This window comes from uncultured Pelagimonas sp. (assembly GCF_947498515.1).
In the GTDB taxonomy this organism is placed as follows: Bacteria; Pseudomonadota; Alphaproteobacteria; order Rhodobacterales; family Rhodobacteraceae; genus Pelagimonas.
On sequence record NZ_CANMKO010000002.1, the window covers coordinates 454,646 to 509,855 of the forward strand.

The 55,210-nt window shown below is 56.2% G+C and carries 62 protein-coding genes and 1 pseudogene; 12 read left to right on the forward strand and 51 right to left on the reverse strand.

Features of this window, described 5'->3' with window-relative positions:
• Positions 1-271: 271 nt before the first annotated feature.
• From Q1A43_RS05585 to Q1A43_RS05595, 3 genes are all read right to left on the reverse strand, one after another.
• Positions 272-703, reverse strand: a complete 432-nt coding sequence (locus tag Q1A43_RS05585; RefSeq protein WP_299933279.1) for a YqaA family protein — start codon at positions 701-703, stop codon at positions 272-274.
• 259 nt (positions 704-962) lie between these two features.
• Positions 963-1,460, reverse strand: a complete 498-nt coding sequence (locus Q1A43_RS05590; protein WP_299933281.1) for a hypothetical protein — start codon at positions 1,458-1,460, stop codon at positions 963-965.
• A 61-nt stretch (positions 1,461-1,521) separates the two neighbouring features.
• A complete protein-coding gene (locus Q1A43_RS05595; protein ID WP_299933283.1) occupies positions 1,522-1,950 on the reverse strand; it encodes a MarR family winged helix-turn-helix transcriptional regulator in 429 nt (142 codons plus the stop codon).
• A 453-nt stretch (positions 1,951-2,403) separates the two neighbouring features.
• On the opposite strand from Q1A43_RS05595, the gene Q1A43_RS05600 reads away from it, so the two are divergent.
• Positions 2,404-3,804, forward strand: a complete 1,401-nt coding sequence (locus Q1A43_RS05600) for a DUF3179 domain-containing (seleno)protein (protein ID WP_299933285.1) — start codon at positions 2,404-2,406, stop codon at positions 3,802-3,804.
• Here Q1A43_RS05600 and Q1A43_RS05605 read toward each other — a convergent pair.
• Positions 3,801-4,028, reverse strand: a complete 228-nt coding sequence (locus tag Q1A43_RS05605) for a BolA family protein (protein ID WP_366944237.1) — start codon at positions 4,026-4,028, stop codon at positions 3,801-3,803. The two genes, Q1A43_RS05600 and Q1A43_RS05605, sit on opposite strands and share 4 nt — an antisense overlap.
• A 105-nt stretch (positions 4,029-4,133) precedes the next feature.
• Here Q1A43_RS05605 and Q1A43_RS05610 point away from each other — a divergent pair, with 105 nt between their 5' ends.
• Positions 4,134-4,757, forward strand: coding sequence for a J domain-containing protein (locus Q1A43_RS05610; RefSeq protein ID WP_299929140.1), 624 nt, complete (start codon positions 4,134-4,136; stop codon positions 4,755-4,757).
• 283 nt (positions 4,758-5,040) lie between these two features.
• Here the strand turns inward: Q1A43_RS05610 and msrB are convergent, their stop codons facing one another.
• On the reverse strand, positions 5,041-5,493 hold the full coding sequence (gene msrB / locus Q1A43_RS05615) for a peptide-methionine (R)-S-oxide reductase MsrB (protein ID WP_299933288.1): 453 nt from the start codon (positions 5,491-5,493) through the stop codon (positions 5,041-5,043).
• A 165-nt stretch (positions 5,494-5,658) separates the two neighbouring features.
• Between msrB and Q1A43_RS05620 the strand changes: the two genes are divergently transcribed.
• The 3 genes from Q1A43_RS05620 (at position 5,659) to Q1A43_RS05630 (ending at position 8,052) form a co-directional block, all read left to right on the forward strand.
• Positions 5,659-6,360 carry a glutathione S-transferase family protein gene (locus Q1A43_RS05620; RefSeq protein ID WP_299933290.1) on the forward strand — a complete coding sequence of 234 codons (702 nt, stop codon included), beginning with the start codon at positions 5,659-5,661 and terminating at the stop codon, positions 6,358-6,360.
• A 116-nt stretch (positions 6,361-6,476) separates the two neighbouring features.
• On the forward strand, positions 6,477-7,850 hold the full coding sequence (locus Q1A43_RS05625; protein ID WP_299933292.1) for an L-serine ammonia-lyase: 1,374 nt from the start codon (positions 6,477-6,479) through the stop codon (positions 7,848-7,850).
• Positions 7,834-8,052 (forward strand): hypothetical protein, encoded by a 219-nt coding sequence (locus Q1A43_RS05630; protein WP_299933294.1) that lies wholly within the window; start codon positions 7,834-7,836, stop codon positions 8,050-8,052. Before Q1A43_RS05625 ends, Q1A43_RS05630 begins: the two co-directional genes overlap by 17 nt.
• Here the strand turns inward: Q1A43_RS05630 and Q1A43_RS05635 are convergent.
• A complete protein-coding gene (locus Q1A43_RS05635) occupies positions 8,049-8,609 on the reverse strand; it encodes a helix-turn-helix transcriptional regulator (protein ID WP_299929157.1) in 561 nt (186 codons plus the stop codon). The two genes, Q1A43_RS05630 and Q1A43_RS05635, sit on opposite strands and share 4 nt — an antisense overlap.
• A gap of 117 nt (positions 8,610-8,726) precedes the next feature.
• Entirely contained in the window at positions 8,727-9,371 is a 645-nt protein-coding gene (locus Q1A43_RS05640) for a TetR/AcrR family transcriptional regulator (protein ID WP_299933296.1), read from the reverse strand.
• 82 nt (positions 9,372-9,453) lie between these two features.
• On the opposite strand from Q1A43_RS05640, the gene Q1A43_RS05645 reads away from it, so the two are divergent.
• From Q1A43_RS05645 to Q1A43_RS05655, 3 genes are read left to right on the forward strand one after another with little or no spacing between them, the layout of a single operon-like run.
• On the forward strand, positions 9,454-11,127 hold the full coding sequence (locus tag Q1A43_RS05645; RefSeq protein ID WP_299933298.1) for an FAD-binding dehydrogenase: 1,674 nt from the start codon (positions 9,454-9,456) through the stop codon (positions 11,125-11,127).
• A 21-nt stretch (positions 11,128-11,148) separates the two neighbouring features.
• Positions 11,149-12,021, forward strand: coding sequence for a bile acid:sodium symporter family protein (locus Q1A43_RS05650; RefSeq protein WP_299933300.1), 873 nt, complete (start codon positions 11,149-11,151; stop codon positions 12,019-12,021).
• A complete protein-coding gene (locus Q1A43_RS05655; protein ID WP_299933302.1) occupies positions 12,018-12,827 on the forward strand; it encodes an SDR family oxidoreductase in 810 nt (269 codons plus the stop codon). Before Q1A43_RS05650 ends, Q1A43_RS05655 begins: the two co-directional genes overlap by 4 nt.
• A 15-nt stretch (positions 12,828-12,842) precedes the next feature.
• On the opposite strand, the gene Q1A43_RS05660 is transcribed toward Q1A43_RS05655, so the two are convergent.
• From Q1A43_RS05660 to Q1A43_RS05670, 3 genes are all read right to left on the reverse strand, one after another.
• Positions 12,843-14,285, reverse strand: a complete 1,443-nt coding sequence (locus Q1A43_RS05660; RefSeq protein ID WP_299933304.1) for a M20/M25/M40 family metallo-hydrolase — start codon at positions 14,283-14,285, stop codon at positions 12,843-12,845.
• A 68-nt stretch (positions 14,286-14,353) separates the two neighbouring features.
• Entirely contained in the window at positions 14,354-14,863 is a 510-nt protein-coding gene (locus Q1A43_RS05665) for a DUF4442 domain-containing protein (RefSeq protein ID WP_299933306.1), read from the reverse strand.
• A 98-nt stretch (positions 14,864-14,961) separates the two neighbouring features.
• Positions 14,962-15,771, reverse strand: coding sequence for an SDR family oxidoreductase (locus Q1A43_RS05670; RefSeq protein WP_299933308.1), 810 nt, complete (start codon positions 15,769-15,771; stop codon positions 14,962-14,964).
• Between the two features lie 206 nt (positions 15,772-15,977).
• Between Q1A43_RS05670 and Q1A43_RS22485 the strand changes: the two are divergent.
• Positions 15,978-16,115 (forward strand): annotated as a pseudogene (locus Q1A43_RS22485) (hypothetical protein); the annotation flags it as partial.
• 44 nt (positions 16,116-16,159) lie between these two features.
• Here Q1A43_RS22485 and Q1A43_RS05675 read toward each other — a convergent pair.
• The gene (locus Q1A43_RS05675) at positions 16,160-16,414 is read right to left on the reverse strand and encodes a hypothetical protein (RefSeq protein WP_299933310.1); all 255 of its coding nucleotides are present in this window, start codon (positions 16,412-16,414) and stop codon (positions 16,160-16,162) included.
• Between the two features lie 114 nt (positions 16,415-16,528).
• Here Q1A43_RS05675 and Q1A43_RS05680 point away from each other — a divergent pair, with 114 nt between their 5' ends.
• Positions 16,529-17,251, forward strand: a complete 723-nt coding sequence (locus tag Q1A43_RS05680; protein WP_366944238.1) for a helix-turn-helix transcriptional regulator — start codon at positions 16,529-16,531, stop codon at positions 17,249-17,251.
• On the opposite strand, the gene Q1A43_RS05685 is transcribed toward Q1A43_RS05680, so the two are convergent.
• Positions 17,234-17,914 carry a hypothetical protein gene (locus Q1A43_RS05685; protein WP_299929187.1) on the reverse strand — a complete coding sequence of 227 codons (681 nt, stop codon included), beginning with the start codon at positions 17,912-17,914 and terminating at the stop codon, positions 17,234-17,236. The two genes, Q1A43_RS05680 and Q1A43_RS05685, sit on opposite strands and share 18 nt — an antisense overlap.
• A gap of 1,089 nt (positions 17,915-19,003) precedes the next feature.
• On the opposite strand from Q1A43_RS05685, the gene Q1A43_RS05690 reads away from it, so the two are divergent.
• Positions 19,004-22,198, forward strand: coding sequence for a calcium-binding protein (locus tag Q1A43_RS05690; protein ID WP_299933314.1), 3,195 nt, complete (start codon positions 19,004-19,006; stop codon positions 22,196-22,198).
• A 662-nt stretch (positions 22,199-22,860) separates the two neighbouring features.
• Here the strand turns inward: Q1A43_RS05690 and Q1A43_RS05695 are convergent.
• The 39 genes from Q1A43_RS05695 to Q1A43_RS05885 form a co-directional block, all read right to left on the reverse strand.
• The gene (locus tag Q1A43_RS05695; protein ID WP_299933316.1) at positions 22,861-23,676 is read right to left on the reverse strand and encodes a BglII/BstYI family type II restriction endonuclease; all 816 of its coding nucleotides are present in this window, start codon (positions 23,674-23,676) and stop codon (positions 22,861-22,863) included.
• A 136-nt stretch (positions 23,677-23,812) separates the two neighbouring features.
• Complete coding sequence (gene dcm / locus Q1A43_RS05700; RefSeq protein WP_299933318.1) at positions 23,813-25,438, reverse strand: DNA cytosine methyltransferase; 1,626 nt, start codon at positions 25,436-25,438, stop codon at positions 23,813-23,815.
• 180 nt (positions 25,439-25,618) lie between these two features.
• Positions 25,619-26,722: a hypothetical protein gene (locus tag Q1A43_RS05705; RefSeq protein ID WP_299933320.1), complete on the reverse strand. Its 1,104-nt coding sequence runs from the start codon at positions 26,720-26,722 to the stop codon at positions 25,619-25,621.
• Position 26,723: 1 nt separating this feature from the next.
• Positions 26,724-27,281: an AAA family ATPase gene (locus tag Q1A43_RS05710; protein ID WP_299933322.1), complete on the reverse strand. Its 558-nt coding sequence runs from the start codon at positions 27,279-27,281 to the stop codon at positions 26,724-26,726.
• Positions 27,278-28,816 carry a GNAT family N-acetyltransferase gene (locus Q1A43_RS05715; protein ID WP_299933323.1) on the reverse strand — a complete coding sequence of 513 codons (1,539 nt, stop codon included), beginning with the start codon at positions 28,814-28,816 and terminating at the stop codon, positions 27,278-27,280. The genes Q1A43_RS05710 and Q1A43_RS05715 overlap by 4 nt, the downstream gene beginning before the upstream one ends.
• Positions 28,791-29,585 carry a helix-turn-helix domain-containing protein gene (locus Q1A43_RS05720; protein WP_299933325.1) on the reverse strand — a complete coding sequence of 265 codons (795 nt, stop codon included), beginning with the start codon at positions 29,583-29,585 and terminating at the stop codon, positions 28,791-28,793. Before Q1A43_RS05720 ends, Q1A43_RS05715 begins: the two co-directional genes overlap by 26 nt.
• A gap of 223 nt (positions 29,586-29,808) precedes the next feature.
• A complete protein-coding gene (locus tag Q1A43_RS05725) occupies positions 29,809-30,837 on the reverse strand; it encodes a DUF6456 domain-containing protein (RefSeq protein WP_299933327.1) in 1,029 nt (342 codons plus the stop codon).
• Positions 30,834-31,505, reverse strand: coding sequence for a response regulator transcription factor (locus Q1A43_RS05730; RefSeq protein WP_299933329.1), 672 nt, complete (start codon positions 31,503-31,505; stop codon positions 30,834-30,836). Before Q1A43_RS05730 ends, Q1A43_RS05725 begins: the two co-directional genes overlap by 4 nt.
• A 2-nt stretch (positions 31,506-31,507) precedes the next feature.
• Positions 31,508-32,155: a hypothetical protein gene (locus Q1A43_RS05735; protein ID WP_299933330.1), complete on the reverse strand. Its 648-nt coding sequence runs from the start codon at positions 32,153-32,155 to the stop codon at positions 31,508-31,510.
• Positions 32,148-32,444: a hypothetical protein gene (locus Q1A43_RS05740; RefSeq protein ID WP_299933332.1), complete on the reverse strand. Its 297-nt coding sequence runs from the start codon at positions 32,442-32,444 to the stop codon at positions 32,148-32,150. Before Q1A43_RS05740 ends, Q1A43_RS05735 begins: the two co-directional genes overlap by 8 nt.
• A gap of 2 nt (positions 32,445-32,446) precedes the next feature.
• Positions 32,447-32,659 (reverse strand): hypothetical protein, encoded by a 213-nt coding sequence (locus Q1A43_RS05745; protein ID WP_299933334.1) that lies wholly within the window; start codon positions 32,657-32,659, stop codon positions 32,447-32,449.
• The gene (locus Q1A43_RS05750) at positions 32,622-32,849 is read right to left on the reverse strand and encodes a hypothetical protein (RefSeq protein WP_299933336.1); all 228 of its coding nucleotides are present in this window, start codon (positions 32,847-32,849) and stop codon (positions 32,622-32,624) included. Before Q1A43_RS05750 ends, Q1A43_RS05745 begins: the two co-directional genes overlap by 38 nt.
• Positions 32,846-33,328, reverse strand: a complete 483-nt coding sequence (locus Q1A43_RS05755) for a lysozyme (RefSeq protein ID WP_299933338.1) — start codon at positions 33,326-33,328, stop codon at positions 32,846-32,848. Before Q1A43_RS05755 ends, Q1A43_RS05750 begins: the two co-directional genes overlap by 4 nt.
• Positions 33,329-33,332: 4 nt before the next feature.
• On the reverse strand, positions 33,333-33,542 hold the full coding sequence (locus Q1A43_RS05760) for an HP1 family phage holin (protein WP_299933340.1): 210 nt from the start codon (positions 33,540-33,542) through the stop codon (positions 33,333-33,335).
• An 89-nt stretch (positions 33,543-33,631) separates the two neighbouring features.
• A complete protein-coding gene (locus tag Q1A43_RS05765; protein WP_299933342.1) occupies positions 33,632-37,609 on the reverse strand; it encodes a glycoside hydrolase/phage tail family protein in 3,978 nt (1,325 codons plus the stop codon).
• A gap of 1 nt (position 37,610) precedes the next feature.
• A complete protein-coding gene (locus Q1A43_RS05770; protein ID WP_299933343.1) occupies positions 37,611-38,054 on the reverse strand; it encodes a peptidase in 444 nt (147 codons plus the stop codon).
• Positions 38,051-38,911, reverse strand: a complete 861-nt coding sequence (locus Q1A43_RS05775) for a DUF2163 domain-containing protein (RefSeq protein ID WP_299933345.1) — start codon at positions 38,909-38,911, stop codon at positions 38,051-38,053. The genes Q1A43_RS05770 and Q1A43_RS05775 overlap by 4 nt, the downstream gene beginning before the upstream one ends.
• Positions 38,911-39,537 carry a DUF2460 domain-containing protein gene (locus Q1A43_RS05780; protein WP_299933347.1) on the reverse strand — a complete coding sequence of 209 codons (627 nt, stop codon included), beginning with the start codon at positions 39,535-39,537 and terminating at the stop codon, positions 38,911-38,913. Before Q1A43_RS05780 ends, Q1A43_RS05775 begins: the two co-directional genes overlap by 1 nt.
• Positions 39,534-41,735 (reverse strand): hypothetical protein, encoded by a 2,202-nt coding sequence (locus tag Q1A43_RS05785; RefSeq protein WP_299933349.1) that lies wholly within the window; start codon positions 41,733-41,735, stop codon positions 39,534-39,536. The genes Q1A43_RS05780 and Q1A43_RS05785 overlap by 4 nt, the downstream gene beginning before the upstream one ends.
• A complete protein-coding gene (locus Q1A43_RS05790; protein WP_299933350.1) occupies positions 41,732-41,986 on the reverse strand; it encodes a hypothetical protein in 255 nt (84 codons plus the stop codon). The genes Q1A43_RS05785 and Q1A43_RS05790 overlap by 4 nt, the downstream gene beginning before the upstream one ends.
• A 62-nt stretch (positions 41,987-42,048) precedes the next feature.
• Positions 42,049-42,414, reverse strand: coding sequence for a GTA-gp10 family protein (locus Q1A43_RS05795; protein ID WP_299933352.1), 366 nt, complete (start codon positions 42,412-42,414; stop codon positions 42,049-42,051).
• 12 nt (positions 42,415-42,426) lie between these two features.
• Entirely contained in the window at positions 42,427-42,846 is a 420-nt protein-coding gene (locus Q1A43_RS05800; RefSeq protein WP_299933354.1) for a phage tail tube protein, read from the reverse strand.
• A gap of 2 nt (positions 42,847-42,848) precedes the next feature.
• Positions 42,849-43,253, reverse strand: a complete 405-nt coding sequence (locus Q1A43_RS05805) for a DUF3168 domain-containing protein (protein ID WP_299933356.1) — start codon at positions 43,251-43,253, stop codon at positions 42,849-42,851.
• Complete coding sequence (locus Q1A43_RS05810; protein WP_299933358.1) at positions 43,253-43,690, reverse strand: HK97-gp10 family putative phage morphogenesis protein; 438 nt, start codon at positions 43,688-43,690, stop codon at positions 43,253-43,255. The genes Q1A43_RS05805 and Q1A43_RS05810 overlap by 1 nt, the downstream gene beginning before the upstream one ends.
• Positions 43,687-44,064, reverse strand: coding sequence for a head-tail adaptor protein (locus Q1A43_RS05815; RefSeq protein ID WP_299933360.1), 378 nt, complete (start codon positions 44,062-44,064; stop codon positions 43,687-43,689). The genes Q1A43_RS05810 and Q1A43_RS05815 overlap by 4 nt, the downstream gene beginning before the upstream one ends.
• Positions 44,064-44,651 carry a head-tail connector protein gene (locus Q1A43_RS05820; protein WP_366944240.1) on the reverse strand — a complete coding sequence of 196 codons (588 nt, stop codon included), beginning with the start codon at positions 44,649-44,651 and terminating at the stop codon, positions 44,064-44,066. Before Q1A43_RS05820 ends, Q1A43_RS05815 begins: the two co-directional genes overlap by 1 nt.
• A gap of 6 nt (positions 44,652-44,657) precedes the next feature.
• Positions 44,658-44,939 (reverse strand): hypothetical protein, encoded by a 282-nt coding sequence (locus Q1A43_RS05825; RefSeq protein ID WP_299933362.1) that lies wholly within the window; start codon positions 44,937-44,939, stop codon positions 44,658-44,660.
• A 56-nt stretch (positions 44,940-44,995) separates the two neighbouring features.
• On the reverse strand, positions 44,996-46,204 hold the full coding sequence (locus Q1A43_RS05830) for a phage major capsid protein (RefSeq protein ID WP_299933364.1): 1,209 nt from the start codon (positions 46,202-46,204) through the stop codon (positions 44,996-44,998).
• Positions 46,205-46,238: 34 nt separating this feature from the next.
• A complete protein-coding gene (locus tag Q1A43_RS05835) occupies positions 46,239-46,907 on the reverse strand; it encodes an HK97 family phage prohead protease (protein WP_299933366.1) in 669 nt (222 codons plus the stop codon).
• Entirely contained in the window at positions 46,897-48,120 is a 1,224-nt protein-coding gene (locus Q1A43_RS05840; RefSeq protein ID WP_299933368.1) for a phage portal protein, read from the reverse strand. The genes Q1A43_RS05835 and Q1A43_RS05840 overlap by 11 nt, the downstream gene beginning before the upstream one ends.
• The gene (locus Q1A43_RS05845; protein ID WP_299933370.1) at positions 48,117-49,886 is read right to left on the reverse strand and encodes a terminase TerL endonuclease subunit; all 1,770 of its coding nucleotides are present in this window, start codon (positions 49,884-49,886) and stop codon (positions 48,117-48,119) included. The genes Q1A43_RS05840 and Q1A43_RS05845 overlap by 4 nt, the downstream gene beginning before the upstream one ends.
• Before the next feature lie 3 nt (positions 49,887-49,889).
• The gene (locus Q1A43_RS05850; protein ID WP_299933372.1) at positions 49,890-50,357 is read right to left on the reverse strand and encodes a hypothetical protein; all 468 of its coding nucleotides are present in this window, start codon (positions 50,355-50,357) and stop codon (positions 49,890-49,892) included.
• Positions 50,358-50,393: 36 nt separating this feature from the next.
• Positions 50,394-50,825 (reverse strand): HNH endonuclease, encoded by a 432-nt coding sequence (locus tag Q1A43_RS05855; protein ID WP_299933374.1) that lies wholly within the window; start codon positions 50,823-50,825, stop codon positions 50,394-50,396.
• 110 nt (positions 50,826-50,935) lie between these two features.
• Entirely contained in the window at positions 50,936-51,619 is a 684-nt protein-coding gene (locus Q1A43_RS05860) for a hypothetical protein (RefSeq protein WP_299933376.1), read from the reverse strand.
• Positions 51,616-52,203, reverse strand: a complete 588-nt coding sequence (locus tag Q1A43_RS05865) for a hypothetical protein (protein ID WP_299933378.1) — start codon at positions 52,201-52,203, stop codon at positions 51,616-51,618. The genes Q1A43_RS05860 and Q1A43_RS05865 overlap by 4 nt, the downstream gene beginning before the upstream one ends.
• A 196-nt stretch (positions 52,204-52,399) precedes the next feature.
• On the reverse strand, positions 52,400-53,044 hold the full coding sequence (locus Q1A43_RS05870) for a hypothetical protein (RefSeq protein ID WP_299933380.1): 645 nt from the start codon (positions 53,042-53,044) through the stop codon (positions 52,400-52,402).
• A 364-nt stretch (positions 53,045-53,408) separates the two neighbouring features.
• Positions 53,409-53,621 carry a hypothetical protein gene (locus tag Q1A43_RS05875; RefSeq protein ID WP_299933382.1) on the reverse strand — a complete coding sequence of 71 codons (213 nt, stop codon included), beginning with the start codon at positions 53,619-53,621 and terminating at the stop codon, positions 53,409-53,411.
• Positions 53,618-53,950, reverse strand: a complete 333-nt coding sequence (locus tag Q1A43_RS05880; RefSeq protein WP_299933384.1) for a hypothetical protein — start codon at positions 53,948-53,950, stop codon at positions 53,618-53,620. Before Q1A43_RS05880 ends, Q1A43_RS05875 begins: the two co-directional genes overlap by 4 nt.
• Positions 53,934-54,587 carry a hypothetical protein gene (locus Q1A43_RS05885; RefSeq protein WP_299933386.1) on the reverse strand — a complete coding sequence of 218 codons (654 nt, stop codon included), beginning with the start codon at positions 54,585-54,587 and terminating at the stop codon, positions 53,934-53,936. Before Q1A43_RS05885 ends, Q1A43_RS05880 begins: the two co-directional genes overlap by 17 nt.
• An 87-nt stretch (positions 54,588-54,674) precedes the next feature.
• On the opposite strand from Q1A43_RS05885, the gene Q1A43_RS05890 reads away from it, so the two are divergent.
• Complete coding sequence (locus Q1A43_RS05890; RefSeq protein WP_299933388.1) at positions 54,675-54,992, forward strand: hypothetical protein; 318 nt, start codon at positions 54,675-54,677, stop codon at positions 54,990-54,992.
• Positions 54,993-55,210 lie beyond the last annotated feature (218 nt).

Consider the following 55,210-nt stretch of genomic DNA (forward strand, 5'->3'; position numbering starts at 1 on the left):
GCAGGCCCACCCGGCGAAGCCCTTGCAAAAGCGCAAACCCAACGCCCGGTGCCGGTAACGGACCGGGCGCTTTTTGTGCAACGGGGCAAATGGTCCAAAACCACCCGCGTTTGGGGGAGATTGCCAAAGCGCAATTGCCCCCTCGGATCAGGTCGGCAAAAGCAATCTGTCCGATTCTAGGTCTGGTTGGGGGGGATTGCCCATATCCCGTCCGATGGATACGCCACCTAGGGGCAATAGCAGTTAAAACCGGTTAACAGGAGTTAACGCCCTATCCAAACCACGCCAAAGTCACCGCTGCGAGGACCAAATAACGACCGGCCTTGGCGATTGTGACCAACAGCAGAAACGACCAAAGCGGTTCGCGTAAGACTCCGGCCATCACCGTCAGCGGATCGCCGACAATAGGAAGCCAGCTTCCCAGCAAGGACCAACGCCCGTAGCGGTGATACCAACCCTGCGCGCGGATCAGTTGTTGGTCAGACGCGGGGAACCATTTGCGGTTCCGAAACCGAAGGGCAAAGCGGCCAAGGTACCAGTTGATCACCGAGCCAAGCACATTGCCGATGGTCGCCACCAAAACCAAAATCGCAGCAGGATGGTCGCCACCGATCAACAGCCCGACCAGTACAGCCTCGGACTGCATCGGCAAGATCGTGGCGGCAATCAACGCCGAGGCAAAGAGACCGAGATAGCCAATCATCGCCGCTCATCAGGGCAATGTGGCCCAGACAGGGCGCTTGGGAAATGAACAGGCATGGCGGCGGCCCCCTTGGTCAGATGCCTGCCCGTTTTGGGGATCACGCGCCAAGTTGCAAGCGGATATGCCGCCGGTGTGTCCGAGACACGGCACAAGGTGGTGCGATCGGGGATTTCGCCAGTGCGGTGGAAGATCAGGCTCTTATCACCGAAGGCGGCAAAAAGACCCTGATCAATTGCTGATTTGAGGCAGTTTTGACGAGTTAGGGTGCCGTCGGTTGGCCGAGGGTTGGAACCGGGCCACGCAGCAGGCGCGCCACCACCATAACATGGGTGATGAGCAGCAGCGGCACAAAGAAGGTCGGGACAAACCACATCGCACCCATATGCGTGATGGCTTCGGTCTGACGCAGGGCATTGGCCAGATCGGCGATGCCAACAAAGCTAAACAGCCAAACAAACCCGAGCTTAAATGGCCAGTTCAGGCGCAGCGCAACAATCGCCAACAACGCCAAAAGACCGGCGGCCAAATCTCCGTACCCGGCAGAATTTGCGAAACCAGCTGGCATTGACGGGCTGACCACGCCGGGGGCCTGAAAAGTCATGCCGATGTGGCGAAAGGTATGGGGCGCGATCAAGAGGATCAGCGCGGTGTCATAGGGTTTGTCACGCAGCCACGGCCGCAGATAACATGCAAAGAGCAGAGCAATCACAATGAGGCTAAGCCCCAGTTGCAAAAGGAAGATGTCGCGTATGTCCATTGGTTTGGTCCTTTGGTAATTTAGGTGTATATGCACCTATCGGGGTGAAAAAAGACGCGGTTCAGCGGGTGAGCGCGCCTAGGGTGGATTTCAGATCGTCCAGCTGTGCGGCCCCCAGCAGATCGGCGATCTCGTCCTGAGCCGATTGCCAAAGCGGCATGGCGAGATGCAGCTGCGCCCAGCCCTCGTCGGTCAGGGACACAAGGCGTTGGCGGCTGTCTTCGCCCGCGCCGCTTTGGACCCAAGTTTTGCGTTCCAGAACCTGAAGGTTGCGCGACAGGCCGGTGCGCTCAAGCGCCAATGCCTGGGCTAGATCGGACAATGGCAGCGGGCCAGTATTGGCCAGCGCCGCCAGAATGGTGAATTGCGGAGGCGTTATTCCGGCGGGTTTGAGATGCGTCTCGTAGGCTTGGGTGATGAGCCGAGCCGAGCTGCGCAGCAGGTTACACGAACAATCGAGCAAATGAGAATAGTCGCGTGTCTGGGTCATCTGGGCCTCGTTCAGCGGAGTGGGGATACAGTTAGGTGTATATGCACACAACTTCAAGAGCGCGGACAAATGAGATGTCATTGTCACAGCAATCCCCGACATTGACCCGGGGTAAGGAATCCCTGACTGATGCGATTTCTTCGAAAGCGTTAAGAAAGCGTTACCAAGGCTGAATAAGCTAACGGTGTCTCGGTATTGAGCGAGACGGTGACGTATAAGTGATTGTTCCAAGAGACCCTGCTGGGGGGATTTCATCCGTTTTGGTACCAGTTTGAGGGCGTGGCCGATTTCCGGCGCGTCCTCTTGTCCTTTCTATAGGTTGGCTTTTAAGACCCCTCACTTGATCCTAAAGGGATCGTGATTGGTGAGAGAGCGCATGCCCGCCCTATGCTTGCCCCAAGCCCGGTGTAGCCGTGATCGGCGGATCGGGACGTGTTTTGACAGGGGTGAATCATGCCGTTTCTCAACTATCCTCCGCTTGCCTTTGGCTTTCGTAGACTGATGGCTTTGGCCCTTGTCATGGGGGCGATGGCGGCTGTGAGTGCATCGACAACACCCGCGCAGGCTCAAAGCCCAACAAGCTATGCGGTGACGCAATTTGGCACACCGCCAATGGTGCCTGATGGCGCGCTTGATCCCAAACTCGAACGCGCGGTGCAGTTGGCTTTTGTCACCAGCATGACAGAGTCGGTTTGGGGACCCGAACAGGTTGCCGCATTGGAAACGGTCGCGACATCCGGCGACCCGCGGTTGGCGTGGATCATCAGCGACATGATGCGCTTTGTCACCAGCGGGGCCTTGAACCGCGACCTGACCGCAAGCGCCGCGCAGCTTTTGAAGATCAGCCCGCCGCGCAGCAATCAATGGGGGATCATTACCGATCATTTGATTGCATGGGATATTCCCGCGCCGCCAAATTACCTTGCCGCGAAACGCGCCATTTTCACCAGTGTCGTGCCGGGGTGGGGCAAGATTTTTGTCGAGGGAGATATTGATTGGCGCCATGTGTCTTGGGGCGGGGTCTTGATTGACGACCGGCGCTACAATCGCACCGATGAGCCGTGCAATTGCATCCCCGCCGCCGATAACCCCGAGGTGAGCAGCGCCGCCGACGCCACATGGCTAGACGATGATGACATCGTGTTTGGGGTCGAGGTGAACGGAGCCTTTCGCGCCTATCCGCGCCAGATCATGGAAGTGCGCGAAATGGTCAATGACACGCTCGGCGGGCGGAAATTGGGCATTCCTTATTGTACGTTATGCGGCGCGGCGCAGGCCTATTTCACCGATCGGCTGGCGCTTGGGATACGACGCCCGATTTTGCGCACCTCGGGTCTATTAATCCGGTCCAACAAGGTGATGTATGACGTGCGCTCAAAATCGGTGTTTGACACCTTTACGGGCAAGGCGGTCACCGGCCCCTTGGCGAAACGTAAATTGCAGCTGGAACAGGTGAGCGTGATCACCACCGATTGGGGCACTTGGAAAGCCGCGCATCCCGAGACCACGGTTTTGGTCGAAGCGCTGGCGCTGGGGAAGAACCATGATTTTCGCAATGGGCGCGACGCGGGGGGGCCGATCTTTCCGGTTGGCGATGTCGATCCGCGTCTGCCGGTGCACGAGGATGTGATCGGCGTGATCACCGCCAGCGGCACCCCGGTTGCCTTTCAACGCAGCAAAGCGTTTCTGGCGCTGAAACGGGGCCAAGAGATCAAGGTAGAAAATGTTCGGCTGGTTCTTGACGCCGGTGGGGTCAAAGCCGTCGGCCCAGACGGCAAAAACCTTGGCAGCCACCAGGCGTTTTGGTTCGCCTGGTCGCAGTTTCATCCCAAAACCAAATTATGGGCCGGTTAAACGTCGAGGTCCAAAGACAGAGCATGGATTGACGCCACCAGTTCAGCGCCCATGGCCTTGTGCACCATACGATGCCGGGCAATGCGCGATTTTCCGGCAAAATCCGGGCTGCGCAGGGTGACGTGGAAATGGCTTTCACCACTGCCGTCGTCGCCCGCATGGCCGTGATGTTTGGCGCTGTCATTTCGTACATCTAGGGTTGTAATCGACAGCGCGTCGCTCAACCGTTTGTGAATTTTCGCCGACTTGGACATTTTTGGCAAATCGCCCCCTGTAAAGTTACGCAGATTAGTCTAAACTCTGGCGTCCGAGTCGAGAAGAGGTGCCCGATGAGCAGAGATGATCCATTTGGTTTCGACATGTCCATTAAGTCCGCGAAGAAGAAAAACCCGCGCGGCCGGAAGGGCATGACAGGGGAACAAACCACATCTACGCGTGTATGTGAACATGACGGTTGCGAAGAGCCGGGCAAATTCCGTGCGCCAAAGGCGCCGGATGTGCTAGATGACTTTTACTGGTTTTGCAAAGACCACGTGCGTGAATACAACGCTAAGTGGAGCTTTTTCGACGGCAAGACCGAAGCAGAAATGAATGCGCAGGAGAGCTCGGACAAGGTTTGGGAGCGTAAAACCAAAGACTGGCGCGACCCCGAGGCCAAGGCCTGGGCGCGTTTGGGGATCGAAGACCCCCATCAGGTTTTGGGCGACAACGCCACGCGTAACCCCGGCAAAGCCGGTGGTGCGGGACGCAAATTGCCGCCAACCGAACGCAAGGCGATTGATATTCTTGAGGCCAAGGACACAATGACCAAGGCCGAAATCCGTAAGGCTTACAAGAAGTTGATCAAGGTTCTTCACCCGGACATGAACGGTGGGGACCGCAGCCAAGAAGACCAGTTACAAGAAGTGGTCTGGGCCTGGGATCAAATCAAAGACAGCCGCAGCTTTAAATAACGCATTTAAAATACAAGAAACGGCTCAGATTTTCTGGGCCGTTTTTTTGTTTGAAAAAAAAGGGTTAGTGCACCCATGTATCCCATTTTGCCTTCGATATTTTTCGGACTAGAATTTTTTTGTGGACACACACGCATTGGTTGCGTTACGTTATTTAGGTAACGCAACGTCACCCTATCCAATGATAGTTACAACCACTCACGGAAAACGGGTTCCGCGCATTACTGCGGAACCCGTTGCCGTTTGGCGTGACCAAACTGAGGGAAACAAAAGGGGTACTGCGCTAAGCCGCGACGAATTTCAGGCTTACCCCATTGATACAATGGCGTTTTCCGGTTGGGGCCGGCCCATCATCAAAGATGTGCCCTAAATGCGACCCACAGCGACGGCAATGACATTCGGTGCGCGCGCGGAACAATTTGCGATCCACCTTGGTAGCAATGGCATTGGGCATGGCGCGGGTGAAAGACGGCCAGCCGGTGCCGCTATCGAACTTGTCCTTGGAAGCATAAAGCGGCAGATCGCAGCCCCGGCACACAAAAGAGCCTGTGCGCTTTTCGTCATTTAGGGGAGAGGTAAAGGCGCGCTCGGTGCCTTCTCGGCGCATGACCTTGTATTCCAGATTGCTCAGCATGGCGCGCCATTCCGCATCGCTGCGCGTGATTTCGTAACCGGCCAATGACGGTGTCGCGAGGCAAGCAGCGGCGGCGGATAACAGAAAAGAACGTCTTTGCATGATGGGTCTCCTTACTCGTAAGATTGCCCGCGCCCCGCCCCTTTGGACAAGGGGCAGGCGCACACATTTGCGCGAGCGGCAGTTTGCGAGGCCGGTCGGCGTTTTTGGCCGATGGGGCGGCGCAATCGGGCAGCCACGGGCGCGCCAGCCGCCTATCGTGACCCCATGACAGACTACGTTTTGCACTACGCCCCGGACAATGCGTCGCTCATCGTGCGGCTGATTCTTGAGGAGATGGGCCAGCCCTATGACACCCGTCTGGTGGATCGTCGCACAGGTGCACAGCACGGTGCGGCCTATCGCAGATTAAACCCCGCCGGGCATATTCCGGCGCTTGAAACACCCGATGGGCCAATTTCGGAGACCGGGGCGATTGTTCTTTGGCTCGCCGATCGGCATGGGAATATGGCCCCAGCCTCGACGGACCCGGCGCGCGGCGCCTTCTTGAAGTGGCTGTTTTTCTTGTCAAATACGCTTCAGGCCGGGCTACGGATGACGTTTTACCCGGACAAATACATCGGGGATGATGCCGCGGGTCAAGCCGCTTTGCGGCAGCACATGTTTGGGGAGCTGACCGCTCATCTGCGGCTTTTGGAGCAGGAAGCCAAGAGCGGGCATGTTTGGTTTGGCGGTGCGTCGGTCTCGGTATTTGACTATTATCTGGCCTGCTGCCTCCGTTGGTTTGCACTATATCCGGAGCCGAAATCCGGGTGGTTTTCTCTGGCGGATTATCCAGAGTTGCACAGATTGGTCGTGCGATTGGAAGGCCAACCGGCGGTGAAGGCGGCGCAACAGGCCGAGGGGTTGGGGCCGTGCCCGTTCAGCGCCCCGGTATTGGCCCGCCCCCCAGAAGGCAGCGCCCTTTAAGGGACCGCATTTCCCCCAAACAGGGGAGTTTCCAATAGGAGAAAAGTTTACTATAGGAAACTTGCCCTCGCGAAGCACACTTACACACACACTCACTCGACATCTCTGGAGCGCACATGTTTCTATCGGTTTTTGATATGTTTAAGGTCGGCGTCGGGCCATCTTCATCCCATACGATGGGGCCAATGGTGGCCGGGGCGCTGTTTTTGGACGCTCTGCGCGCCGCGCCATTTCGGGCGCATGGATTGCGGGCATCGCTGCATGGATCATTGGCCTTTACCGGGGTTGGCCATGCCACCGATCGCGCCACGGTGTTGGGATTGGCCGGATTTGCCCCGGCGGATTACGATTTTGACAAGGCCGAGGCGGCTTTGGCGGCGATACGGGACAGTGGACAGGTCACGCCCGAGGGGTTGGAGCCGTTGCGGTTTGATCCCAAGGTTGATCTGGTCTTTGACTTTGGCCCGGCCCTGTCTGGTCATGCCAATGGTATGATCTTGATGGCGACGGATGCGCAGGGTGATGTCATCTTGCAAGAGACCTATTATTCGATTGGTGGCGGGTTTGTGTTGACCGAAGGTGAGCTTGCCTCGGGCGAGGATGTCGATCACGGCACGCCGGTCCCCTACCCATTTCAGAGCGGAGCCGAGATGCTCGATATGGCGGCGGCGTCTGGCAAAACAATTGCCCAGATGAAACGCGCCAATGAGATATCGCGCGGCTGTTCGGAGAGTTTGGACAAAGGCGTCGCGCGGATCTGGGAGGTGATGAACGCCTGCATTGATCGTGGGTTAGAACGTGAGGGGATTTTGCCCGGTGGCTTGAATGTCAAACGCCGCGCGCCGGGGATTTTGGCCCAGCTTGAGGCCGAGCGTGGCATGAATTTGACCGCCCCGCATACGATCAACGATTGGATGAGCACCTACGCCATGGCGGTCAACGAGGAAAACGCCGCCGGTGGTCAGGTTGTGACCGCGCCGACCAACGGCGCGGCGGGGGTTGTGCCCGCGGTCATTCGCTATTGGCTTGATTTTGTGCCCGGCGCGGTTGGGTCCAAGGTGCCGGAATTCTTGCTCACGGCGGCGGCGATTGGCGGTTTGGTGAAATACAACGCGTCGATTTCGGGGGCCGAGGCCGGATGTCAGGCCGAAGTCGGCAGCGCATCAGCCATGGCGGCGGCGGGGCTTTGTGCGGTGATGGGGGGCAGCGCCAAGCAGGTTGAGAATGCGGCAGAAATTGCGCTGGAGCATCATTTGGGCATGACCTGTGATCCGGTGAAAGGGTTGGTGCAGGTGCCTTGTATCGAACGCAACGGATTGGGCGCGATCAAAGCAGTCTCGGCGGCATCCCTTGCCTTGCGCGGGGATGGTGACCATTTGGTGCCCTTAGATGCGGTGATCGAAACCATGCGCCAGACCGGGCATGACATGCATGAGAAATACAAAGAGACGTCGTTGGGTGGATTGGCGGTCAATGTGCCAAACTGTTGATGTGCCTACGGCACCGGTGTTGCGCCTGCGGCGGGCGGGTGGCGGTTTTTCGATGAAAAACCGCGATGAGGGGCCAGCCCCTCTTGGCCCGATGGGCCAATTCACCCCGGAGTTTAATTGGCGAAATGAAATCTGGACCGCTTTGGGGGGGCGTGACGCGCCGGAGTGGCGCCAAGGCGGGTGGAAAACCGGTTTGAATTAGCCCGACAAGCGGCAAATCATGAATTTGCACCCCTGTCCTTTGGCGGTGACAAGGCGCAAAGCCCCCGCTTGACGAAAGCGCAGGGCGTCGCCCGGACCCAAACTATAGGTGTTGTTGCCCTGATCGGCGTGCATATAGCCCGAAATCACAATGAGATGGACCTCTTGCCCTTCAAGGTCATCACCGTCTTGGGTGATTTCGCTACCGGGCGGAAGACGACATTCCTCGATTTCACCGGCCAAGGCGGCGGCACCGGGGGACACGATACGGCGGGCATAACCCGTGTCGCCATCGCGCCAGATGGCTTGGTCATCGCGTTCAATGTGGGCTGGAAAGCTGGCCTCGGTCATCGCGAGCAGGCGTGACAGGCTCATGCTATGGGCGGCCGCAAGTTTATCCAGCACATCGGCAGATGGGCTGACTTCGGCATTTTCAAGCCGCGACAAGGCGGCACGACTGACGCCACTTGCGCCCGCTAACTGGTCCAAGGTCCAACCCTTGTCGGCGCGCAACCGTGACAGCCGGTCTGCGAGCCTGACGGTGAGGTCGCTCTTCATTACTATCCCCCCGGGAATCTATCCCGTCTAAGGGACTAGAAACCAAATACCGAGGAAACGCAAGGTAAGCCTAGAATTTCGCACGCAGAAACAGCGCGGCGTTTTGATGCCCCAGCCTTACTGCTTTGACGCAGCGAGGACGACGGGGATGAATTCGGAGAGCAGTGAGGGCGTATCCGCCAAAGACGAATCCAGACCAATTTGGGTCAATTCACCCTCGTGGAGAGCGATGATGAACCGGCAAAGACGGTCAAGTTTTGTAGGATCATCGATCAAATCCGGACGCAACCCGGTGAGGATTTGCGCCAGCCGCGCGCGGCTTTCGGTGCGCGATGTCAACAATTGCGCCCGCGCCTCTGGGTTGCGCAAGGCGTGGATGATGAACTCTTTGTTGAGGATGTCCCAGCGCAGCTCATCCGCGTCAGGACGTGCCAAAAGCTCGGTCAATTTGGCCAGCGGATCAGAGGCGTTTTGCGCGGCTTGCGCGATCTCGGACATACGTGCCCAGAGCCGATCGGTTCGCCGGTCATAAAGCGCAAAGAACAGCGCATCTTTGTCGACGAAATTCGAATAAAACGCCCCGCGCGAAAACCCGGCCTTTTTGCAGATCAGATCAATCGAGGCCCCGGCAAAGCCCTTTTCGGCAAAGGCCAGCGCCGCGCCGTCGATCAACCGATCACGCACTTCGTCACGCTTGGGACGGCGTTGGCGGGCCGGGTCGCCGTCGGGATTCGAGATGACGTCGCGTCGGGAAAGATTCATCCGTTGCCTCACTTTGATTTCGATACAATAGTGTATCGAATACGAAATTGCATGCAGGTTTTGCGCTTTAGGCGGGGGATAGATGAACCAAGAGGCGGACGCCATTGTCATTGGGGCCGGATTGGCCGGGCTTGTCGCCGCAACCGAAGCGGCGGCGGCCGGGTTGCGGGTTGTTGTCCTTGACCAAGAAAGCGAGGCCAATCTTGGCGGTCAGGCGTTTTGGAGCCTTGGCGGATTGTACATGGTTGATACCCCTGAGCAGCGTCGGTTGGGGGTGAAAGACAGTTTTGATCTGGCCTGGGCCGATTGGCAGGGCAGCGCCGGGTTTGATCGCGATGAGGATTATTGGCCGCAAAAATGGGCGCGGGCCTATGTGGAATTTGCCGCCGGGGAAAAGCGGGACTGGCTGCGCGGCTTCGGGCTCAAGCTGTTTCCGATTGTCGGCTGGGCGGAACGCGGTGGCATTGATGCCTCGAGCCACGGCAATTCGGTGCCGCGGTTTCACATCACTTGGGGCACCGGCCCCGGTGTTGTTGAGGTGTTTGAAAAGCGCGCGCGGGCCATGGTGGCCGAGGGTAAGATTACCTTTAAGTTTCGCCACCAAGTGGATGATCTAATTGTTGAAAACGGGTCATGCGTTGGGGTGATCGGGTCCCGTCTAGCCAAGGATGATGCGCCACGCGGGGCCCCGAGCAACCGGGATGTGACCGGGACCTTTGAGATGCGCGCCGGGGCGGTGATTGTCTGTTCGGGCGGGATTGGCGGCAACCTTGATCTGGTCAGGGCGAGTTGGCCCAAGCGCCTCGGCAAAGCGCCTGAACATATGATCAAAGGGGTGCCCGCCCATGTCGACGGTCGTATGATCGGTATTTCGGAGCAGGCCGGGGCCAACACCATCAACAAGGACCGCATGTGGCATTACGTCGAAGGGGTGCGCAATTGGAATCCGATTTGGCCCGACCACGCCATTCGCATTTTGCCGGGGCCAAGTTCGATGTGGTTTGACGCGACGGGCAAGCGTATGAAAGCACCAAATTATCCCGGATATGATAGTTTGGGTGCCCTGCACGACATCATGGAAACCGGGTATGATTACACGTGGTTTGTGCTTACCCAGAGCATCATCAAAAAGGAATTCGCGCTTAGCGGATCAGAGCAAAACCCCGATCTTACGGGGCGGGATTGGAAAATGGTACTGGGCCGCGCCTTTGGCCCCAAAGCCACCGGTCCAGTTGAGGCGTTCAAGGAATATGGCGACGATTTTGCCGTGGCGGAGACGTTGGACGACTTGGTTGGCAAGATGAATGGCATTGCCGGGAACGAGATGTTGCAAGTCGATGACCTGCGCCGTCAGATCGCGGACAGAGATCGCCAGATCGACAATAAGTTCACCAAAGATCAGCAAGTTATGGGTCTTCGGACCTTTCGAAATTACATCGGTGACAAGCTGATCCGCACCGCGAAACCACATAAGATTTTGGACCCAAAACACGGGCCGTTGATTGCGGTCAAGCTCAACATCCTGACCCGCAAAACCCTTGGCGGGATCGAAACCGATCTGGGTGGGCGTTGTTTCCGCCGTGCTGAGGGGCGCGGCGCCGAGGTGATGCCGGGGCTTTATGCGGCGGGCGAAGTCTCGGGCTTTGGCGGCGGCGGCTATCACGGCTATCGCGCACTTGAAGGAACGTTTTTGGGCGGCTGTATCTTTTCGGGGCGTCAGGCCGGGCGCGCCGCGGCCGCGGATTTAGAGAGTTAACGAGGTAAGGGAGACGACACCATGGATATCATGAGCATTTTACCAGACGTGCTATTGGTCGCTTTGGCCTTGGTGATGTTGGGCCTTGGGCTGGAACTGACCCTGCGGGATTTTGCCCGCGTCACCCAACACAAAGGCGCGGTGATTTTGGCGCTGGTCTTGCAAGTCATCCTATTGCCGATCGCGTGTTTGTTGATCGTCTACGGCTTTGCCCTTCCGGCGGCCTTTGCGGTGGGGATGATGATCTTGGCGGCCTCGCCCGGCGGGGTCACGGCCAATCTTTTCAGCCACTTATACGGCGGCAAGGTGGCGATGAACATCTCGCTAACCGCCATCAACACGGTTTTGGCGATTGTCACGCTCCCCTTGATCTCCAACATCGCCATCGCGATTTTCGCGCCCGAAGGATCGGATGGCGCGGTGGTACCGCTGCAATTTGGCAAGGTCGCGCAGGTGGTTGCGGTGGTCTTGGTGCCGGTCTCGATTGGCATGGTAACTCGTCGGTTTGCCCCCGCCCTCGCCACGCGCGCCCAAAAACCTTTCAAGGTTTTTTCTGCGCTGGTGCTGGCCGGGTTCGCCTTGATCGCCATTGTATCGGAACGTCAGGCTTTGGCCGATAGTTTCGCCACGCTTGGCCCGGCGGTGATTGTCTTTAACTTGGTGAGCCTCTTGGCGGGCTATCACATTTCGCGAATGCGCGGATTGGACGAAGGCTCCGCCCGCGCCATCAGCTTTGAGATTGGCATCCATAACTCGACCCTCGCGCTCTATATCGCGCTCTCAGTGCTTGGGAACTTCCAAATCGCCCTGCCCGCCGCGCTTTATTCCGTTTCGATGTATGTCACAGCGGTGCTGTTCGGGCTTTGGTTAACGCGCAAAGACAAGGCGCAATGAAGGTTATCATTCTCACCGGGGCCTCCGAAGGGATTGGGGCCGAGCTTGCCCGCCAGATCGCAACCCGTGACGAGGGGCGCGTGGCTGTGGTTCTGGCGGCGCGGCGGCGGGCGGCGCTTGAAACTGTTGCAGCGGAGATGCGCGCGAAGGGGACGCGCGTGGAGATCATTCCGACCGATGTAACGGATCGCGCTGCCTGCCGCCATTTGATCGATGAAACCATGGCGCGGCTTGGGCGCATTGATGTGTTGATCAACAATGCCGGCATGTCCGCCCATGCCAATTTTGAGACCATCAATGACGATGATCTTGCATGGTACGAGCGCCTGATGGTGGTCAATTACTGGTCGGTTGTCTGGCTGACCAAAGCCGCCCTGCCCCATTTGCTGGCCAGCAAAGGACAGGTGGTTGGGGTGAGTTCGCTGGCGGGTTTGGTTGGGGTGCCCGGCCGCACCGCCTATTGTAGCACCAAATTTGCCATGAACGGATTTCTGGAGGCCCTGCGCGCCGAACTTGGCCACAAGGGCTTGCGCGTGACCTTGGCTTATCCCGGCACCGTCGACACCAATATTCGCAAACAAGGGTTCGCGCAGGGCGGTACGGCGCCCGGCGTGTCGATGCTCAAAGACGACAAGGCCATGCCAGTCGAGACCTGCGCGCGCCTGATCCTCGCGGGTATGACGCGCAACAAGCGCGAGGTTGTGATGACGCGCAAGGCCCGTTTGGGGCGTTGGTTGCGCCTGATCGCTCCGGGTGTGGTCGACCGGATGGCAATGAAAGAGATCAAGGACGGTTTCCGCCCTTGATGCCTTTGGCCGGTCTTATTGCTTGCTCAGCAGGGCCCCATAGAAATTCATCCCCGCCTCAAGGTTTTCAATCGACAGGCGTTCGTCGATGCCATGAAACCGGGCGATATCATCATTGGTGACCTTGAACGGATTGATCCGAAAGGCGTTTTTCGCCGCCAGCGCATAGTGGCGCGCATCGGTTGCGGCGATGGTCAGACCGGGCACCGTGGCCAGAGGGCCAAAGGCTTGGGTGATCGCGGTTTTAATTTGCGTATAGCCTGCGCTGGCCTCATCGGCGACCGGCGAGGGGTTTGACGAAAACTGACGATCGACAACAATCTCGACCTCGGGGTCGTCGATGGTTTCGGTCACATGGGCGATGACACTGTCGATGGTGTCGCGCGGGTGAATGCGGAAATTGATCACCGCCGAAGCTTCGGCGGCAAGCACGTTTTCCTTGTTTGAACCGGCCAACATCGTTGGCGCGGTGGTGGTGCGCAGCATGGCGTTGGTGGTGGCGGCGTCCGACAAGACAACGTTCAGAAGCGGTGAAAACAGCCATGTATTGGCAAACAGCACACGTTTTTCGAGGCTGAAATGACGGCCCAGATTGTCAAAAAACGCGCCCGAAACATCGCTCAGCCCACCGGGAACCGGCGTGGTTTGCAGCGCATCCACCGCCCGCGCAATGCGGCCAACGGCGGTGACACGAGGCGGCAAGGCCGAATGCCCTCCGGGCGAGCGCGCCACGAGTTTAACGGTGACATAGCCCTTTTCCGCGAGGTTGATGCTTGCCACCGGAACGTCGAGACCGGGGATCACATCTTGGAGAACAAAGGAGCCTTCGTCCAGCGCCCAGTCCAAGGTGATACCCTGTGCTATCAGGAGGTTGGCCACCGTCAAGGCCCCGTCGCCGCCGATTTCCTCATCGCCGCCAAAGGACAGGTAAACGGTGCGCTTGGGGGTAAAGCCAGTGGCCAAAAGATGTTCGACCGTGGCCATGATGGCAATCAGCGCCCCCTTATCATCCAGCGTACCACGCCCCCAAACATAGCCATCGGCAATTTCGCCGGAAAAGGGCGTATAGCTCCAACGATCAAGCGAGCCAAAGGAGATCGGCACAACGTCGGAATGAGCGGCAAGCAGAACCGGCGCGAGGGAGGGATCGGTGCCCTCCCACTTGTAAAGCTGGGTGTTATTGGCAAGGGGTTCAAGCGTCAACTTATTGGCGATAAGCGGAAATTCGGATTTCAGCAGCGCCAGAAACCCATCAAATTCCTCTTGATGGCTGCCATTGGCGATGGTCTTGAATTGCACCGCTTTGGAGAGCGATTGGGCGGCGGCGTCAATGTCGGCCCCAAGGACATAGGGCGCGGCGCTTTGCGATGCTTGCGGCGTGAACTGCCACGTGTTGTAGCCGATCACCCCGGTCAAAAGTGCCAAACCGGCCCCGGCCCCCATCAAGATTTTGCGCATGTTCCCCCCAAGACATCTGTTTTGGTCAGCTTAAAAAGATCGCCCCAAGGTGCCAGCAAGACCTCGCGTCAGTCGCGGTTTTTGGGGAACCACGCCATGGTGATGTCGGTGGCAATCGGGTGTTCACCGCTGCTATCGGTGAGTTCAATCGACACAGTGACCTCGCCTTTTTCTTGTTCCATCGCTGGGCGGAGTTTTTCTTCGGGGAGGGTTGCAACCGCGCGAATGTCGCCGCGGATCGGTTTGTGAAGCTCGGCCGACATGCTGCGCACCACAACCACCGCCCCCTTTGGCACCCAATGGGCAAGCAGGATACCAGCGGCAAATTCACCGGGCATTTGGCAGACGACGCCATGAATTCCGCCAACATGATTGCGGAATTTTCGGCGGTTTTTCAGGGTCATCTCAACGCGGGTCGGGTTCAAAACGCGGGTGCGAATACCGACGGTGGCAAAGGCGCGGATCAGGCGACCAAAAATAACGTCAAAGGCGCGCAGACGCAGCGGTTCGGGCAAGAAAGCAATACGGGCGAGCACGCCGTTGAGCTGATTTTTCGGCAATTCTAATGTGGTCGGCATGTTTGGTCCCTGCGCTTTACGTTGCACATGGGTTACGTCAGCTTGCCGCCCGCGCCAATCACGACGCGGCGCAAAGCGGGGCGTTTCGTGGCGTCACTTTAGCTCTTTGTTTTCGAGGGGGTCTTGAGCCGCGTATTCAGCTTGGCCAGCTCTTTGCGCATCATCGACATGTACATCGAAAACGGTAGATAGCGCTTCAAAAGCCAGCTTTTGCGCGCCGGCCTGTGGGTTAGGATATGCGGGTCACCCGCCGCTAGCCCCACGAGAATGGTGGCGGCAACCTCGTCCGCGCCAACGCGGGCCCGTTCAACCATACGGGTGGTTGCGGCGCGGGTGGTATCATCGGCGGCGCGCATATTGCGGGCCAGATCGGTGCGAAAGAACGACGGGCAAGCGACGTGGATAGAAATGCCGCGCGGCTCCCATTCGAGCATCAGGGTCTCAGAAATCGCCAAAAGCGCGGCCTTGGAGGCGTTGTAAGCGGCGGAATTGGGCAGGTAGAGCATCGCCGCCATTGACGCGATATTGAGCATCTGACTGCCCGGCGGCATCAACGGGCCAAGCGCCTGCACGGCGCGCACCGGGCCAAGGGTGTTGATGTTGAGAATCCAATGCCAATCGTCGATCGGGGTTTGATCAAGCGCCCCCATCTGCGCGACACCCGCATTGTTGATGACCAGATCGACACCGCCCCAATTGTCTTGCAACCAATTGGCAACAGTGGCGAAATCCCCCTCTGAGGTGACATCACAGCGGATTGCGATTGCGCCAACCTTGGCCGCGGTGGCTTGGGCGGCGGTGTCGTCGATGTCGCCGATCAACACCTGTGCACCAGATTGCACCAATTGTGTTGCCAAAGCACGGCCCAAGCCGCCTGCCCCGCCGGTGATAAAAACCCGTTTCGCCATGTCTATTCCCCGTCACCCATGACCGACTAAAGCGTGCATTGCGCGCAAGGATCAAGTGACCATCGACACAACGCTGCGTCTCTTGTGACCATTTCTAACTTTGATAAACGGCCCGGCAAGGACCCGATGATTGATTGGCAAAGATACGGCAATCCGTGGCATTGTTTCCTCTTGCGGGCTTGTCCACAAAATGTGAATAAAGACCCATGGAAAACACGTCTCGTTACAAAGAAATTGGCATAAGGCTCTCTGCTATCCGGCTGGGGTTTTCGACCCTATCCCAAACAGAATGGGCCGGAAAAAATGGTTTCAACAAGACCCAGTATAACAATTGGGAAACCGGCCTTCGCCGAATTCCAGTCGAGGCCGCCGAAACTTTGTGTGACGTTTACGGCTTGACCTTGGACGCCATATATCGCGGCAGGCTAGACGGGCTTTCGGACACCTCCAGAAAAATTTTGTTGTCCTCAACTCCTATTGCGCTCACCACGTCATCCAAGGACAACCCAAGGTGATCGGCAATTTCCACCATACGATCCAGACGACGATCTAGGATCGTTTCAAAATAAACTTTGGTTGTGGGTTCCTCCGTGCTGTCCATACCGACGCCGTCTGAGCTCCCCTCGCTATACTCCTCGCCCACATCCTGTCTCCCACACTTATTAACGGCTACGGCATTCAACCCATGGGCGACTGTTGCCAGCACAGGCAGAAGATGCAATAGATTGACCAGTACTGTGCAAAATGTTGAACACTCATGGCTCAAATCCACGACAAGATTGAAAAAATCTATCGCCAACGGGGTCTTTCTACACGCCAGGCCGCGAAAACTTGCGGCATCAATTACACCACTTTCAGATCCATGTTGCAAAATGAGCGAGAAGTATCTGCCTCGACGCTCGACACAATCTCGTCGGCATTTGATATCCCCTTCAGCTATTTTTCAGCCAAGTCACCAATCATCGAAATCGAAAGCCCGAAGAATTCGGACAGCATCACATCGGCGCTGTCTGAAAACGCAGATTCTGCCCTTCACCGCGTCGGCATTCAAACCGCCAAAGCGGGCGACGTGGTTACGTTGGAAAGCTTTCTGAACTGGTGGGTGGCAAGCGCGGGGCGGCTTGAAAACTTTGATAAAATCGCACATCGCGTCGATCTTTTCGAGCGCCCCCCGTCAGATGCAAACCAAATTCAGCCTCTCCAAATCGGCCAATCCAGCTTGGCCAGCAAATACTTCTATTTGGAAGAAACAGGTCATTTAAAACAGACACTTGACGGTTTCAGCCCCGAAACCAATACCGCACTTGTTCAGGCACATATCGAAGCCTGCAACAGAGGCGAACCGGTGATTTCGCACCCGTTTCTGGATGAAACCCTTCGAACAGGGGAACGGTTTGCGCGGCGGTATCGACGGATCATTGCCCCCTTGTACCTTGGAGGTAAAACCCTTCTTGCCAATTACTCAGAGGATATCCTTTAGCTGCGCATCAGCGCGCAAAAACTCGATGAGTTCTGCGCGCGGGGCCCCGACCCACCATTCCGAGCTTGACCTTTTTTCAGGCACCGGTTCCACCCAGGATTGAGCCGCCGGCAAGCGTTGCGTAAACCCGTAAAGCTTATCAAGGTTGGCGTTTAGATGGCGATGCGGAATAAACGCATAGGTCCAATCAATGTCCCATTCCGAGATCGCTAGAATTTGCACAAGCCGCATAAAACACGCCAAGGCAACGCGATCGCCCTTGGCCTGCGGAGCAATGGCGAGCTCGCCAATATAGGCCAGAGAGCCTGCCATTTTGTTGGAAAGCGCCTCGGAGACATGAGACACCGCCGAGCCGGTGGGGTTAGGGTATTGGTGGCGTGCGGTGCGCATCAAGTAGTTGGCAACATTCTCACCTTTTAGGTCCTGGCGGATGGCGGCGGCGCTACCGACGCTGACATCCCCTTGGTTCAAAAACACCCAAAAGGTCGACGCACGGGTGTGATCGGTCCGGTCAATTTGGAACGTAGGGAGCTGATAGTCACGCCCTGCTGCGCGGGCCGCGGCTGGTATGCTGTCAAAGTCCTGTCTAACAGAAATATCCAGCCCCTTTTCTGCAAGCATTGCCAAATACTTAGCCCCTGCCTTCAATAGATCGACCTGCATTTTTGCCCTTACTTCAATTGCTCAACCACAACGGTATGAAACAACATTGGCTGTCAGGCAATGGACTTCAAAATGTTCAGGTGAACGTGGCAATGGTGGCTCTAGAGTGTAAGTCCTGCATTTGGCGTAGATCTTCTTTTCGTCTCCCAAGGGCCGTTTCATTCCACTCATTGTGGATTTTTATCCTGATGGATCACTCAAAATTATCCCTAGGCACCTGCGGAATGGGTACGTACGCCCGAAACCACCCAGTCAGACCCTTTTAAGACGCTTCCATTCCATGACGCTAAGATTTGTGGGGAACTTGAACGCATCGGCGTTCAGTAAATGGCGCGGTCGAAGAAAAACGACCTTGATCATGTCGGCCCGCCTTTTGGGGAGTTGGCCGAATTCGTACAGGACACCAAGAAGGCCCGTCTCGGAGGGGGCGGTTCAAGGGGGTGTTGGATGTCTCCCGGCACCACTCATATGTTCCCCAAAACGGGACCTAAACCGGCATCCAAATTGACAGCCCGAGATTTGCGGCCTCGCTTCGCAAACTTGCCGGAAATCAACGCCGGCCGATGCTTGCACCACATGACTTTTTCCATAGTTCGACCGGATGGGTGCTCTGGTGCGAACCAGAAAGAATTTGAGATCGGAATTTGGGTTGTACCAGCTGATCGTGTCAAAGGAGCTGAGGGCCGACCTAAGAAAACCGGGCCTGAAAGTATTGCCGTTTTTTGCCAATACTTCAGAAAACTGGTTGCGCAAAAGGCGTGGAAGCCCCCTAGACTAGCGCTCGTGCTACGATAGTTTGCGCACCGGCATCAATTATAAGCTGCAACGCGCAGATCGTTTTGCTGCCATTGATTGTAGGGCCAGAGCCAGATCCCTGTAAAACCGCGTAAAACCGCGTAAAACCGCCGGGAATTGCATGTTTGGTTTGGCAACATACCGTTTTACTGCTTTTCTCTTCGTTAACACACTGCGAACTCCAGCACGGTTTGGATATTTATAGCCGGGGCGAGCTACGTATTTTTCCAATCAATGCCCCTTAAATTCATCTTGGTCGCTGGTGCGCCGAAACAACGATAGTGAGAATGCATTATGGCGATTGCCCTATTGTCCACGACCGGCAACTCCGCCACGGGTACGGCCGACGACGATATCATCATTGGTCAAGAGCTCAGCGATGCAACCACCGACACCCTATCGGGCGGCGCTGGCGATGATCTGATCATTGGGGACACTGACTTCCTGTTTTTGGACAACACAGCCACGAACAATGTAATCGCGAACGCCCTGTCGATTGACGATCAATTCAGATGGTCGACCCAGCAGAACCCATTAGTTGCCGATGATACGATCCCCTACACAACGATTGTTGGCGAGGGAAATGACGCGTTCAACTATTACGAAGTGACCGTCGGCATTGGTGAGAAATTGATTGCGGACATCGATTTTGCCAACGCTTCGGCCGGTGGGTCGGGTTTTGATTCCGAGCTGAAACTGCTCGATATTTCGGACGCTGTCTTGGATCAGAACGATGATAACTCAAACGGGCCATTGGATGGGTTCGGCAGCGAACATACGGACTTTGACTCGCTTGTGACATGGACCAACAATACCGGTTCAACGCAAATCGTCTATCTTCGAGTTGAAGAGTTCAATGACAGTGTCGTCAGTGCAGATTCAACCTATCTATTGACGGTCTCGGTCACGGGGCATGTAAATTCAAACACCGCTTTGCAATCCGCGGACAGCATCCTTGGCGAGGCTGGCGATGATTACATCATCGGCAATGGAGGCAACGACACGCTAAACGGCGGGGCCGATCAAGACACGATCCATGGCGGTGACGGGGAAGATCGCATCTTTGCGGATTCCGGCAACGATTCAGTGTTTGCGGGTGCGGACAACGACGGGGTTTTTGACGGCGACGGTAACAGTTTTTTCGACCTTGGCGATGGCAATGATACGATCGACATGGGAGGGGGAGTCGATACAATTCGGGGCCAGGGTGGCAACGATTTTGTTCAAGTCAATTCTGGGTTAGACGTTGTCGCGGGGGCCGATTGGGACGGCGGTGCGGAGGTCGGAGGAGACTCGGACGTCATCAACACAATCAGTGGCGTGCCTCTTGTTGATTTTACAGACATGACATTGACAGGTTGGGAGGGGCTTGCACTGACTGAAATGTCGGCTGACCGCACGCTTATCTTTACCGACACTCAGATCACACAGTTTAACAACACCACCCTAAATTCAGGGTTTGGGATGTTCAGTCGGAGCACCGGTGCAAGCGCCACCATTCAGGTGGAGATGGACACACAGTCCGCGCTTGATGTGTCTGAGATGTTTTTCTTCGATTTTAACGGCGATGATGTTTTCCACATCACCGGGGATGGTGATGCTGAAACGATCACTGGTACCGAAATCAACGACAGTATCGAGGGCAATGCCGGCAATGACGTTCTTTTGGGCGGTACCGGGATCGACACGATAGATGGTGGTGACAACGACGATACCATCACAGGGGGTGCCGGGCGCGACAGCCTTGTCGGTGGCGACGGTAACGACGTCTTTATCGTGGGCGACGATGACCTTGACGACATCAACGGAGGTATTGGAACCAACACGTTGGATGCCACGGGTCTAACGACATCAGGTTTGACAGTTGTCGGTGTGAATGGTGGCAGGGCCTATTCGACGACCGGTTCCAGCGGCACCCTGTCAAATATTGATGTGCTACTTGGCTCGGAGCAAGGGGACGATCTCAGATCGGGCAACGTGTCCAACGTCACAATCGAAGGAAACGGTGGCAACGATACATTACGCGGCGGAGGCGGCGATCAAACGATCCGGGGCGGCGAAGGCGATGACACCATCGATGGTGGTTTCTTTGTGGGGTCTGCCGTTGGTGACCTCCTCGAAGGTGGGATCGGCAATGACGACATCACCGGTGCCAATGGTCACGATACGATCTTGGGCGGCGATGATAACGACACGATCACATCCAATGGCGGGGCCGATACAGTCAACGCAGGCGACGGCGCGGATTCTGTGTTGGGCGGTGACGGCGATGACCTGCTGCGCGGCGACGCAGGCGCAGATATGATTGACGGTGGAGGCGACGCAGATACCGTTGCCGGCGGAAGCGGGAATGACACCCTGACCGGTGGAACGGGTAACGACCGCCTGTTTGGTGGCAACGACAACGATGATATTTCGGGCCAAAACGACAATGACTTTTTGGACGGCGGGCGAGGCGATGACCTGATCCGCGGCAATAACGGCACAGACATCATGCTCGGCGGCGACGGGATCGACACGCTATCCGGTGGTGCCGGTGATGACACCCTATCTGGTGGGCTTGGCGACGACCGGCTGTTTGGCGGTACCGAAAACGACCAGATCAGTGGCAACGATGACAATGACGTCCTTGATGGCGGGCTTGGCAACGATCTGTTGCGCGGCGACGCTGGTACCGATGAATTACTGGGTCAGGCCGGGCACGATACGCTGGCGGGCGGCGCAGGTGACGATACGTTATCGGGCGGCTACGGAGATGACCGATTGTTCGGCGGGGCCGACAACGACAGACTGTCTGGCAATGACGACAACGACTTTTTGGCGGGCGGCATCGGCGATGATTTGTTGCGAGGTGACGCGGGTGCAGATGAGTTGGATGGCGAAAACGGCATCGACACCCTGTCCGGTGGGGCAGGAGATGACACGATGCGCGGCGGCAGCGGAGACGACCGGTTGTTCGGCGGGGCCGACAACGACAACATCAACGGCGAAGATGACAACGACTTTTTGGCCGGCGGTTTGGGCAACGACATCATGCGGGGGGGCGACGGGGCCGATGAATTGTTCGGCCAAACCGACAACGACACGCTGGTTGGAAACGCCGGGGCCGACACGTTGAACGGCGGCAGCGGCAATGACCGGTTGTTTGGTGGCGCTGACGATGACCGACTAATTGCTGGTACCGGAACAGACACGCTAGGCGGCGGCACTGGTGCGGATACCTTTGTGTGGAACGCAGCAGGTCAAAGCATCCATGGAGCGGGCCTAGATACCATCACTGACTTTGAGGCAGGTGTGGATGTGATTGATCTGTCGGGCTTTTCCGGCACCCTCAGCTTTGTCAGCAGCTACACCGGCGCGGGCAATGAGGTGCGTTACAACGGAGCCATCGGGCGGTTATACATCGACGTCGATGGCGACAGTGCAAGCGACTTCTCGATCGATCTCGACGGTGCCCCCGCGATGACCGCCAGCGATATGATCCTGTAAAAGTTAGCGCGGCGGCGGGCATTGCGTCGCCGCGTTTGGCTTCCTGCGCTTGAACCCGCGTTGAATGGCAGCCGTCCGGGCAAAGGACGCAAGCGTCTCCTCCCCCAAAACGGCGAAATCTAATCCAGGATGTTTTGCGGCGCCATCGTTGACGCATAGCGCCCTGCCCGCATTGCACCTGCCATGGGTTTGGATCTCAAAAGTTGGCGATTGCCTATGGTTGAGCTCTTGGCTGTGATCGCACCGAGAGCCTATTGAACTAGGATCTAGAAGATCACTCGCCCCCCTTGTCAGCAATGTCGACATGGGGCCACGCAGAAACCTCACAGGCGCAGCGAATGCCCGCTCACGGAGGTTATAAATCGGCACAGCCTGAGGGGAAAAGTGGGGGGTAATAGCACCCCGATTAAATCTACCACATCTTTACTAAGATGTATGGTGCGGTCGAGAGGCAGCTAAGGTCGCACGCGACCGCTTTGTTTTCAAACGGACTTTTCCGGAAAACCACACTTGCACTTGAGCCTTGGTGTAATGTTTGAGTAGCAAACTCTTGAAAATGCGCCCTTTTGAACAATGTGCCGCCACCTGCGCAAAATCGCTCCCTAAACCAGCGAGTGAGGCCCGCAAATTTAGGAGAATCGAGACTGCCTATCCGTCCCGCTTTAACTGAAATCAACAATGCTGTCTGGCAACCCAATCAAAAGCAAGGGGCACGGATTTCCGACACCGCGGTGAATCCTGTCTTCAAGTTTTCGCCAATGCGTCGTGGCTTCACCAAACTTGTCAGCAACAAATTTTCGGCAAAATGCATCGCGGAAACTCAACGGGTCTTTCTTACGATCGATCAGAGTTCTGATGGCCGATTTCTGGCGTGAAGTGGGCTCGTAGCCCCACTGTGTTAGATCATCGAGTGACCCGATATCATTATCATCAAGGAATCGACCTACAATCTCCCGCATGTTCTCATGCAAAGACGTTCCACGCGTGATGATAATGCCAACGGAAATAGCACCATCTGCATGCAACCTTTTGTAGTTTTCCAAATCCCGATCAAAGAATGGGTCCTTGTTGTTCCATTCTATCTCCAGCGCAACACGGCCGGCTTCCATCTCGCGTACATGATCAACTTCATGAGACTGGCTTTCCAGAACTTTGCCATTGATCTTCCGCTCAACGTGGAAATGGAATTTGGGCCATGACTTGTCGGCAAGCGCATTCCTAAGCCTCTGAGTTCCCTTGGCTTCCCCGCCCCCACCAGCAATCAACTCTTTCACTGGAATTTTAAAATCCTTGAGAACTGCTGTCAGTTCTTCTTCCACTTGCGGAAAGTCCACATCCAAAATTGCTCTGGCGTGGGAAAGGACTTCGACCTGATAGCCGGATTCTTGAAGGGTGTTTAACATCAATGCATTCCAAAAGTTATGCTGATGATAATCCCCGGATACACGCAGGAGTCGAGTCGATTGATGCTCAAACATCAAAGAGCGTCGTCATGGTTCGATGAACATGTGGCAATTGTTGGTGCCAACGTTTGCAAAACAAAAGTATCGACGGAAGGAGGTCGCCAAGGTGTGGCACTCCCGGCGTTGCAAAGGTCGCCTTGGAAGTTGCCCTCTACGCCGCCTTCAGCATTTGAGCGTTGGCATAAATGCGATTGAACCAAACACCGACGATTGCACCAGAAATTATTCGCGTAGCGTTTCTGCGCAACTTGGCTTCATTTGCATATTTGCTTTGACCGTCACGAATCCCGACTAGTTCGAGAACCAGATTTTCAGCATCATCGTCTGAAATCGTCTCATTCAGTTGAGTATGCACGGCATCCGCCAGCTCACCGAGCAAGTCCACCCAAGCATAAGGGCTCTCCCCCTTGCTGCGCCTGGTCCAAATATCCTGAAGACCATCACCGTCCACCTCAGAAACAAGTGTCTCTAGGCGTTTTCGCGACTGACTGGGGGCAACCGAAGCTCCTGACAAAGCAGCCTTGTTAAGAAGCTTTTCCCCTAAAGAATCGTCCAGTAGATGCGTCCGGATGTCCTTAGAGTTTCCTGAGTAAAACCGCATCGACCACGTAGTTTGCTTTTCCGTGGCCTCATTCGCAAATTCAAAGCGCATCCCACTTTTAAACCTCAGTCCAGGTATCGCGGCTCGAAATCGCCTCTTGGCCGGATAAGATCGTCCTGCAGTATCAGGTTTTGTTTTTGGAGCAGTTTTGGCAGGAAGCTCGAGCTCCATGCCAGCCTTCGCGTGAGGAACGAAGTGGTCAGCATCTACTCCGCTGGCAAAAGAAGCGAGCACATAACTAAACGTGGGCGGAATGGCGTTCCCGATCATTTTTGCCTTTTCCGCAAATGACTTCCCATAGAATTGGTAGGTGATCGGGAAGCCTTGTAGAGTAGCGCGCTCCCGAACTGTGAGGCGGCGAAAGCCATCCCTGGTATCGTTTTCAACAACTATGCTTTCTCGTGAAACCCGAGTGCAAGTTGCCGTAACTGTACGAGCGGGGGCATCCGAACGATCCGGAAACGACATATTGTTGTAAACAGGGTGGAAAATCTTGGATTCACGATTGAGCCGGAGTTCTTCTCCGCTCAAGTCTTCCTCTTGCTCTTGCTCGGTGACTTCAGCACGGTCCAACTCAACGCCCCAAACCGGATCGGTTATGCGCCCAGATACCGAAAGGGAATTCGTCGCATCTCCAAGCGTTAGAGCGGCACATCTAGATTTGAATTTGTTTATCTCAACCAATGGGATGTTTGTTGCAATGCATCGCCGGCGGGCCTGAGGGCAACCGAATTCGGAAAAATCAAACACCTCAATGTTGGGTTTTAGCCGCTTGTACTTATACAGGCTTGATGCCGGGTCGGCAAAGCTGGCCTCAAGAAACTTAGCCACCCTAGGCACGTTTTCCATTGCCCAAAACTTAGGTTTCAGCCGATCCACAATTGCAAAGAAGCGTTCGAGGTCGACTTGCCCATCAGCCAAATCACCGCTTCCACCACGATTTGAATATGAGAACTGAGTACACGGAGGACTACCGACGACAAGGTCGATGTCGCTGGGTAGATCATCTAAATCCAACGTGCGAATGTTCGTGGGTTCCAAGCTAGAGCCATGATTGCCATTGTGGGTATCGATAGCCGGCTGCCACCACTCATACGAGTTAACCACCTCAAATCCGGCCAGTTTCAGGCCCAAACTCCAGCCCCCGATGCCGGCATATAGGTCTATAGCTCTCATGAATCCCTCGCAAATTGGAGGTGCAAACTATACTATTTTGGCAAATACACAAGATCTAACGATGTGACGCCGACTTTTTCGGTACGAGGCTTGAGCAAAGAACAGGGCGTAAGCATCACCGGCCATGCACGCCTCGGCTACGTCATAATGGCCTCCGAACTCGGCCGATCAGCTCTCGAACTAGTCGCCGGTTGAATAGCCACCAAGGCATTCGTTTTTCAGGCAGCTGTCTGGAAATTCAGATGCATGAATTATCGACGAAGGAAACGACAGTCTTACGCTGTCATCTCCTCCCGAAGAGCTTAGAAAGTATGATGCGACAACCGACCCCAGGACACCCAGGAGCAAGGAAATGCCCACGTAAATGAAAATCAGGCTGATATCGGCCTTCCGAGTTTGCATTTTTACAAAAGCGGAAAACCCTTGCAGCATCTTTTCATCTTTTGCGTCAAAAATCTTTCGCCAGTGATACACAACCATACCATCATCAAGACCTTGAGGGACATAGTCTTCCCAAATCTCATTTTCTAGCAGACGACTCTTGTGCCACTCGGCATGAGACGAAGTTACTGATGAGACGACAGGAACAACCGCCAAGAAGACCACCCTCTTCATTTTGGCCACGCCGTGTGGAGCTTCACTGGCAGCGGTGGCAACGGCAGCTGGCACTGTTCTCGCCTCATTCAAACGACAATCAATATATTCAATCGCTTCGTAACCGCTACCCAAGGCTTTGTCGGTCGGCGTGATGTAGGTTACAAAGGGGCGCCCCCTCGAAATTTGGGGATGCAATCGCAGTCGAAAGTAACCCGGCCTAACTTTAGGATTCGATTGCCTCGCTAAAGAATTCAGAGCTGCCGATGTGATTTCCAGTAGCGTCCCTCCGTCGATGGGTTGGAGACCAAGTTCACTTTGATTTATTCGGGCGTTGTCTGTTGAGAAAATGTGAACCCCACAGTAAGTCCCAACGCCACTATTTAATTCAATTGATCTTTTGTTGGGAGCGAATTCGGGGGCAAGAGTTTCATTAAAAATTCCTTGCGCCAAATTGGGTTCAATAAACTTGCTCCCCAGATCCCCTATCTGTTCGTATCCAAGCTTAAAAGGCACGAATACCTTAATTGAACTCAAAACACTGGGGTCATCGACCATCACGCCAATCTCAAAAAAATCTTCCCGTTTTTTGTTGGAAAAATGCCATAAATTGACGTGAAACTCAGCGAAAGTTTCATCACTACTGCCTGATTTTTCACACCAAAACGCGATAGTTTTTCTATCTGACATACTACACACTATCTTCGCTAAACAGAATTTTTAGGAAACTATCGACATCCCCAGCACATAATACATGCAGGGGAACCCCAAGACTTGTAGCGACCAGTTGTGCTCGCTTCTTGGCAATTTCCTGCTGAACTTTGATTGAGCACCGGTCGCGTAAAGGTCTCCTTCGAGACTTGTCTTGCAGTCGGTTCTGCACAATACGTGACGGCTCATCTTCAAGAAAGAAGATGAGTGACGTCCCGATACTTGAAAACACTTCTGATTCAATCGGCTCTAGTCCGTCGGGGGTATCTACAACGACATGGGCATCAAGGATAACGAACCGAGATTGAGGATCGACTCGCGCTTTAAAAGCGCAGACCAGCGCTCTTTGGTTTTCTACAATATCCCATTCACGCAGCTTGTCGTACGCAACTTCTGAGACTTGTAGCTCACTGCGATACTCCGCAATGAGCTCCCCTGCAGACAAAACCTGTAATCGTTCTCGTTGTTGGGCTAATTTTAGGAGCCAGCTCTTCCCAACACCCGACAAGCCAGTCAAAATTGCAACAACCTGCGTCATAGCTTGAAACTCAGGCTACTGCGTTCCAATGCATCCATCAGCTTCCCATCCTTGAACTCAGTGATAGCTTGCGGATGACTAGTAAGGATTCCAGAGGTTTCCAGATCATTCAGTGACAGCGGCGGTTCAAGGTAGTCTACTAGTAAAAAATTTATGACCTTGTAGGAGTTTTCGGGAGACGCCTGGAAGGCCGTCAACTTCGCTTCGCTGTAAACTGACCGACCGCCTGTCAATTGTATGAGCTCTCTGGTCGAGGTTGCTACGGAAACGCTCTCCAGGATACCAACAGCGGTCAAAGACTGAGACGGAGGATTGTCCGACTTGCACTTGTAGAAGAACAATACAGAACCCGCATCTCCAAGCTTGGACGGAGACTGACAAACATATACTTTTCGAATTGTGTTCCCTGGTCGCTTCGGGCGAGTCCTGCCCCCAACATCTAGGAATAAATCCGGTTGCCGAACATCTCTAAGGTCAGGGAAAAGCACGTCGTGGAATTCTTCCACTATGGGTATGACGAAACCACGGACATCCGGTCCAGAAACAAACCGAGGATAGTTGGTTCTGTCTGCGTCATAAATTTCTTGTCCTGCCTGAACGGTTAAGCGGCTCTTTGAGAAATTGCGCTCAAAAATCAACTCACCGTCGTTGCCCTTTGTTCCGGTCTTACAGAACCCATAGAATTCGAGCAGCGCAATTAGTGCTTCTTGCTTAGGATACGCAGTCAGATAAGCCAAATCGTAAGAATTCTTTTGGGCATACCAAAGGACCATTTTGAGCAAGAGCTCTCCTAATTTGACCCCTCGTTTTTCTGGGCTGACTTTGAAGGTGCAAATCTTCAGAATCTTCGGAAGTTTCTGCGTGGCATCCGTGTCAGAGCCACTTTCATCTTTTCTGACAATTAGCCCGGCTACTTCATCATCGTCATACACCACCCAACACGGACGTCGTTCAGACACGCATTTGGTCCTCCACCATTCATCAAACGGTGCGTAATCCTGTCTTAGGCTGTCAAAAAAACTGTCATCAAGCGGGATGGTATGTGCCGACACGTCGACTACGTGTCTGATTGGCACAGCACGTGGTTCGAAAGTTGTCGCCAGCAACTGCATTGCATCTTCGATGTAAAGAACCCGGTTGCCCAAATCAGCCGAATGCTTCTGAGCACGGTTATGAAGACCTTGATCTTCGGTGATCAAGAAATCCGTGGCCCCTATGCTCACAGCATGCAACAGCGTTGCGTCGACCACATCGTTGTGCTTGCGAATTCGACCAAAGGCAGCTTCTAAATCAGTTTCCTTGAGCCCCTTCACTTTTTCAAGCAATTGGTATTTGTCCAACTTGCTCAGCGAAATTTTGCGGCGGGCCAGGTCTTTGTCCTGGCTATAGTCATCGCGCGCGGCTTCATGAACGAACACGTCTACTTTGTGTTTCGCTGCCAGCTGCGAAAACTTGGAATAGGCAGGCTTTACAGCGTGATTGTCTTCAAGGCCAATAATTATATTCGTATCAATTAGATACGACGGAGTACTCATCTTTTATTGCCCTTCTTAAATCATACTTGGCGTACAGGAAAGATTGTGGAGGCTCGAACCCAAAACGTTCTCGCAAGTCGGTAAGAGACATTGGTTTCTCGAAGGGGCGAACGTTTGAAAACTCAAGTACCATTCCGTGCTCGAGACCGTCAAAATACTTATCAAAGTCCGGTCGTTCGATGAACGCAACATTTGAATATCTTTGCCAAATTTCATCAATCGCCAATTTTTTGACTGCAACAATCTCAGCGACGCCGACCATAGCTCGCTCAGGAGAAGTAGAGTAAATGTAGGCTACAGTGCCTCTTGGAGCCGAGACCGGAAATCGCCGCCTTAGTTCTACAGTTTTCTCACCGGTCATGATTTTGCTGGAATACTGTGGCCGGATACTTAAAACGACGTCGCGTTGGTGTCTAAACTCTTCTTCGGAAAAGATGGGAAAGATGAGTTGATCATCATGCATTGGCTCGACATCGAAGGCCTCTCTGACATGCAAAGAAAGAGGACTATCTGCATCAAATGCCGCACTAACCCTGAGCTTTCCACCGAGTGCCTCAACATACTTTTGAATTGTGGAAACATGCACATCCGATCGGCCTTTTTCCATTTTGGAAACAGATGCCTGACCGACATCTAGACGGCGAGCCATCTCAGCTTGGGTCAAGCCGGAAAACTTGCGCATTTGCTGAAGTGCTTCACCGATTTTCGCCGATGCGTCATCGTCTTGTGAGTGTCGAACTTCCACGACTTTGCCTTTGATGTCACTCATGCCAACCCAACTTTCCTTTTCCAGCACAGGTAACAAAGACGAATATTCCCCACAAGGAATATTTGGTCGCATCGTCAATACTTAGTAGGGACCGCCGATTATGACACAACGCTACAATTGCACGCCATCGCACGCAAGGGTTGTTTCAACTCTTGTCTACACAAGGGCTCGGTCTTTGCATGCAAAAATCAGCACAGTTGACTAGCAAAGCTTTCAACCTCTTTCAGATACCTGAACTAATCTGACGGGTCTTGCTTCCCCGTTGAGCAACGCGAAGCCTTAGCAAGGGCAAATTGGAGCTGTCACCTATTTCGACCTGAACTAGTTCTGATCTGTCAAACGCCTGTCGATAGACCACTTGCGCGCGGATCAAAGCCTCACGCAACAGCGCCTTGGCGCTTCGAGCCGGCAGTCCCAACCGGACCTCGAGGTCTTCGATCGGCTCTTTGGTGACGCAATAGGCCCAGACCACTTCTGGCATGACGCCGGGGCCGAGGTCTTGGATCACGGAGGCCAGACGTGCCGCCGCCATGGCTTCAGATGCATTTGCACGTACCCCCTGCCCCAACACCGTTTTCAGGGATTTGGCGCGGGTTTGGATTGCGTCCTGCCGGATCCACAAACCAACTTTTTGTAGCTCGGGATCGATCTTGAATTGGCCTTGCTGATGCCGGCGCTGCCACAGGGTCTCGAGCGGGTCATACTTCTGCGGACCATGGCGCGCGTCTTTAAGTTGCGGTGTGTTTTGGTTCTCGATTTCCGCGGTTTGCGTGATCAAATGGGCGCGGCCGGCTGGCGACAGTTTCAGGCAAAACACTCTTGCTTTGGCGTCGATTGGAACAATCCAACCCGCCATTTGCAGCAGTGCCGCAATGTGGCTTGCACATCGGGCCAGAACAGTTGGCTCCATGCTGCTTTGGCTTGTCATCACCGCCGCCGTATCCAGACCGCTGGACCAGGCCAACAAAGCCCCTCGCTTACTCAAGCGAGACAGGATCAGCTGACAGGTGCTGTTCCATTCATCTGCACTTGGCAGGTTATCGACCCACAGCCCCCAGTCCAAATCCGCCTCCTGCAACGCGGCCGCAACCAGCGGACTGCCCGCCTCGATTCTAGTGATCCTGTCGATCTGGCGTTTGATGGTGCTGGCATGTGCTGCGCGTTTTCGGGCGAGATGGCGCATCGGTTTTCCAAATCCGACATGCTCGATGTAGGCGGTCACTGGACCGGGCAGATAGCTGGGCACTCTCATGCCCATTCCCCTTTGAACCTGTAGCCGCGCCCCCAAACCGTCTCGATCATCGCAGGACCACCCAAGGCCTTGCGGATTTTACAAATGAAGACATCTACGATCTTGGGCTCTGGCTGAGACAGATGCCCATAGGCGGCATCAAGGATCTCCTGCTTGGACAAAATGCGCCCGCCGGCTCGGATCAAAACCGCAAGGATTGCCGCTTCCTTTGGAGTCAGCCGAGCCGTCTCTGAGCCAACCGTCACCTCACCGGTTTCCAGATTGATTGAGGACCCATCTTTGAGCACCCGAGGTTCAAATGTTGGTTGTTGCGCCTTGTCGGCTACAGTCCTCAAACGCGCCACCACCTCTGCGATATGCGCGGCCCCGTTGCAAAAATCCGCGACATCGCTGGCAAAAGCAGCGGTGATAAGATCAGGCGCAAAACGGTCTCCCCAGATGACCAGAGGCACTGGGCGGCTCAAACGTGAGCAACGCTTTGCAAGCGTGATGGCAGACATATCGCCTAGGTTCGGCGCTGCGAGAACAACGTCATAGGTCAATGACCGCGCATGGCTGAGCGCATCAGCGCCAGACGGCGTGATCTCACAAGTGATCCGCTCACTGGCCAAGAGATCAGCCCAGGTCCAAGCTGTTGACACATCCGGATGTACCAAGAGAGCAAGCATTGCTATTCCTCCTCGATCATCGGCAGGTCCGGATCATCCCATTGCGCCGTTGGCGTGCGTGGAAACGGGTCTTCAGGATCAGTTGGCAGTTGTGGTGAGAGGAACTCTGCCCCCTGCCATTCCCCCTGCCCCCAAAAGCTTGTTCGGATCAAAATTCCGGCTTGCGCGACATTCACGAAGTGAGGTCGGCCAAGGTAGGTCAACGACGAGTGCCCGAGATCGTAGCCATGCCCGACCGCCAAGATCCCGCCGACAGCCACGGGCGCGCCATCAACCGTGCCAGCCGCGCTTTGATTGCCATCGAGCGCGCCCCGGATTTCAACCACCGCCCCCTCAGATCCCGGTCGGAAGGTGAACATGCCGGCATAGTGGTTCGAGCGATCTGTCAGCTGCACACCGCGCGTCCAAGTCGGAGTGTCAGCCATCGAAACAGTGACGCCGGGCGCGATTTTGAGATGCACGGGGCGATCGATCAACACATCACCTGCCAAACTGAGATCGCCGTCAATCAGAGCGATTACACCGTCCCTTGCCGCCCGCCGGATCAAAGCTTCAACGCGATCGGCAGGAACAACACCACCGCCCAGATGCTTGGACAGCATCAGTGGTCCAGAGCTGGCCTTCGCATGTGGAAACATCGTGTTACGCATCTTCAATATCCCCAAATTGAACCGCCAGGGTGGTTTGCCCTTCGCTCAACACCCAAAGGTAGCGCGCGCCAGGAACGCCGGGCATGAGCGCCGCGACATCGAGGCTCTCGGGCGCATCGGTGCGATAGCGCCAGCCGCCGGTGAAGTCGGCTGGCGCTGTGGCATCCGTCGTCGCCATAACTCGGATGGCATTGGCCCCGAGGTTCTGGAAAAACACCGCGCCGCTGACTGGCCCCGCAATCAGGACCGGCACACCAGCGGGTGCGGGAATGTCGCCTTTAAAGGCCATGACTAGCGCTCCTCTTTGGGACAGCTGCGCCAGTGGCACGACAGGATTGTGATCAGCAAAAGCCCGGTGTCGCGTGCTTCTTCAAACGTGCCATCGGCCAAGGCAGCGGCATGGGCTTTGGCTGGCGTTTGCGCCGCATCCAGAATGGCGGCAGCCGCGCCTTGCGGGTTTTGCGGTTCATTGCGCCAGGTCGCGCAACCGCTGACGCTGAACATCAGCAGCAACAGGCAAATCAGAGGTTTCATCATCGATCCCTTTGCGAGTTTGAATGTAGGATTGGGTGCGCTGCAGATCGCGCGAGGTCTGATCGAGCGCGGCTTTCGTGCTCGCGCGATCGGAGCCAAGGGCAATGCCGATCGCGATCAACAGCAGTGGAATGGAGCCAAATAGAAGCCAGCGGATCACCGGGCAGGTTCCAGCGATGACAGGCACAGCTTTTGCTCAGCGGCACGTCGGTTTGAAAGGCCCGGCACCACCCGGCCGCCTGCCCGATTCCAGCGCGGCAGCTCATTGCAAGCCCCGACCAGATCACCAGCATTGGCCTTGCGCATCAGCGTGGAGCCACAGGCGGCGAATGTCCCGACATTGTAAGACCAGCTATAGAGCGCAACCTTCATGCCCTGGGGCATCACCGCCTCGATGTCATTATCGATGCATTTGTTCAGACGCCCGGCAAAGGCTGCGACCTGCTCGCCAAGCATCTGATCACACTGCGCTTTGGAGTAGTGATCACCGGGTTTCACGCCATGGGTTTCTCCATAGCAAACCGTCCAAACCCCAGTGATGTCGGGATAGGCCTTGGTGCGCAGCCCTTCCCAAGGCGCAATAAAAGAAACGGCCGCTGCGATGGCAGCGGCCGTTCCAGCCAGAACAGGTTTTTTCATGGGACTATCCTTTGTTGCCGTATTTCAATTCGATCTCGAGCCGGGCCAATCGGCGCATTTCTCGCTTGTGCAGCACGTTGGAGACATAGCCACCCACCGCGCAGAGACAGCCAACCACGGCCATCCAATCGGTGAGCGTCAACGTCCCCGTCACCGCCATCACCGCCCCGCTCCATGTTGTGGAAGAGATCACCCCACCAACCTTGTCATCCATGTTCACACGCCTCCTTTTCCGGCTCAGCATCACGCCTCTTGCCGCTGTTGTGCCCGTCTCGGCCCAAGCCGTGTTGAACGGGCCTCGAATTAGATGTCTGTTAGATCCGCTTCAGCTGTGCGCCCCGGTCCAAGCGCGCCGATCTGTGCGACGCGGAATCGCGCGGCCCCAGTGTCAGCCGTCTGCATCGCCGCCGTCCAAGTGAAGCTCGGCTGGTCGGTTTGATCCGTCCGGAGCACCGCGCCGGCCGCTGTCAAAATCTCGACCTGATAAAGCTCGCTGCTTTCAGAGACCGGCACCTCGCTCAGCGACCAGCTTTCTGAGGAAAACAACCGGTCACGACGCACCCAGCTCAGCTCGATGTCAGCGCCACTTGCCGTGGCTTTGAGATGCGTCGGCGCAAAGGGGATCAGACCTGTGCCCTCGGGCGTGAAGGCCAACTCAGTCACTTTCGCTGCTGCGGAATAGCCCGAGACCTGCCAGTTTGTCGGCACGCCGATGTCAGCCATCGAGATCGGCAAAGGCACCAAGTTTTCATCAAGCAGCACAATCATCGCCCCGGCCGCGATCACGTCAGGCATCAGCCATTCGGTGCCGCGCTGACCCCGTAGCAGATGGGACAGGCGATAGCGCCGCGTGCCAATCAACGCGACATGCCCGGCCTGCAGGATTTCCCAGTGGTCAGGCGCAACCTCGATCGCCAGCGCATTGGCCCCGGCGAATAGCTCTGCGTCCGAGACCGCCGTCAGGCTGCCTGACAGCAGCTCGATCTCAAAACTGTTCGCCTCGTCAAAGAGCCACAGCGGTCCAGCTGGCAGGTCGGTTTTCAGCACGCCGATCGAGGCATGGGTTTCCACCGTGGCGATCGAGGTGAAGCCATCCTCGGATGTGCTGCGACGAATGTCATAGCCACCGCCCCATGGGTCCGCCCAAACAGCCGCAAAGGGGCGATGCGCTGGCACATCCTCATGGATTTGCGGCAGATCGAGAATACGCACCAATGGGGCCCCTTCGATCAGAGCGCGCGGTCGCATCTTGGTTTGCCGCGCCGCACCGGGCGGCATGTCATGCAGCTCAGGATCATGGCGCACCGCCTCAACCTTCAACGCATCACCTTGGTTCAAACGCTGGATACGCCAACGCTCAAACCCATCGCGCTCAGGAAGCGAGATCACATCCCCGGCCCGCAGCGCCTGGCGGTTTGGTGGCAGGCTCAGGCTGATCGCCTCGCGCCCGACAATCTGCTCCCAAAACGCCACGCGGCAGCGTTGTTCCGCCCCACCCGACCATGTGGCCAGCATCATACTGGTGGCGCTTTCCCGCACGTTTTGTGCAGCCCCTTTGCGCTCCTCAACCGGCATCGCCTCATAGCCAGCCTGACTGTTCAGCACCGTCCATTTTAGCGCGCGGGCCAGTTCGGTTTCTTGCGCGCGGGTGATCTCAAAGGGATCATCCTCGCGACCATGCACCAGCTCGCCCAAGTGCAGCGGATGATGCGCCTGCTGATCGCGGCTGCGGAAGACAATCTTGCCGTCACTCTCCACCGCATCGATGCCAAAATACTGCGCCAGAACCGAGATCGAAGCCCGCGCACTCTCGATCGAGCCGATGTAATAGCCATCAATGACCTGCCAGATTTCTGAGGTATCGATGCGCGCCAAATCCATGCCAGAGCGCGCGCAAAGCATCTGCAACAGATCCGCCACTGGCATCGCCCCTGCCCGCCCATTGAGCCAATGGCCACGATCATGGTTGGGGCCATCAGACCAGACATCCGACAGCGCCGGGAACCAGGGAAACGGCCGCGCATCCCAAGCCCAAGCTGCGCAGCGGCTGACATCAATCATCGGCCCAGCGTAAACGGATGAGACCGGGTTGTGCGCCGGATCATTCCAATAGCCAAGCACCGCCTCAAAGTAGCGCCGCTGGATCGCCTCATCACGCCGGCCGCGGGAGAAGTACGGCAGATAGCTCTCCGAGCCGCCATCTTCGAGATAAAAGACATTGGGTTGATTGGTGCCTTTGTCGATGGCCGCGCAGCCGATTTCGGTGAAGGTGATTGGCTTGGACTGCGGCACCCAGGTACTGGCACTGGAGACCTCGATACCGCCAATGCGATCAACATGTGGGTTCCCCCACCAGCCGCGCATGTTCTTGTTGGCAAAGACCCATGGCTTGCCCAAGCCATCGGTGATCGGCGTGCGGTTTTGAGCAGAGCGATCAGCTGCGCTGGCATAGTACCAATCGGCGTATTCGCCCCCCTCTATGCCCGCCTGTAGATAGTCGAGATCATAGATTGAATTGGCGATGCCGGCGTCGAGATGATCCGAGCCATCCCGCCAATCTGTGAGCGGCAGGTAATTGTCCACGCCAACAAAAGCGATGTTGGGATCAGACCACAGCGGATCGAGGTGGAAGAACACATCACTCGAGCCGTCATCAGGGCGATAGCTGTGATACTCCGACCAATCAGCGGCATAGCTGAGTTGAACACCGGGCAGGATTGCCGCGACATCTGCGGCCAGAGCAATCAACGCATCCACTGCTGGAAAGCTGTTCCCCGGTCCACGGATTTGCGTCAGCCCGCGCAGCTCAGACCCAATCAAAAAGGCTTCAACACCACCCGCGATCTGGCACAAAAACGCATTGTGCAGGATCATCCGGCGATAGCCCCAGTCATTGGGATCGCCGGAATAGGTGACGCTGTCGCCACTGATGACAAAATCAGACGCTTGCGCCGTGCCAAAGAACGCCGCGACTTGATCAACAGCTGTTTGGCTCTGATCAACACTGCCAGCATAGCCCATCGACGGGCTGCAGGTGATGCGGCCGCGCCAGGGCATGTCGGGCTGTTCAACCGCACCGGCATTGTCGCTATAAGGATCAGGCAGGATGTTACCCTTTGGGATGTCCATCATCACAAAGGGGTAAAACGTCACCGCTTTGCCCATCGCCACCAAGTGGCGCACGCCTTGGATCACCGCAAAATCCGCTGGCGTGCCGCCATAGTTGGCCGAGCCATCAAGCTTTTTGCTGACCTGATAAGCTTGCGAGCGCAACAGCCCACCAACAGTCCAGGTCGGTTCGCTGACCTTGGTGGCATGGTTCACGCCCGGCCGCACCAAACAGTCCCCCGCGCGCAGATCTGACCCGTACCAAGTCACCACCAGACTGACGCTTTCCACCTTCGGCAGATGTGCATTGAGCTGTTCCAGCGAGACCTCAAAATCCGTCGCGTCCCGGCGCGCGTGATTGACCTCAGGCGTGGAATGGCCCCGATTGAGCAAATCACTATCGAACCCCATGAGCTCAAAAGCATCACTGAAGACGTTCGATTGCGGCGTCTGATCGCTCATCACGTTCTCAGTGGCAAAGACGAATTCGCCATCCGGGATCATCGCCACCGCCTGTAGCTGACCTTCCATCGAAGTGCTGGATGTCGGGGCTTTGAACACCTCGATCGACATCTGCGGGATGGTTCCATAGTTGTGAACCGGGAAGTTTTCGAACACCACATAGGCAATGCCGCGATAACCCGGCACCGGGCCTTGGGTCTTCTCAACGATCAGCGGATCAGGCTCTTGGGTTTCAGAGCCGTGATAAACCCGCAAAGTGAACTCATCACGTGAGACCTCTTCGCCCTCGATCCAAATTCGGCCAATGCCGGAGATCTCACCTTCGCAAAGTGCGGCCGCAAAATCCGCCCAATAGCGATGGGTGATTTCTTTGACTTTCGGCTTTGGCCCACCCTTGCCACCACCGCGCGTTTTACTCTTGCGATCGTGCTCATAATCCGTCGCCCAAAGCAGCTGCACCCCGCATTTCATCCGCCCATAGATGCGCGGGATCGCCTCGCCTTCGGTTGAGCTGGTGGCGGTCAGGTTTTCCAGCTTGGGCCCTTCAACCTTTTGCGCCGGTGCAAGGCTAGCCGCGACCCAATTGTCGACATAGGACCCAGCCATGCGGCCAACAGCTGTACCGATCGCCATGGCCGAGACGCCCAAAATGCTGCCCCCGATCGAGCCGCCAATCATCCCGCCAATGGCCCCCAATGCGATTGTCGCCATCTCAGGACACCCCGTTTTGTGCGAGATCAGGAAAGCGGAACACAAAGGCAATGCGCCCGCGCCATTCAACCGGCATGCGCATCTCGACCACGCCGCGCCGCTCATAGGCATGGATGATCATCCCCGGCCCGGATTGGAACGCGCAATGTTTGGCGACCCTCATATGCGGCATGCGGAACAAGAGCACATCACCGGGCTGTCGATCTTGCAGCGAGACCTCATCCATGAAGCCCCGCACCGGATCCGCGATCAGCTCAACCGACCCCGCCTCGCCTGCATCGCGGGCATAGGGGCGCATATCCACAGGTTCTGGCCCAACCAACTCACGCCACACGCCACGCAACAGCCCAAGGCAATCACAGCCCGCACCTCTGAGTGAAGCCTGATCATGATAGGGCGTGCCAATCCAAGCCCGCGCCGCTTGCACAATCTCTTCCTGTCTCACAGCACTTTCCCCGTATTGGCACCGCCCTCGCTTGGCCGAATGAAGGGGGTTTCTGGCGGCGGAATATGCGGGCAGCCACGGAAGTTCACAGCGTTGTTAAACACGGTGTGGCAAGTGTCGATCGATCCATCACAGCCACGTTGAAGCTCGAATGTATCGCCCGGCTCAATCGCAGCAGCAGGCGCTTCGACCATGACCAACTCACCAGCGCGATGATCCAGCACATCACGGATCAGGCCAACATTGGCCCCGCTGGTCCAGGTCAATTGCCCGCGAGAGAACACCCCGTCAGCAAATCCTCCCAGCCCAGAGATCGTGAGCCGCCGCGCGCCGTTGCGCGCCACAACCTGCCCCTCGGCTGGTGCCCCAAGCATCACGCCGCATCGCGTATCGCCCAGCACCGCATCACATTTGGGCTGGAATATCCGGCCAACCGGTTGTTGCAGCTCATGCGCCAGAGATCGCATTTCTGCTTCAAAGCTTTGCGTGCCGCGCCGCAGCTCACCAATGGCCCCGAGCCGCGCCAGGTATCTTTGATCCGGATCGGCCCAATTGACCCGCCAAATCTCAACCTCGGCCCCATCCCAAAGACCGGCGCGAATATCCTCTTCGCGGATGCTATCCGAACTGATCGCCCCTTCGGCCGCGTGGCTATCCACCTCTAGCCCGGTGCCTTCACGCAACTCGGTTGGCGCAAACCCAGATTGCGGCTCATAGCTGACACCATCGAAAGCGATCTCTTCATCGAAATTGGTGAAGCCAAAGGTGGTTCCGTTTTGAAGCGCGACCCGCCAGCACACGCACATCGTCGTGGCGCGACCATCAAGATGCACCTGCAGATCATTGGGCAAAGACATCAAACACGCACCTCAATCAGTTGAATTTCACCAGCCGAGCCAATCCATGTCGTCGACAATTGCACAGGCAAGCGATCGACATCGAACCGCACAGGAACCTCAAAGGCAAAACCGGCTGTGATCTGCGCGCCAGCCTCTGGAGCCGTGTCAAAACTCACCACTCCGGACGTCGCATCCACCGACCATCCCGTCGCTGGGGCCCCATCGACGGCGATTTGCACCGTGCCCGCGATCGGCTTGTTGATCGCCCGCACCCATGATCCCAAAGCATCCGCATAAAGCTTGACCAGTTGGAAGCTGGTGACCGAGCCACCACCCGTTCCGATCACCTGATCGTTCGGTGAAATTGCCTGCATTGGCGGGCAGCTTTGAAAGTCGCTGTAGTCTTTGAACCGGAAGCCAAAGAGCTTGCCACCACGCGCTTCAAAGAAGGTTTTGAGCTCATGCAGCTCATCGGCATCGCGATTGATCAGCGGCACTGAATAACGGCATCGGCTATTTCGGCGCGCCGAGTTGCGATGCTCAAACCCATTGCTGGTCTCAACAATATTGACATGACGTTCCGGGCCGCCTTCAGCTTCAAGGCCAATGGCCACCGGAAAGCTCACCTCATGAAAGTCGCTCATCGCGTGCGACCTGCCCGGTTCAACATCCGTGACATGTCACTGGCGATTTGTGGCTGACTGCGCTGGAAGCCCTGCACATCCGGCGTCTGGATGTTCATCACCACATTCATACCGCCGCCACTGCCCATGTTGGCAAATGCCTTTTCCTGCGCAGGCGTGGTGATGCGCACCCGCTCGTTGGGCGAGGCGCGAAACGCCACCAGCTGGCTATCCATCCCGCCAACCCCGCCGACATCAAACGCGCCGCCGGTTTTGAAGCCTGGTAAACCTCCAAAGAGTGAGCCAACCAAGTTTTGGGCCATTCCGGAAAAGACCGACCCGGCTTGCGACATGCCGCTGCTGGCGATTGAAGAAAACACATTTGAGAGCACCTCACCCAGCGACTTGCCCTCAAAGATCAGCCCTTTGATCGCATCGCCCAAGGCCGAGAACACATCACCCGCCGTATCGCCAATCCCCTCGATGGCCTGATCAACCTCGCCAAAGGCCCCGGCCATATCGGTGTCACGCAAAATGCCTACCAACCCATCTGCCGAGGATTTGATCGATGCCTGACCGCCCTGCAGGCCTTGGACCAGGCCGTCGACAATAAACCCACCGATTTCGGCAAAGACCCGGCTTGGCGAATGAATGCCCAGCGGTTTGCGAATCCATTCCGGCAGCTCCATTGCCAAGCTATGGATGTAGTCTTTGATACCCGCCCAGCCGTCTTTGATGCCCTGCTTGATCCCATCAATAATCGCCGCGCCTATTTTGAGCGCTGCCGCAACAACATTCTGGATTTCCGCTTCTATCGCCGCCGCGATATCCAGCGCCATTTGCTTGATCGCCGCCACCGCCTGCGTGGCGGCACCACTGACGCTGGTGGTGATCGAGGTCAGAAGCTTCTTGCCAAATTCTAGGGTTGCGCGAACCGCATCACCAAACAGCACATCCAGCACCGCCACCACGGTCTTGATGGCGTTCTGCAACATCGCCGCGATCTTGGTGGCAAAGCCGCTAAAGTCTCCACTGATCAAAGCTTCGATGGCACCAAACAACAGCGTGACCTGCGTGATCACCCCGTCTGCAAACACCTTCACAGCCTCAAACCCACGCGTGAATACCGCCTGCAAGACCCCAATCGCCGCCTCGATCCCGTCCGTGATCGTCGGGAACTTCTGTTTGAGCTCATCCCAATGGGTATAGATCGCAATGGCCGCCGCAGCGGCCCCGGCCGCCAGCAACCCGAGTGGTGAGACAACCGCCAGAATAACCCCGGCCAGCGGAGCCATAGCCGTCGCCAAGAGACCAGCTCCGGCAATCAGCGGCCCCAACACCGCCGCCAGACCAACACCCGCCGCGATGAAGCCTTGGGTTTCAGGCGACAGATTAGCAAAGCCCGTCGCAAGGCTCGAGATAAACCCGACAAGCTTTTTCAACAGCGGCACCGCCACACGGGCCAGATCAGCAAAGACCGGCACAAGTTCCACCAGCGCGCTTTGCAGCTGGGTTTTTAGCACTTCAGAGACAATGCCAAAGTCACGCCCTGCCGCGCGCGCCGCCTCAATCGTTTTGCCATTCAAGGTCAGCCCTAGTTCTTCGGCCCGTTTGGAGACCTCTTTGATCGCAGCCGCATTGTCTTTGAACAGCGGCAACAACATCGTGGAATCCGAAGCCAAGGCCTCCATGTAAAAGGTCATCTCGGCTTGCGACAGATTGGCATCCTGCAGCGCTTGCACATATTTGCCCATCGCCTCTTCGGAGCTCAGGCCTTTGAACGCATCCGCCGTCAACCCAACCTTGGGCGCAACATTGTCAAAGAAGTCCTTCAGCGGCCCAGCACCTGTCTGGAAATAGTCGCCAAACTTGTCATTCACATCCTTGAGGATGTCCGACAGCTTGTCTTGGCCGATGCCAAAATCCTTGGCGGCGATCGACAGAACCTTGAACCGTTTGGCGCTGATACCAGCGACATTGGCCAGGTCTTGCAGCTCAGACATGGAGCGGGTTGAGGCAACTGACAGGCCCGCAAGACCAACCAGCGGCGCGGTGATGCCAAGCGACATGCGCCGACCAATGCTTTGCATTTTGTTGCCCGTCGCTTCCATGGATTTGCGAAACGAGGTGACGCGTTTTTGCGCCTTGCCGATCCCATCGGTGAAGGCGGCGCTATCCATGCCAAGCACGGCCCGCAGCGCCCCAATGACTGAGTTCATTTTTTCCGCACCTCTCCACCCATGGCCGCAGTCATCATGCGCGCCACAGTTTTCATATCCTGCCAGTTTTGTTGTTGTGGCTTGCGCCGACGCCCCAGAAACTTGTTCAAATCCGGGAAGTCTTTGGGCTTGTGAAACCCAACCCGAACAAGGGCACCGATCTGCCAGGCGGCGACATCCAGAAACATCTGTTCGCGCTCAATCCGCTTGGCAGCGCCGGTCATGATGCGCTCGATCGAGCGCAGTGTCATATGCCAGAAGCGATCCGGATCCTGCCCGGCTTCGATCCAGCTTTCCCAAAGGGACGCCCAGTCTAGGACGTCCCTTCGGCGTTTCCCGAGCCACCATCGCCGCCACTATCCTTGCCCTGCGGCATGCTGGCTTTGACTGCTTCGCCAAGCTTTTGAAACACCACCTCAAGACCACCGGCGTCTTTGATCACCCTGCCCGCGTCTTTCAGGGTGATGCCATCATGATGCTCGATCAGCCCGGCCCACATCAGCAGGCGTACATCGCGGAAGTTGAGCTTTTCCTCTGCCTCTTCGAGACGTTTGAGGAACTCCATAGTGCCACAACCAACGACATCTTCGAGCTCGCACCAGCCATTAGGTGTGAACTCGATTTTGTAGGTCTTGTCACCAGCTGGCAGATCAAACTGCCCCATTACTTTGTTGCCCATAGGGTCCTCGCTTTAATCAACAAATGCAGGCTTGCCGGTCAGCTTGCCTGTGAAGGTTGCGGTCATTTTGTCATCCATCGGCACCCCCGGCTCAAACCCGGTGGCCAAGGCCGAGAACGTCCATTCGGTGCCATCTGGAAAGGTGATGCGATAGGTGATCGGCCCGTCTTCAATGATGTCGGCCATCATTTGAGCCGCAGTCGGCCCATCCGGATCAAAGTGGATCTCGACCGAGAACTCACCTGCATCGAGCAGCCCCTTGATGAACTCGCGCCACTTTTCTGGCGACTGGAAATGCGTCGCGTCTTTGGTTTCCCGCGAAATCCCCGGCGCGCTGAGATTGATCACCTCGCCCAGCTCTGCAAACACTTCGGGGTCTGCTCCGTTGCCGCGCTCGAACTTGGTGTCGAACCCGATTTGTGCGTCACTCATGATTAGCTCTCCAATGCCCAGCTGACATCAAAATCCACAGATCGACGGAAGAGCTGGCGCTCCCGCCCTGCGGTCTCGCCCGACAGATCACGCGCCTGCCGGACAAATATTCCTTGAAACACCACCCCGGCCACCGTGCCCCGATATCCCGAGAGCACGTCGCTCAGCGCACGCGTCACCGCGACGCCATCCGCGTAGGTTTTGGCCCAGACATCCGCCTGGACCGAGGTGCGCGTCAGGCCCGATCGACCGCGGAAATGATATCCTTCAGACGACCAGACCTCCTGCAGGTTCACATAGGGCCGAGCCTTGACCTGTTTGGGCAGACGCATCCAATGCACCCGCGTTCCAACCAGATGGGTCAGCGGGGGGTGAGCTAGTAGCAGCGCCGTCAAAGCCTCCTGCATCACTTGGCCTTTTTCTTTGCGAGGCGGCGCTTTTGGCGCGCGATGGTCTTTTGAATGTCAGCCATGAACTCAGCACCAATGATGCGCAGCGCCTCATACTTTTTCGCCTCAAAGGCCGGGCGCAAATGCGGCTGTGCCGCTTGGTGCTCATTGCCAAACTCGGTTTGCACAGCAGATGGATCATTGGGTCCAACAAAGACCTCAACCTCGCTTTGCTTCACATACTGACGGCGCTGGCGTTTGGTCAGCTTGGTGCCAACACCGTAGCTGTCTTTCAGATGGCCCTGATCCTCTGGCGCATTGCGCGCCCCAGCCTCGGCCATGGGTTTGCCGGCCTTTTTCAAAATCCGACGCGAGGAGGCTTTGGCCGCAGGTTTGGACAATTCCATCAGCATCGCTTCCAGCTCGCGCAGCCCATCCATGCGAAACTTGATCATGCTGGATCGCTCCGGACCTGCGCCGAGATTTCGATCTCTGCGTGGCGTTGGCCTTGAACCTCTTTTATGCCAGTGATTTCCCACACCTCACCAGATTGCAGCGCGCCCTGTTCATCCCAAACCCCATTCAAAACCAGCCGATCATCCGAGGTCAGCGTGCGGGCATTGGCATTTGATCGAATAACAAAACGGCTGCGTTTGAGGCCTGCCTGATCACCACCGGCCCAACGTTCGGCATCCGAAACATCGCGGCGCGCACCCCAAGCGCGAAACGCCAATGCAAAATCCTCGCTCAGCTCATTGAAGCCATTGGCGGTCCCTGCCCCCAAGCGTTCAAAGCCAAGCTTGCGATCGTATTTCGACGGATTGGCCATCAGATTGCGAAAGCCTTGTAACGGGTTGTTAGTCGCTCGACGCCAAGCGCGATTTCAGCCGATGGACCATCAGCAACCGCCGTGCGGTTTTCAAAGAAATGTCCGATCAACAGCCGCGCCGCCGCTTTGATGTCGCCGGGAACGGCATCCACGTCCGCCCAACCAGCCGTGAAGCGGATGGTCACGGCATCAGGTCGGTCAGCCACATTTGGCCAAGACGCGCCGGAAGTCAGAACCACTTGTTTCAAACGACCGGAGCCAGTCAGCATGTAGTCAGGGGGCGGAACACTTGCTGGCACATCATCCGCACCAATCACGTCAATTGCATCCACCGACGTCACGCGGGCAAAGGGCAGACGTGTCATCACCTCGGCAAAACCCGGCACCCGCAACTTCCATTGCTGAGATACCAGCGGAAACCCAAGCCCACCAAACCCGTCTTCATCGACATCGAGATAAGCCGTTGCCGCCGAGATCGCCGCTTGGATTTCGCTGTCATTGTCTTGATCAAGAATGCGCAGATGATCCCGCGCATCCTCAATCTCGATCACGTTTTGTGATGGTCCGGACACCCGTTCAAGCCACACGCCGGATTACTCTTTGGCGTCCGAAGTTTCGCGCTTCTGGTCCGTCCCACTATCGGCCTTGTCGGATGGCGCTAGCGCGGCTTTGTTTTCCGGCGTTGCCTTGGCCTTTTTACCTGCGGCTTTCGTCACAGGTTTTTTGACCGTCTCGACAGGGTCCTCATCTGCAGGCTTCACAACCAGAACCCCGCGATCAACCAAGTGTTTCACGGTCAGCGGATTGGCCTCGCGGATGTCACCGGGATTGTACCACTTGTCACCCTCATGCGGGCGTTTCACCAAATATTCCATGTCATTCTCCTCAAAAAGAAAAAAGGGCCAAACGGCCCCTTTGATTGGTTGGTGGATTAGGCGACGAAGCCGAGATCGCCGTAAATGAAGGCCTCCGGACGGTAGATCGCCAGCGCCAGCCGTTCTTCGAACAAGATGGTGATCAGGTTGCGCACAAAGTCATCATCGACATAACCAGTCTCAACCGAGGCCAGCCAGCGATCAAAGATTTGCGCGCCCATCTGGAACGCCCCGGTCAGGAATTTATCGACCTGCATCGCTTGGGTTTCCACCACCGGCAAACGCCACAAAGTCGGCGCGAGGGCATCGCCAGTCGGGCCACCAACGATGTAGTTGTTGTCGCCATCTTTGGTCAGCTCGATACGCGCCCAATCGATCGGGTTGAGCACGTGCCCTGTCGCTGGATATTCCGCCAATGCGGACTGCAACATCGCCAGACGCAGCTTGTCGATGATGGTTTCAGCCGTGACCGCAAAGGCCGCCGCATAGGCTGTGGCGCTGGGGATCAGACCCATCAGGTTTTGCCCGGTACCATCGCCATTCAGAAGCTGCCCCTCTTCTTTCAGCTTCAACCCCATGCGCCCGCGCTGATCAATCAAAGACCGGAGCTGCGCCACATCGCTCAGCGACTGGCGCGAGGCCTTGAAGTGATGCGCGATGACCTTGGCCGAGGTCGAGATATCCGCCAGTTTGATATCTGATTGCGGCTTCACCGCCCCTTCGGCGACCATCGCAGCATTGTTGTTGAACCCAGTTTCTTGGACGTATTCCAGCGTGTTGCCATCCATGCGGCCCGGCATCAGCAGATCGCGAATGGTCATCCGGCGTTGCGGCATTTCCTGAATGCCCGGCAGGCGCGTGGCGCGAACACCAGCCCCAACCGCGCCGTCGGTATCCGTGGTTGCCAGCGTGATCGTTGCTTTTGCCTCGATGCGCGCTTTGTTGTTGCGGCTGAACCCATCAGCTTCAAAGCTTTTGAATTCGTCGCTTTCAACGAACATCTGACCAATCGACTTGGCCTCATTGGCATCAGTATTCCCACCGCGATCAAGCTTTTGCTCCAGCTCGGTCATGCCGGCCTTCAGCTCGTTCATGGTGACCAGCGCTTCATCAGCCTTGTCTTTGGCCTTTTGCGACAGCTGCTCGCCCGCTTCAGCTTTGCCCGCAGCGGCCTCAGCAATCTCTTTCACCGCGTCGAGGCTCTTGTCGAACGCAGCTTTGGTTTCCGCTGCCAACTCGGCTGCGGATTTGGTTTCACCAGACATGGCAAACCTCCGTTTTAAATGTCAGAAAGTGGGGTCAGGCCCCATTCAATGCGGTAAAAAACGCCACCGCCTCAGTCTCAGTTTCCGCTGCAGCAGGTTCCCCCTGCCCCTTCAGGTGGATGCGCGCGGCACGCTCCGCCTGTGAGTTCGAACAACCAAGCCCCTTGGTCATACGTTCGAACTCCCGCTCAGTCAGCCGATCCCCGGCTTTGAGCTTTTCCAAAATCTCATCTGGCACTGCCATTTTTGGCGCTATCGTTGCGCTTGGCAGCATTGGAAACGTCACGATCGAGACCTCCCAAAGCTCGAGCTCCTTCAACACCCGGTGCCCCTTGGTGTCCTTGCTAGCCTTCACGGTCCGGTAGCCGATCGACAAGCCGTCCAACACCCCTGCCTCGATCAACGCCCGCGCCTCGCGCCCCTTTTCCACAGTGTCCAAAATCCGACCTTTGACGCGCAGACCTTTGTCATCTTCAGCCACCTCATCCCAAACCCCGATGGGTTGTTCGGGATCATGCTGCCAAAGCATTTTGACCTTGCGCCCTGCGCTTTGCAGCTGGTTCAAACTGGCTTTGTAGGCCCCCGGTGCAACCACATCGCCGCCGCCATCAACCTCATCAAACAGGCTGGCATAGCCTTCAATGACGCCGGATTCAGCGGCCTTGCTTAGATCAACAGCCATTTCTTTTGTCTCAAGCCCCATCTTGCCCCCCTTCTGTTTGAGTGATCGGGATGTTTTGCGATTGCATTCGAGGCACATCCCCGCCCGGAATCGGCGGCTTGCCTTCAAGCTTTCGAACTTCGTTGATCGTCAATGCCCCGATCTGCAGCATGGTTTGATAGAAGCTGGCCCGACTGGCACTGTCGCCCCGCAGCATGCTTTCCATATTGAACCGCGCCGCATAGCCACCAGCACGATCGGCCGGTGTCAAAAGCTGTTTTTTCACCGCCTGTTCAATGCGTTTCACCCGGCGGCGAAGGTAAAACTTCACAAACATCAGCACCTGTTGATCGACACTTGTTGGCCAGGCGGTCGAGCTGCCGGCATGGCCAATCAGTGCGGGCGGAACTTGGAAAAACCGGCAGATTTCTTCGACCGAGAACTGCCGGGTTTCCAGCATCTGCGCATCTTCTGGATTGATGCTAATGGGCGTATATTGCATGCCACCTTCGGCCACGAAGGGTTTGCCAGCATTCTGCGCGCCAACGTATTTTTCGACCAATTTATCGACCACGGCGCGCTGCGGATCATTCAACCAATCGGCGAAGGTGATCACACCGGAGGGGCGCAGCCCATTGCGGAAAATCTCTGCCGCCGATCGATCAGCCGCCAGCGCCGAAGAAAAGGCATTCATGCCAAAACTCAATACCGACATGCCGCCAAGCGCGCGGCCGCCAGGCCCGCGAATATGAAACACATCGCGATCGAGTTTGGTGTAACTTTTACCCTCATCCACCCAACGATATTCAATCCGCCCGTTTTGCAGCCGGCGCACCAGCATCACCTCGGGATGGATCGGATAGAGCGCTTTGATCTCGCCATTGTCCTTGCGCGCGATCGAAGCATAGGCATTTCCCCAAAGCTCGATTGACAGGCTCATGAAATCCCAAAAATCCAAGGCTGTCTGATCGAAGTTCGGGCTTTCATAGATCACGCTATGCAGCGGATGGCTTGCATCGACCTGGGCAAACCCATCTGCATCACTTTTGGTCACTTCAAAGGGCAAGGATGACAGTGAGCCGCTGATCAAATTGGAACAAGCCCAGACCGCCGACAGGCCAAGGCTCGATTTCGCGGTCACGGTTTCGCCTGCATAGCCCGAACCATGCCCGCTCCCCCGGCCATCGGTGAACTGCACCAATGCGGATTTGCGCACCAGCCCAACCGCGCCCAAGGCTTTGTTCAAAATGCTCATGCCTGCTCCATCAACCGTTTGAAGTAGCTTTCACGGTTGGCAGCGTTTTCATCGACCTCTTCAACTTGGCTCAACGGCCAAAGCCCGGTGATTGCCGCCGAAATTCCATCAATCTTGTCTTCGGGCACCAGCTTGGCCGGATAGATGAAGTCGCCCCCTTGGACTTTTTTCATCAAGGTGTTCGCCGCCATCCAGCGCAGCACCGGATTGCCATCCGAGATCCAACGCTTGTCCTCAACCGCCGAGATCAGCTTTTCAAAGGGCACATGCATGTTGGTGGCGCGCTGGCGCAGCTCGACCACGTCGATGCCAGCCCCTTCCCAATTCGCTGCCATTTGCGCCGCATAGGTTGGGTCATAGGTGACCATTTGCACATCCAGTTTGGCGAGGTCTTTGAAGACCCAATCGCCCGCCAATTCAGACATGCCCGCCAGCTGAAACACCAGCGCCTCGACAAAGTTCAGGTTCAGCTCGGCCCCCGGTGTGTGAAGCACCAGCCCCTCTTGCGCCCATGCCCAGACATGTTCATTGCCCGGTGCCTGCACCTTGTTTTCTGGCCAGAAGTGCCAGGAGAAATTGATGAAGCGATCACCATCGGGAATGATGGCCACGACGCTCGCGAAGTCTTCACGCGTTGCAAGATCGACCCCGATATAGGCTTTGCGCCCAGCAAAATCGCGCAACCGCAACGTCTCATCTTCAGCCGCGCGCCACATATCCATATCCAGCGCTGCCGCCCCCACCGACGTCCAGATGTCCAAATGCTTGCGCAGAAACTCCCCCATCCGCGCTGGTGTCGCTTGGGCTTTGGCCCATTCGCCTTCCATGTAATCAAGGCGTTTGGCTTTGCCGAGGCTCGGATTGGCCTTGGCCCAAGTCTCCGGATCACCTGGCTCATCGCCTTCATCAGCCTCAAAGATCAGGCCAAAATACATGTCGTTGCTCAGCACCCCATCAAGGATGCGTTCCACCATCCGGCGCTGCTCAAAACAGACGCCCGCCGTGTTGTAGCCCGCCGTGGTGATCGCAATCAGCAACGGGTGTTCTCGCGCGCCCAACGCGGATTCCATTGAATCCCAAACGTCGCGTTTTTCGTGCTCATGCAGCTCATCGATGATGGCGCAATGTGGGTTCTTGCCGTCTTTCGACTTGGTCTGGCTGGCGACGGGGCGAAACACCGCCGCCGGATCCGCCGACTTGATCTTGTGCTGCTCAACAGACAGCTCAACCTCATCTTCCAAGGTCGAGCCACTTGGCATTTCCGCCTGAGCAATCACACGTGCCCGATCAAACACCTCGCGCGCCTGGTCAGAGCTCGCCGCCGCCGAATAAACCTTGGCCCCCGGCTCACCATCCACCGAGAGGAAATAGAGGCCCACACCAGCCAGCAAGGTCGACTTGCCGTTCTTGCGCGCTACCTCGATATATGCAGTGCGGAACCGGCGCAGCCCGGTGACCATGTGACGCCAGCCACCGATCTGGCAAATCAGAAACGCCTGCCAGCCGATCAGCTCAAAGGTTTCGCCGCGCGCCGCCCAAGCTCCCTCGATATGCGGCAAGGTTTCCAGAAAAGCGCACATGTGTTCCGAGGCTTCAAAGTCAAAGACATAGGGAAACTGATCGGTACCAGCGCGTTTCAGGTCGTTTTTGAACCGCTTGCAGGCTTGTTTAACGCGTTTGCAGGCCGGGATTTTGCCAGACAATACATCCTCGGCCCATTCAATCCCGCGTTGGGTGATTGGGGCAAAATCAGGGCAATCAAGCATGTGTTAGCCTTGGCCTCGACGTTTCATTGATCGGAATGGCGTCACCGTTTTGGATCCGTGCGGCGCGGATTCTGGCGGCGCATCAAACAGATCGAGGAAATCAGTTTGAGCTGATCCACCTGCCTTGGCCCGCGCATAGGGCGTGGCCAGCAACTCACGCTGCAGTTTCATCGCTTTGTTTTCGTGAAACGCCTGCTGCTGCTCCAAGCCCGACAGGTATTTATTCTCAGACGGCTTAAAGCCCTGGTCTTCGATCTTGGCCGCAACGCGATCATGCGCCGCCATGTGCCCCGCCCAAAGGCACACCACCCGAAACACCGGCTCATCAATCACCTTGGCGCGGATCACCGCCGCCAACATCGCCAATGCATGCTGTTCTTCAGCTAATCCAAAATAGTCCGGCCAGCCGCCGAGACGGGCAACAACTTGGTGTTCAAAGCTGAGTTCAGTCTCAGCAGTCAGATCAGGCATACCCCCCCCTAAAAAAATGTGCGCGAAAAAATCTCATTACCCACGCCGGTCTTCTGTTGGCAGGCTCTGAACTTTTTCAGGCCCCCCACCCTTGATTGCGGTGCGGCGTTCTTCGCGCTGTTTCTTGCTGTCATGGCAGCTCTTGCAGAGGCTTTGCAGCGCTCCGAACCAGAACTTGCCGTGGTCTTCTCGGTGCGGCTCGACATGATCCGCAACCGTCGCGACTTGTTTCGAATGATCGGGGCACATCGTGCACAAAGGCTCAGCCCTGAGCTGGCGTGTGCGCCGGCCATTCTTTCCCTTCCATGCCGCCAGATTGTACCAGCGCCGCGATGGTCGATCCGATCGCTTCGCATCGGCAAAGCGACCACGTTCTTGCTTTTCCGCCTTGGCATGCTGGTCACAATAGGTGCGCGTCACATCGAGCAACCGGGAACATCCCGGATGCGCACAAGGCTTCTTGGGCAAAGCAGTCTCCAATGTTTGGATTGCCCCAATAGAAAAGCGCCCGGCAGTTTCCTGCGGGCGCTATTGGGTCCGACTGCACTATGTCAATTGGGCTAGGATTTCGTCAAGAGTTATTTCCAAGGCTCCAGTGCAGGCATCGCCTTGGTGACCTCAAACTTGCTTAGCATTGCCGAGAGTTGCAGCGTCCCACGCAGCTCTAGAAGCGCGCCCCACCACGCCAGATAAGCGCGATGCGCACGCCCGATTTGTTCCGCTGTAGGACGGATCACTACCGGGCAATACTTCACCACATCATAGACGATCACACCCTTGCGGTTGCGCCTCGGTTGCTTGGGCCAGCCCTGTTCGCCGAGTTCAGAACTGTCTGCCGTCTTGGCTTGGCATCCATATCGATTGGTATGCAGATCCGCTGGCTTCACGCAGGGCGTGGCATCCGGCATCCAATCCGGCACCTGCCCCGCCCGCGCCAGCTCAGCAATTGAGATCGCCATCGATCGCCCGCCGACATGATCAGGCAATGCCGACAGCGCCGAGGCCACGATATCGGCGTCATGATGCGGATCAGACGACCCACCACCATCAGGCCGACAGCCCAGAATGCTTTGCTGCATCAGGATATATTCAATCCCAACGCCAGCGCGGCCACCCGCCTCGCTGCCAATCTCATCAAAGTCGAGCTGCGCGCATTCCGAACGAAAAGCCCATTGCAGCAAGTCCCAGATCGCGATCGGTTTCCTGGTCGTACTTGCGGTTGGTTGAACCTGTTCGCCCGCCTCAATTGTCATCTGCATCATGACACTTCTCCTGTCGCTTCACTCAGGATCGCTTCGCATTCTTCTTTGAGACCGAGATACCAAGCGAGCCAATGCTGATCATCGCGGCTGGCCACGTTCTTCTGCGCCCGCGCCATCACCTGGTCATGCTTGCGCACATTCTCGATCGAGCGCGATTGCAGCTGGCCAATCTCATATTTCGACGGCGGCGGGCCCCAACGCCGCGCGATGTCCAGCAACTCGACATGATAGCCACCGGCCAAAGCCTGCTTGCCCATCGCCGATCGCATGACCGACACCGCGTAATCCACACGGCGAGGCGGTGGCAGCTGTAAGCGATTGCCAAACTGCAAGATCGTCACCTCTTTGGGCCACCGCTCATTCTCAGCTTTGGCAATCACCAGATCAGCCAAGCCGTTCAAATTGACCTCACTCATATAGGCCAGCTTGGTTTCCAGCCGGCCGAGCATGTCCAAATGCGCCTCAGCCTTCATTCCATGCCGTTTCTGCAAGCCCACATCATTCAACCGTCGGATCAGCAACCGACGCACCCGTGCCCGCCCTGTCTCCGGTTTTTCTTTTGTCACAGCCTTTGCGCTTTGCATTCCAACCCCTTTCTCAGCACTTTAGGCTCCCTTCGCTTTTCACTGGCCCTTCGCTCGTTTGATGGCGCGGCCGGCTATCGTTATTATTTCATTTCGTGTCCTCTCTTATGTCTGGAACTGTTCCATTCTGTTCGGAACTGTTCCGGAACTGTGGAGAACTGTTCCGTCTACAAACGCTTCGATTTATCGTTTGATTTCAATGACCCATGCGCGTCCGGTTCAAAACGCCTTCTTGCGCGGCCACCTTCAAAGCCCGCCCGATCGAGACTTGGAATTGTGGCATACGGCGTTGCCCATGGTGGTGCTCGCTCAGCCAATCATCGATCCAGCCAACCGCCACATCATCGCTGCACAAATCATCGCTGCACCCGCAAGATTTTAGCGCCTCTTTCAGCCGCTTACGCCGGGTCCAAACCGCCTTGTCTTCATTGCTGGCTCTGTGTTCCCGATGCCCCAGAAGCGCAGCTTCCATGACTTCCTGGACAACAGGATGCGCGAGCCGGACCTGGCCGTTGTCACACATCACAGGCTTCCAATTGTAGAGCGGGTTAAACTTGCGCTCGACCAAGCCCATCCACTTTTCAAGCGGCAATCCAAGCAGGAACGCCAATGAATCATGATCTTGCGGCAAGGTGCCAAGTGGCGCTTCACCATGCGATTTAAAGAACAATTCCAACCCGAAAAACCCAACCTCAGGGTCGCGGTATGACTTGCGACGAAAGTCACTGCGCTCGTATCGGTCGTGGTTGAATTGCAAGAAATAATGCGAATCCAGTCGGTCATTCACCGAGATTGGATAGACATCCAATTCCTCATCAACTGCCTGCAGATGCGCAACCATCATCTCACCTCGCTCATAAAAAATCGCCCAGCCGCGCGAGCAGGCGCAGACTGGGCTCCGGGATGTCCGGGCAGTTTAGGCAAGGCGGCGCGCATAACCCGGCGCACACACGGGGCCCATTCCAACGTGGAAAAAAGCGGCCGATGCCGCAGCACCGGCCAAGTATCCAACTCAGGGAGTGAGCACGCCGAAACCCGGCGCAGGCATCCGCGCCAATGGCACGACATTTGAAAATCCAAAAAGCAGCGAGGTGTCGGGAAGATCGAGGAGGAGAACACCCCGCTGCTTTGGCGGCGACGCAATCCGCGCGCCTGACCGGTTTGCCCGTGAGTGCGACCGGTGTTGTGTTGAAAGACTTGGGTGGTCATTTTGCCTGGCCCCCGCGATTTACATAGCGGTGGAACACAGCGCGAATGGTCCAGTTCCGGATGAACCCGGCGACAAAGAACAGCGCGGTGATTTCAAAGGATTCAACCACCGATGGCTCGTATCCCCAAAACGGCAGTGCATACAATGTCAGCAGAACCGCCACGCAGAGGCCAATCGTTGAGTTGGTCAGGGCTTCTATGAAACTCATTTCGGCACCCCGCGCATGGCATCCGACCAAGCCCAGCTGATGCCGATAGCTACCGCGACAATGTCCCAAGCGCTATCCAGTGCGACCAAGGTGAAATCACCCGGCGTCCACAGCTGGACAACTTGAAGCAAGCAATAGGCGATCAAAACCGCCTGCAGGATCCCGCGCAAATCAGGGTGGTAAAACCATTGATGAAAGCCAACATAGCCAGCCCAAAGATGAATGATAGAGTTTCGGACCCAAAGGCCAAACTGGCTGGTCAGCTCCTCGACGCCAACTGCTCCAAAGTCCGAATACATCAGACTGAAAATGTCATTTTCCCAGGACACGGCGCACCCCTTTTGCAAAGAGGTTCAACACCTGCAAACGCCCCTGCCCGCGCGTCATCACGTCCATCACGCGATAAACGCCGGTGAAGCAGCCGATCGCAAAAACGATTTCGAACGGCGCAGAATGCGTGCAGGCCAACCAATTTAGGACGGTCTTTTCATGCACATTCAGAGATTTGGCAGCGCGGCGCGCTGTTTCCCGGTCGGTTCCCGGCCAAGTGTCTTTCAGCAGATCGCGAAACCGGGCTCGCGCAACGTCTTGCAGGCTGAGGCGATCAATCTGGAAAGATGTTTCTTCAGAAACCGTGTTTTGGCCCTGATCAGCCCAAGAAGTTTCCGCCTGCCTTGTGTGATTGTCTGTGAATGGAACAGGCTTTTGCAAATGACGGTTCATTGTGTGTCTCTCGCAAGCGTTGCAAGGAAAAAGTGCTCCGCCCTCAAGGGAAGCTTTTCCTCCCTCGCAAACTCCAACAAGCGATTTGCAACTGGAGTTGGGATCATTCCATCGCTTCCACCTCGCTCCTTTGGATAACCCCAACGGGTCACGCGGGAGCGATCTCTTGCACAAATTTTTGCGACAGCATCTATACCACCACAAATTTCGATAACGGTTTTTGCTGGCTCCATCATTCTTCATTTATTGCGATATTCGCAAATTATAGCAACAGCAAACATTGCGAATTTGGAAATATACTATTTAGTGCGAAAATCGCAATATACGCCCATGGATGAAATCACACCTGAATGGCTCAAGGCTCGACTAGGAACTGATCGAGGACAAAAAGCTGCGTTGGCGGAAGCATTAGGCTTGTCTAACGACAAGGTTTCCAAAATGCTTGGTGGAACCAGAAAACCGCAAGCACAGGAAATCCCTACTATTCTCGCCTTTTTTGGTGAAACGACAGCAACCACTGATCCAGAGCTTCAGGCAGTATGGCAAAAACTAACGCCGTCGGAGCGTCTGTTTCTTCTAAACGCCGCAAAAGCTCAAATCTCCGCTCGAGAGTCTCAGCCTTTAGAACCTCCTGAAGACTCCGGATAAGCTCATCGTCAGTCATAGAATCCCCTAAACTTGTAACAACCCGCCGTCGACGCGAACAATTCCAAGCGGTCATTCTTGACCCGACGACCGCTGTTAACACTTTGTTAAACTGATAGAAACTCGTTCGATCGGGCTTCTTTGTGGCGTCTTTGCACTTGTTTTGTCACATGACCTGGTTAACAAAGACGCTAATTGGCGTCAGGAAAGCCACGAACACT

Bases quoted from the DNA above. Each gene is read 5' to 3' on its own strand.
- Q1A43_RS05585 (WP_299933279.1), bottom strand. From the start codon at position 703: ATGATTGGCTATCTCGGTCTCTTTGCCTCGGCGTTGATTGCCGCCACG.
- Q1A43_RS05590 (WP_299933281.1), bottom strand. From the start codon at position 1,460: ATGGACATACGCGACATCTTCCTTTTGCAACTGGGGCTTAGCCTCATT.
- Q1A43_RS05595 (WP_299933283.1), bottom strand. From the start codon at position 1,950: ATGACCCAGACACGCGACTATTCTCATTTGCTCGATTGTTCGTGTAAC.
- Q1A43_RS05600 (WP_299933285.1), top strand. From the start codon at position 2,404: ATGCCGTTTCTCAACTATCCTCCGCTTGCCTTTGGCTTTCGTAGACTG.
- Q1A43_RS05610 (WP_299929140.1), top strand. From the start codon at position 4,134: ATGAGCAGAGATGATCCATTTGGTTTCGACATGTCCATTAAGTCCGCG.
- msrB (WP_299933288.1), bottom strand. From the start codon at position 5,493: ATGCAAAGACGTTCTTTTCTGTTATCCGCCGCCGCTGCTTGCCTCGCG.
- Q1A43_RS05620 (WP_299933290.1), top strand. From the start codon at position 5,659: ATGACAGACTACGTTTTGCACTACGCCCCGGACAATGCGTCGCTCATC.
- Q1A43_RS05625 (WP_299933292.1), top strand. From the start codon at position 6,477: ATGTTTCTATCGGTTTTTGATATGTTTAAGGTCGGCGTCGGGCCATCT.
- Q1A43_RS05630 (WP_299933294.1), top strand. From the start codon at position 7,834: ATGTGCCAAACTGTTGATGTGCCTACGGCACCGGTGTTGCGCCTGCGG.
- Q1A43_RS05635 (WP_299929157.1), bottom strand. From the start codon at position 8,609: ATGAAGAGCGACCTCACCGTCAGGCTCGCAGACCGGCTGTCACGGTTG.
- Q1A43_RS05640 (WP_299933296.1), bottom strand. From the start codon at position 9,371: ATGAATCTTTCCCGACGCGACGTCATCTCGAATCCCGACGGCGACCCG.
- Q1A43_RS05645 (WP_299933298.1), top strand. From the start codon at position 9,454: ATGAACCAAGAGGCGGACGCCATTGTCATTGGGGCCGGATTGGCCGGG.
- Q1A43_RS05650 (WP_299933300.1), top strand. From the start codon at position 11,149: ATGGATATCATGAGCATTTTACCAGACGTGCTATTGGTCGCTTTGGCC.
- Q1A43_RS05655 (WP_299933302.1), top strand. From the start codon at position 12,018: ATGAAGGTTATCATTCTCACCGGGGCCTCCGAAGGGATTGGGGCCGAG.
- Q1A43_RS05660 (WP_299933304.1), bottom strand. From the start codon at position 14,285: ATGCGCAAAATCTTGATGGGGGCCGGGGCCGGTTTGGCACTTTTGACC.
- Q1A43_RS05665 (WP_299933306.1), bottom strand. From the start codon at position 14,863: ATGCCGACCACATTAGAATTGCCGAAAAATCAGCTCAACGGCGTGCTC.
- Q1A43_RS05670 (WP_299933308.1), bottom strand. From the start codon at position 15,771: ATGGCGAAACGGGTTTTTATCACCGGCGGGGCAGGCGGCTTGGGCCGT.
- Q1A43_RS05680 (WP_366944238.1), top strand. From the start codon at position 16,529: ATGGCTCAAATCCACGACAAGATTGAAAAAATCTATCGCCAACGGGGT.
- Q1A43_RS05685 (WP_299929187.1), bottom strand. From the start codon at position 17,914: ATGCAGGTCGATCTATTGAAGGCAGGGGCTAAGTATTTGGCAATGCTT.
- Q1A43_RS05690 (WP_299933314.1), top strand. From the start codon at position 19,004: ATGGCGATTGCCCTATTGTCCACGACCGGCAACTCCGCCACGGGTACG.
- Q1A43_RS05695 (WP_299933316.1), bottom strand. From the start codon at position 23,676: ATGTTTGAGCATCAATCGACTCGACTCCTGCGTGTATCCGGGGATTAT.
- dcm (WP_299933318.1), bottom strand. From the start codon at position 25,438: ATGAGAGCTATAGACCTATATGCCGGCATCGGGGGCTGGAGTTTGGGC.
- Q1A43_RS05705 (WP_299933320.1), bottom strand. From the start codon at position 26,722: ATGTCAGATAGAAAAACTATCGCGTTTTGGTGTGAAAAATCAGGCAGT.
- Q1A43_RS05710 (WP_299933322.1), bottom strand. From the start codon at position 27,281: ATGACGCAGGTTGTTGCAATTTTGACTGGCTTGTCGGGTGTTGGGAAG.
- Q1A43_RS05715 (WP_299933323.1), bottom strand. From the start codon at position 28,816: ATGAGTACTCCGTCGTATCTAATTGATACGAATATAATTATTGGCCTT.
- Q1A43_RS05720 (WP_299933325.1), bottom strand. From the start codon at position 29,585: ATGAGTGACATCAAAGGCAAAGTCGTGGAAGTTCGACACTCACAAGAC.
- Q1A43_RS05725 (WP_299933327.1), bottom strand. From the start codon at position 30,837: ATGAGAGTGCCCAGCTATCTGCCCGGTCCAGTGACCGCCTACATCGAG.
- Q1A43_RS05730 (WP_299933329.1), bottom strand. From the start codon at position 31,505: ATGCTTGCTCTCTTGGTACATCCGGATGTGTCAACAGCTTGGACCTGG.
- Q1A43_RS05735 (WP_299933330.1), bottom strand. From the start codon at position 32,155: ATGCGTAACACGATGTTTCCACATGCGAAGGCCAGCTCTGGACCACTG.
- Q1A43_RS05740 (WP_299933332.1), bottom strand. From the start codon at position 32,444: ATGGCCTTTAAAGGCGACATTCCCGCACCCGCTGGTGTGCCGGTCCTG.
- Q1A43_RS05745 (WP_299933334.1), bottom strand. From the start codon at position 32,659: ATGTTCAGCGTCAGCGGTTGCGCGACCTGGCGCAATGAACCGCAAAAC.
- Q1A43_RS05755 (WP_299933338.1), bottom strand. From the start codon at position 33,328: ATGAAAAAACCTGTTCTGGCTGGAACGGCCGCTGCCATCGCAGCGGCC.
- Q1A43_RS05760 (WP_299933340.1), bottom strand. From the start codon at position 33,542: ATGGATGACAAGGTTGGTGGGGTGATCTCTTCCACAACATGGAGCGGG.
- Q1A43_RS05765 (WP_299933342.1), bottom strand. From the start codon at position 37,609: ATGGCGACAATCGCATTGGGGGCCATTGGCGGGATGATTGGCGGCTCG.
- Q1A43_RS05775 (WP_299933345.1), bottom strand. From the start codon at position 38,911: ATGTCTTTGCCCAATGATCTGCAGGTGCATCTTGATGGTCGCGCCACG.
- Q1A43_RS05780 (WP_299933347.1), bottom strand. From the start codon at position 39,537: ATGAGCGACTTTCATGAGGTGAGCTTTCCGGTGGCCATTGGCCTTGAA.
- Q1A43_RS05785 (WP_299933349.1), bottom strand. From the start codon at position 41,735: ATGAACTCAGTCATTGGGGCGCTGCGGGCCGTGCTTGGCATGGATAGC.
- Q1A43_RS05790 (WP_299933350.1), bottom strand. From the start codon at position 41,986: ATGACACTGCGCTCGATCGAGCGCATCATGACCGGCGCTGCCAAGCGG.
- Q1A43_RS05795 (WP_299933352.1), bottom strand. From the start codon at position 42,414: ATGGGCAACAAAGTAATGGGGCAGTTTGATCTGCCAGCTGGTGACAAG.
- Q1A43_RS05800 (WP_299933354.1), bottom strand. From the start codon at position 42,846: ATGAGTGACGCACAAATCGGGTTCGACACCAAGTTCGAGCGCGGCAAC.
- Q1A43_RS05805 (WP_299933356.1), bottom strand. From the start codon at position 43,253: ATGCAGGAGGCTTTGACGGCGCTGCTACTAGCTCACCCCCCGCTGACC.
- Q1A43_RS05810 (WP_299933358.1), bottom strand. From the start codon at position 43,690: ATGATCAAGTTTCGCATGGATGGGCTGCGCGAGCTGGAAGCGATGCTG.
- Q1A43_RS05815 (WP_299933360.1), bottom strand. From the start codon at position 44,064: ATGGCCAATCCGTCGAAATACGATCGCAAGCTTGGCTTTGAACGCTTG.
- Q1A43_RS05825 (WP_299933362.1), bottom strand. From the start codon at position 44,939: ATGGAATATTTGGTGAAACGCCCGCATGAGGGTGACAAGTGGTACAAT.
- Q1A43_RS05830 (WP_299933364.1), bottom strand. From the start codon at position 46,204: ATGTCTGGTGAAACCAAATCCGCAGCCGAGTTGGCAGCGGAAACCAAA.
- Q1A43_RS05835 (WP_299933366.1), bottom strand. From the start codon at position 46,907: ATGGGGCTTGAGACAAAAGAAATGGCTGTTGATCTAAGCAAGGCCGCT.
- Q1A43_RS05840 (WP_299933368.1), bottom strand. From the start codon at position 48,120: ATGAGCATTTTGAACAAAGCCTTGGGCGCGGTTGGGCTGGTGCGCAAA.
- Q1A43_RS05845 (WP_299933370.1), bottom strand. From the start codon at position 49,886: ATGCTTGATTGCCCTGATTTTGCCCCAATCACCCAACGCGGGATTGAA.
- Q1A43_RS05850 (WP_299933372.1), bottom strand. From the start codon at position 50,357: ATGCCTGATCTGACTGCTGAGACTGAACTCAGCTTTGAACACCAAGTT.
- Q1A43_RS05860 (WP_299933376.1), bottom strand. From the start codon at position 51,619: ATGATGCAGATGACAATTGAGGCGGGCGAACAGGTTCAACCAACCGCA.
- Q1A43_RS05865 (WP_299933378.1), bottom strand. From the start codon at position 52,203: ATGCAAAGCGCAAAGGCTGTGACAAAAGAAAAACCGGAGACAGGGCGG.
- Q1A43_RS05870 (WP_299933380.1), bottom strand. From the start codon at position 53,044: ATGGTTGCGCATCTGCAGGCAGTTGATGAGGAATTGGATGTCTATCCA.
- Q1A43_RS05875 (WP_299933382.1), bottom strand. From the start codon at position 53,621: ATGAGTTTCATAGAAGCCCTGACCAACTCAACGATTGGCCTCTGCGTG.
- Q1A43_RS05885 (WP_299933386.1), bottom strand. From the start codon at position 54,587: ATGAAGAATGATGGAGCCAGCAAAAACCGTTATCGAAATTTGTGGTGG.
- Q1A43_RS05890 (WP_299933388.1), top strand. From the start codon at position 54,675: ATGGATGAAATCACACCTGAATGGCTCAAGGCTCGACTAGGAACTGAT.